This is a genomic window from Actinomadura harenae (assembly GCF_003696215.1).
GTDB lineage: Bacteria > Actinomycetota > Actinomycetes > Streptosporangiales > Streptosporangiaceae > Spirillospora > Spirillospora harenae.
The window spans coordinates 115343-161435 of sequence record NZ_RFFG01000006.1 but is presented as its reverse complement, the minus strand read 5'-3'; the positions used below and the strand labels follow the sequence as shown (position 1 = coordinate 161435).

General features: G+C 72.8%; 45 protein-coding genes (1 of these 45 only partly in view). 25 read left to right on the top strand and 20 right to left on the bottom strand.

Features of this window, described 5'->3' with window-relative positions; translation table 11 throughout:
• The 3 genes from EBO15_RS05325 to EBO15_RS05315 form a co-directional block, all read right to left on the bottom strand.
• The coding region (locus tag EBO15_RS05325) for an NYN domain-containing protein (RefSeq protein WP_233615973.1) at nucleotides 1-747 on the bottom strand (747 nt) is incomplete at its 3' end.
• Between the two features lie 208 nt (nucleotides 748-955).
• Complete coding sequence (locus EBO15_RS05320; protein WP_122193182.1) at nucleotides 956-1213, bottom strand: acyl-CoA carboxylase subunit epsilon; 258 nt, start codon at nucleotides 1211-1213, stop codon at nucleotides 956-958.
• A 201-nt stretch (nucleotides 1214-1414) separates the two neighbouring features.
• The gene (locus tag EBO15_RS05315) at nucleotides 1415-3028 is read right to left on the bottom strand and encodes an acyl-CoA carboxylase subunit beta (RefSeq protein WP_122193162.1); all 1614 of its coding nucleotides are present in this window, start codon (nucleotides 3026-3028) and stop codon (nucleotides 1415-1417) included.
• Between the two features lie 165 nt (nucleotides 3029-3193).
• Here EBO15_RS05315 and EBO15_RS05310 point away from each other — a divergent pair, with 165 nt between their 5' ends.
• Both EBO15_RS05310 and EBO15_RS05305 read left to right on the top strand, forming a co-directional pair.
• A complete protein-coding gene (locus EBO15_RS05310; RefSeq protein ID WP_122193161.1) occupies nucleotides 3194-5821 on the top strand; it encodes a phosphoenolpyruvate carboxylase in 2628 nt (875 codons plus the stop codon).
• 34 nt (nucleotides 5822-5855) lie between these two features.
• Nucleotides 5856-6293 (top strand): GNAT family N-acetyltransferase, encoded by a 438-nt coding sequence (locus EBO15_RS05305; protein WP_122193160.1) that lies wholly within the window; start codon nucleotides 5856-5858, stop codon nucleotides 6291-6293.
• Nucleotides 6294-6354: 61 nt separating this feature from the next.
• Here the strand turns inward: EBO15_RS05305 and EBO15_RS05300 are convergent, their stop codons facing one another.
• On the bottom strand, nucleotides 6355-7143 hold the full coding sequence (locus EBO15_RS05300) for an enoyl-CoA hydratase/isomerase family protein (RefSeq protein ID WP_233615971.1): 789 nt from the start codon (nucleotides 7141-7143) through the stop codon (nucleotides 6355-6357).
• Nucleotides 7144-7206: 63 nt separating this feature from the next.
• On the opposite strand from EBO15_RS05300, the gene EBO15_RS05295 reads away from it, so the two are divergent.
• Nucleotides 7207-8064 (top strand): biotin--[acetyl-CoA-carboxylase] ligase, encoded by an 858-nt coding sequence (locus EBO15_RS05295; protein ID WP_233615970.1) that lies wholly within the window; start codon nucleotides 7207-7209, stop codon nucleotides 8062-8064.
• A 30-nt stretch (nucleotides 8065-8094) separates the two neighbouring features.
• Entirely contained in the window at nucleotides 8095-9123 is a 1029-nt protein-coding gene (locus tag EBO15_RS05290) for an adenylate/guanylate cyclase domain-containing protein (protein WP_122193159.1), read from the top strand.
• A 30-nt stretch (nucleotides 9124-9153) separates the two neighbouring features.
• Here the strand turns inward: EBO15_RS05290 and EBO15_RS46730 are convergent, their stop codons facing one another.
• Nucleotides 9154-10134: a GlxA family transcriptional regulator gene (locus EBO15_RS46730; RefSeq protein ID WP_122193158.1), complete on the bottom strand. Its 981-nt coding sequence runs from the start codon at nucleotides 10132-10134 to the stop codon at nucleotides 9154-9156.
• A gap of 118 nt (nucleotides 10135-10252) precedes the next feature.
• Here EBO15_RS46730 and EBO15_RS05280 point away from each other — a divergent pair, with 118 nt between their 5' ends.
• The 4 genes from EBO15_RS05280 to EBO15_RS05265 all read left to right on the top strand — a co-directional run bounded on the left by EBO15_RS05280 (nucleotide 10253) and on the right by EBO15_RS05265 (nucleotide 14427).
• Nucleotides 10253-11419, top strand: a complete 1167-nt coding sequence (locus EBO15_RS05280) for an MFS transporter (protein WP_122193157.1) — start codon at nucleotides 10253-10255, stop codon at nucleotides 11417-11419.
• Between the two features lie 90 nt (nucleotides 11420-11509).
• Nucleotides 11510-12109: a hypothetical protein gene (locus tag EBO15_RS05275; RefSeq protein ID WP_122193156.1), complete on the top strand. Its 600-nt coding sequence runs from the start codon at nucleotides 11510-11512 to the stop codon at nucleotides 12107-12109.
• 138 nt (nucleotides 12110-12247) lie between these two features.
• Nucleotides 12248-12970 (top strand): polyprenyl diphosphate synthase, encoded by a 723-nt coding sequence (uppS, locus tag EBO15_RS05270; protein WP_122193155.1) that lies wholly within the window; start codon nucleotides 12248-12250, stop codon nucleotides 12968-12970.
• Nucleotides 12967-14427 carry an oxygenase MpaB family protein gene (locus tag EBO15_RS05265; protein WP_122193154.1) on the top strand — a complete coding sequence of 487 codons (1461 nt, stop codon included), beginning with the start codon at nucleotides 12967-12969 and terminating at the stop codon, nucleotides 14425-14427. Before uppS ends, EBO15_RS05265 begins: the two co-directional genes overlap by 4 nt.
• A gap of 37 nt (nucleotides 14428-14464) precedes the next feature.
• Here the strand turns inward: EBO15_RS05265 and EBO15_RS05260 are convergent, their stop codons facing one another.
• Complete coding sequence (locus tag EBO15_RS05260) at nucleotides 14465-15058, bottom strand: TetR/AcrR family transcriptional regulator (RefSeq protein ID WP_122193153.1); 594 nt, start codon at nucleotides 15056-15058, stop codon at nucleotides 14465-14467.
• A 94-nt stretch (nucleotides 15059-15152) separates the two neighbouring features.
• On the opposite strand from EBO15_RS05260, the gene EBO15_RS05255 reads away from it, so the two are divergent.
• Nucleotides 15153-15998 (top strand): NAD(P)H-binding protein, encoded by an 846-nt coding sequence (locus tag EBO15_RS05255; RefSeq protein WP_122193152.1) that lies wholly within the window; start codon nucleotides 15153-15155, stop codon nucleotides 15996-15998.
• 26 nt (nucleotides 15999-16024) lie between these two features.
• Here EBO15_RS05255 and EBO15_RS05250 read toward each other — a convergent pair whose 3' ends face one another.
• Complete coding sequence (locus EBO15_RS05250) at nucleotides 16025-17116, bottom strand: GNAT family N-acetyltransferase (RefSeq protein WP_147481385.1); 1092 nt, start codon at nucleotides 17114-17116, stop codon at nucleotides 16025-16027.
• A 94-nt stretch (nucleotides 17117-17210) separates the two neighbouring features.
• On the opposite strand from EBO15_RS05250, the gene EBO15_RS05245 reads away from it, so the two are divergent.
• Complete coding sequence (locus EBO15_RS05245; protein ID WP_122193150.1) at nucleotides 17211-18083, top strand: SDR family NAD(P)-dependent oxidoreductase; 873 nt, start codon at nucleotides 17211-17213, stop codon at nucleotides 18081-18083.
• A 57-nt stretch (nucleotides 18084-18140) separates the two neighbouring features.
• On the opposite strand, the gene bfr is transcribed toward EBO15_RS05245, so the two are convergent.
• Nucleotides 18141-18632 carry a bacterioferritin gene (gene bfr / locus EBO15_RS05240; protein ID WP_122193149.1) on the bottom strand — a complete coding sequence of 164 codons (492 nt, stop codon included), beginning with the start codon at nucleotides 18630-18632 and terminating at the stop codon, nucleotides 18141-18143.
• Nucleotides 18633-18671: 39 nt separating this feature from the next.
• Nucleotides 18672-19103 (bottom strand): (2Fe-2S)-binding protein, encoded by a 432-nt coding sequence (locus EBO15_RS05235; RefSeq protein WP_122193148.1) that lies wholly within the window; start codon nucleotides 19101-19103, stop codon nucleotides 18672-18674.
• 160 nt (nucleotides 19104-19263) lie between these two features.
• On the opposite strand from EBO15_RS05235, the gene treY reads away from it, so the two are divergent.
• A complete protein-coding gene (gene treY / locus EBO15_RS05230) occupies nucleotides 19264-21582 on the top strand; it encodes a malto-oligosyltrehalose synthase (RefSeq protein WP_233615968.1) in 2319 nt (772 codons plus the stop codon).
• Nucleotides 21579-23348 (top strand): malto-oligosyltrehalose trehalohydrolase, encoded by a 1770-nt coding sequence (gene treZ, locus EBO15_RS05225; RefSeq protein ID WP_122193147.1) that lies wholly within the window; start codon nucleotides 21579-21581, stop codon nucleotides 23346-23348. The genes treY and treZ overlap by 4 nt, the downstream gene beginning before the upstream one ends.
• Here treZ and EBO15_RS05220 read toward each other — a convergent pair.
• On the bottom strand, nucleotides 23287-23745 hold the full coding sequence (locus EBO15_RS05220; protein ID WP_122193146.1) for a hypothetical protein: 459 nt from the start codon (nucleotides 23743-23745) through the stop codon (nucleotides 23287-23289). The two genes, treZ and EBO15_RS05220, sit on opposite strands and share 62 nt — an antisense overlap.
• Before the next feature lie 123 nt (nucleotides 23746-23868).
• Here EBO15_RS05220 and EBO15_RS05215 point away from each other — a divergent pair, with 123 nt between their 5' ends.
• Both EBO15_RS05215 and EBO15_RS05210 read left to right on the top strand, forming a co-directional pair.
• On the top strand, nucleotides 23869-24540 hold the full coding sequence (locus tag EBO15_RS05215) for a response regulator transcription factor (protein WP_019629095.1): 672 nt from the start codon (nucleotides 23869-23871) through the stop codon (nucleotides 24538-24540).
• A gap of 1002 nt (nucleotides 24541-25542) precedes the next feature.
• Nucleotides 25543-26820, top strand: a complete 1278-nt coding sequence (locus EBO15_RS05210; protein ID WP_122193145.1) for an ATP-binding protein — start codon at nucleotides 25543-25545, stop codon at nucleotides 26818-26820.
• Nucleotides 26821-26911: 91 nt separating this feature from the next.
• Here the strand turns inward: EBO15_RS05210 and EBO15_RS05205 are convergent, their stop codons facing one another.
• A complete protein-coding gene (locus EBO15_RS05205; RefSeq protein ID WP_233615966.1) occupies nucleotides 26912-27505 on the bottom strand; it encodes a GtrA family protein in 594 nt (197 codons plus the stop codon).
• A gap of 296 nt (nucleotides 27506-27801) precedes the next feature.
• Here EBO15_RS05205 and EBO15_RS05200 point away from each other — a divergent pair, with 296 nt between their 5' ends.
• Both EBO15_RS05200 and purE read left to right on the top strand, forming a co-directional pair.
• Nucleotides 27802-29016, top strand: coding sequence for a 5-(carboxyamino)imidazole ribonucleotide synthase (locus tag EBO15_RS05200; protein ID WP_267898380.1), 1215 nt, complete (start codon nucleotides 27802-27804; stop codon nucleotides 29014-29016).
• The gene (gene purE, locus EBO15_RS05195) at nucleotides 29013-29507 is read left to right on the top strand and encodes a 5-(carboxyamino)imidazole ribonucleotide mutase (RefSeq protein WP_122193142.1); all 495 of its coding nucleotides are present in this window, start codon (nucleotides 29013-29015) and stop codon (nucleotides 29505-29507) included. The genes EBO15_RS05200 and purE overlap by 4 nt, the downstream gene beginning before the upstream one ends.
• Before the next feature lie 25 nt (nucleotides 29508-29532).
• On the opposite strand, the gene EBO15_RS05190 is transcribed toward purE, so the two are convergent.
• On the bottom strand, nucleotides 29533-30405 hold the full coding sequence (locus EBO15_RS05190; protein ID WP_122193141.1) for an NAD(P)-dependent oxidoreductase: 873 nt from the start codon (nucleotides 30403-30405) through the stop codon (nucleotides 29533-29535).
• Between the two features lie 107 nt (nucleotides 30406-30512).
• On the opposite strand from EBO15_RS05190, the gene EBO15_RS05185 reads away from it, so the two are divergent.
• Nucleotides 30513-30869 (top strand): winged helix-turn-helix transcriptional regulator, encoded by a 357-nt coding sequence (locus EBO15_RS05185; protein ID WP_122193140.1) that lies wholly within the window; start codon nucleotides 30513-30515, stop codon nucleotides 30867-30869.
• Between the two features lie 10 nt (nucleotides 30870-30879).
• Here EBO15_RS05185 and EBO15_RS05180 read toward each other — a convergent pair whose 3' ends face one another.
• A complete protein-coding gene (locus EBO15_RS05180; RefSeq protein ID WP_122193139.1) occupies nucleotides 30880-32019 on the bottom strand; it encodes a hypothetical protein in 1140 nt (379 codons plus the stop codon).
• 101 nt (nucleotides 32020-32120) lie between these two features.
• Here EBO15_RS05180 and EBO15_RS05175 point away from each other — a divergent pair, with 101 nt between their 5' ends.
• Nucleotides 32121-32888 carry an alpha/beta hydrolase gene (locus EBO15_RS05175; protein WP_122193138.1) on the top strand — a complete coding sequence of 256 codons (768 nt, stop codon included), beginning with the start codon at nucleotides 32121-32123 and terminating at the stop codon, nucleotides 32886-32888.
• A 3-nt stretch (nucleotides 32889-32891) separates the two neighbouring features.
• Here EBO15_RS05175 and EBO15_RS05170 read toward each other — a convergent pair whose 3' ends face one another.
• From EBO15_RS05170 to EBO15_RS05155, 4 genes are all read right to left on the bottom strand, one after another.
• Complete coding sequence (locus EBO15_RS05170) at nucleotides 32892-33305, bottom strand: CoA-binding protein (RefSeq protein WP_122193137.1); 414 nt, start codon at nucleotides 33303-33305, stop codon at nucleotides 32892-32894.
• Between the two features lie 58 nt (nucleotides 33306-33363).
• Nucleotides 33364-33591 (bottom strand): helix-turn-helix domain-containing protein, encoded by a 228-nt coding sequence (locus tag EBO15_RS05165; RefSeq protein WP_122193136.1) that lies wholly within the window; start codon nucleotides 33589-33591, stop codon nucleotides 33364-33366.
• Nucleotides 33588-34235 carry a DUF2975 domain-containing protein gene (locus EBO15_RS05160; protein WP_122193135.1) on the bottom strand — a complete coding sequence of 216 codons (648 nt, stop codon included), beginning with the start codon at nucleotides 34233-34235 and terminating at the stop codon, nucleotides 33588-33590. The genes EBO15_RS05165 and EBO15_RS05160 overlap by 4 nt, the downstream gene beginning before the upstream one ends.
• A gap of 71 nt (nucleotides 34236-34306) precedes the next feature.
• Nucleotides 34307-35581: a UDP-glucose dehydrogenase family protein gene (locus EBO15_RS05155; protein WP_233615982.1), complete on the bottom strand. Its 1275-nt coding sequence runs from the start codon at nucleotides 35579-35581 to the stop codon at nucleotides 34307-34309.
• Nucleotides 35582-35760: 179 nt separating this feature from the next.
• Between EBO15_RS05155 and EBO15_RS05150 the strand changes: the two genes are divergently transcribed.
• Nucleotides 35761-36930, top strand: coding sequence for an acyl-CoA dehydrogenase (locus EBO15_RS05150; protein ID WP_122193133.1), 1170 nt, complete (start codon nucleotides 35761-35763; stop codon nucleotides 36928-36930).
• A 55-nt stretch (nucleotides 36931-36985) separates the two neighbouring features.
• Here the strand turns inward: EBO15_RS05150 and EBO15_RS05145 are convergent, their stop codons facing one another.
• Nucleotides 36986-38722, bottom strand: a complete 1737-nt coding sequence (locus tag EBO15_RS05145; RefSeq protein ID WP_122193132.1) for an LCP family protein — start codon at nucleotides 38720-38722, stop codon at nucleotides 36986-36988.
• A 147-nt stretch (nucleotides 38723-38869) separates the two neighbouring features.
• Between EBO15_RS05145 and EBO15_RS05140 the strand changes: the two genes are divergently transcribed.
• The 3 genes from EBO15_RS05140 to EBO15_RS05130 all read left to right on the top strand — a co-directional run bounded on the left by EBO15_RS05140 (nucleotide 38870) and on the right by EBO15_RS05130 (nucleotide 41545).
• Nucleotides 38870-39919 carry a glycosyltransferase family 2 protein gene (locus tag EBO15_RS05140; protein ID WP_122193131.1) on the top strand — a complete coding sequence of 350 codons (1050 nt, stop codon included), beginning with the start codon at nucleotides 38870-38872 and terminating at the stop codon, nucleotides 39917-39919.
• A gap of 81 nt (nucleotides 39920-40000) precedes the next feature.
• Nucleotides 40001-40675 carry a hypothetical protein gene (locus tag EBO15_RS05135; protein ID WP_122193130.1) on the top strand — a complete coding sequence of 225 codons (675 nt, stop codon included), beginning with the start codon at nucleotides 40001-40003 and terminating at the stop codon, nucleotides 40673-40675.
• A 135-nt stretch (nucleotides 40676-40810) separates the two neighbouring features.
• Nucleotides 40811-41545: a hypothetical protein gene (locus EBO15_RS05130; protein ID WP_122193129.1), complete on the top strand. Its 735-nt coding sequence runs from the start codon at nucleotides 40811-40813 to the stop codon at nucleotides 41543-41545.
• Here the strand turns inward: EBO15_RS05130 and EBO15_RS05125 are convergent.
• Complete coding sequence (locus EBO15_RS05125; protein WP_122193128.1) at nucleotides 41542-42291, bottom strand: glycerophosphodiester phosphodiesterase; 750 nt, start codon at nucleotides 42289-42291, stop codon at nucleotides 41542-41544. The genes EBO15_RS05130 and EBO15_RS05125 overlap by 4 nt on opposite strands.
• On the bottom strand, nucleotides 42288-42980 hold the full coding sequence (gene ispD / locus EBO15_RS05120; RefSeq protein WP_122193127.1) for a 2-C-methyl-D-erythritol 4-phosphate cytidylyltransferase: 693 nt from the start codon (nucleotides 42978-42980) through the stop codon (nucleotides 42288-42290). Before ispD ends, EBO15_RS05125 begins: the two co-directional genes overlap by 4 nt.
• 192 nt (nucleotides 42981-43172) lie before the next feature.
• Between ispD and EBO15_RS05115 the strand changes: the two genes are divergently transcribed.
• The 3 genes in view from EBO15_RS05115 to EBO15_RS05105 are tightly spaced (each overlapping or abutting the next) and all read left to right on the top strand, a layout consistent with a single transcriptional unit that may run on beyond the window.
• Nucleotides 43173-44726 (top strand): CDP-alcohol phosphatidyltransferase family protein, encoded by a 1554-nt coding sequence (locus EBO15_RS05115; RefSeq protein ID WP_122193126.1) that lies wholly within the window; start codon nucleotides 43173-43175, stop codon nucleotides 44724-44726.
• Complete coding sequence (locus EBO15_RS05110; RefSeq protein WP_233615964.1) at nucleotides 44723-45538, top strand: DUF5941 domain-containing protein; 816 nt, start codon at nucleotides 44723-44725, stop codon at nucleotides 45536-45538. The genes EBO15_RS05115 and EBO15_RS05110 overlap by 4 nt, the downstream gene beginning before the upstream one ends.
• On the top strand, nucleotides 45535-46093 hold the 5' portion of the coding sequence (locus EBO15_RS05105; protein WP_122193125.1) for a phosphocholine cytidylyltransferase family protein. 173 nt of this gene lie beyond the right edge of the window; 559 of the gene's 732 nt are visible here — the first part of the coding sequence; it begins with the start codon at nucleotides 45535-45537; the stop codon falls past the right edge of the window. Before EBO15_RS05110 ends, EBO15_RS05105 begins: the two co-directional genes overlap by 4 nt.

Genomic DNA, 46093 nt, shown 5'->3' with positions numbered 1-46093 from the left:
GGCGCGTCCGGCGGCGGGGGCGGCGGCCGGCGCGGCCGGTTCACCCGCCGGGGCCGGGGCCCCGGGCGCGGGACGCACCGACGGCACCCGCCCGGCGAACACCTGCGACGGCGACGGCACGGTGGGCTTCCCCGCGACGACGGGCGCGGCGTCCACCACCGGGACGGCGGGCACCGGCAGCGCCTTGGCCTTGGTGAAGTACGGGCGCAGGAAGTCGGCGGGCAGCACCTCGACCGTGTCGGACTCCCAGACCAGCCATTCGGCCTGGTTGGAGCCGTGCGTGGGCTCGACGCCCCACAGGTGGACGCGGACGCCGTAGCGCTGCGCCGCCTCGACCGCGGGCAGCATGTCCTCGTCGCCCGCCAGCAGCACCGCGTCGGTGATCGCGCGGTGCCGGGCGAGGGCCTCGAGGTCGGCGCGGAGCTGCGCGTCCACGCCCTTCTGCTGGCCCTGCGCGTTGAGGTTGCCGAGGCGTAGCTTGACCAGCGGCAGGTTGGCGATGACCCGCTGGTCGACCGTCGGCTGCCGCTTCGGCGCGGCGTCGAACCAGTACAGCCGCAGCAGCTCGCCGACCAGCTGGTCGTCGGCGCGGTCGGTCAGGGCCTTGATCAGCTTCTCGGCGGCGACACGGTACTCGCGCCGCGAACCGCAGCCGAGCAGCAGCGCCCCGGAGGCCGCGTAGAGGTACCCCGCGTCGACGAAGATCGCGTATCGCGCGGGCTGAGGAACGAACTCCGAGGTGGCCATCGTCACACACCTTATTCGTGCACCCCCCGCTCCTGCGGGTGAACGACGGTTACGTGTCGCGCCGGTCCAACGCCCTCCCGCCCCCGCCGGGACGGCGTTCCGGCCCACGTGAACGGCCTTTCGGGCGCGTCGCGACACCGGGCGCGTCGAGCCTCCGCGCCTCGTCCGGCGACGGGGTGAGGGCGGGGAGTCGCGGGTCGTCGAGGGGTTACGGAAGGGCGGAGGCGCGCCACGTCCCGGGCCCGGGACGCGGCGGAACCGGGGTGCGCGTGAGGCGGGACCGGTCGGCCCAATGCGAGACCGGAGCGCCCCCGGGCGCGTCGCCCCGCGCGGCCGCGGCCGCCTGGGCGCGCGCCGTCAGGACGGCGACCAGCGCGGCGACCTCCTCGGCGGACGGGTCGCCGCGCACGATCCGCAGGAACGCCCCGCCGCTCTCCTTACCGCCGCCGTCCTGGCCCTCGCTCATGCCCTCGCTGATGTCGTCGTCCATGACCGCCCTCCCTGGATCGGAACGCCTGAGGAACGGATGCCCATGAACGGAACACCCGGAAACCGCACGTCTGGGGAACGAACGCCGGGCGGCGACAGTGCCCGGCGGAGTGCCGCCGTCGCGCCCCGTCGTGTCCCGTCGCGGCCCGGCCCCGCTCGCCGCCGCCCGGACGCTGTGTCAGAGCGGGATGTTGCCGTGCTTCTTCGGCGGCAGCGTGCGGCGCTTCTCGCGCAGCGAGCGCAGCGCCCGGACGACCTGCCCGCGCGTCTCGGACGGCTTGATGACCGCGTCGACGTAGCCGCGCTCGGCCGCGACGTACGGGTTGGCGAGCGTGTCCTCGTACTCGGTGACCAGCTCGGCGCGGCGCGCGTCCGGGTCGTCCGCGGCGGCCAGTTCGCGCCGGTACAGGATGTTCACCGCGCCCTGCGCGCCCATGACGGCGATCTGCGCGGTGGGCCAGGCGAGGTTCACGTCCGCGCCGAGGTGCTTGGATCCCATGACGTCATAGGCGCCGCCGTACGCCTTCCGCGTGATGACCGTGACCAGCGGGACGGTCGCCTCCGCGTACGCGTAGAGCAGCTTGGCGCCGCGCCGGATGATGCCGTTCCACTCCTGGTCGGTGCCCGGCAGGAAGCCCGGGACGTCCACGAACGTCAGCACGGGGACGTTGAACGCGTCGCAGGTCCGGACGAACCGGGCGGCCTTCTCGGACGCGTCGATGTCGAGCGTCCCGGCGAACTGCATCGGCTGGTTGGCGACGACGCCGACCGAACGGCCCTCGACCCGCCCGAAACCGACGATCATGTTCGGCGCGAACAGCTGCTGGACCTCGAGGAACTCCCCGTCGTCCAGCACGTTCTCGATGACGCGGTGCATGTCGTACGGCTGGTTCGGGGAGTCCGGGATGAGGGTGTCGAGCTCGGCGTCCGTCCCGTCCGCCCCGTCCGCCTCGTCCAGGTCGGCCGGGGCGTCGTAGGCGGGCGCGTCCGACAGGTTGTTGGACGGCAGGTACGCCAGCAGCGCCTTCACGTAGTCGAGCGCGTCGTTCTCGTCGGACGCCTGGTAGTGCGCGACGCCGGACCTGCTGTTGTGCGTGTGCGCGCCGCCGAGCTCCTCGAACGTCACCTCCTCGCCCGTGACGGTCTTGATGACGTCCGGGCCGGTGATGAACATGTGCGAGGTCTGGTCCGCCATGATCACGAAGTCGGTGAGCGCCGGGGAGTACACCGCGCCGCCCGCGCACGGGCCGAGCACGACCGAGATCTGCGGGATCACCCCGGAGGCGTGCACGTTCCGCTTGAAGATCTCGGCGTACAGGCCGAGCGCGACCACGCCCTCCTGGATCCGCGCGCCGCCCGAGTCGTTGATGCCGACGACCGGGCAGCCGGTCTTCAGCGCGTGGTCCATCACCTTGGTGATCTTCTCGCCGAAGACCTCGCCGAGCGAGCCGCCCATGACGGTGAAGTCCTGGCTGAACACCGCGACCGGGCGTCCGTCGACCGTGCCGTGCCCGGTGACCACGCCGTCCCCGTAGGGCCGCCGCGCCTCCAGGCCGAACTGGGTCGAGCGGTGCCGCGCGTAGGTGTCGAACTCGACGAACGAGCCGGGGTCGAGCAGGGCGTCGATCCGCTCGCGCGCGGTCATCTTGCCCTTGGCGTGCTGCTTCTCGACCGCGGCCGCGGACGCCACGTGCACCGCCTCGTACCGACGCCGTTCCAGGTCCGCGATCTTGCCCGCCGTCGTGTGGATGTCGATGTCGTCCACCGCGGGCTCAGGAGCTTCCATCGCCATGCCGTGAAGCGTAACCGGCCGCTGACCACCCCCCGACGCCCGGGGTCCGCCTCCGTGCCCGGCGGAAGAACCACGTGGTCACACGGGCGCCTGCACGCGCGCGTAGAAGGGGACGCGGTGCTCGGGGCGTCCGGGGCCGCTCACTACTCTGGGCCCGTGGCTGACATGACGCGTGAAACGCTGCGGCACGACCTTCCCGACGCGCTGCGCCGGGACGTCCGGCTGCTCGGTGCCATGCTCGGGGACGGGCTCGTCGAGTACGGCGGGCCGGACCTCCTCTCCGACGTCGAGCGGCTGCGGCACGCCGTGATCGCCGCCCGGCGCGGCGAGGGCGGCGCGGACGAGCCCGCCGCGATCGTCGACGGCTGGTCGCTGGAGCGCGCCGGGCAGGTCGCCCGCGCGTTCACCGTGTACTTCCACCTCACCAACCTCGCCGAGGAGCACCACCGGATCCGGACCCTGCGCGAGCGGGACGCCCGGGGCCGCACGGTGCCCGGCTCGGTGGCCGCGGCGGTCGAGACCGTCCGGGCCGAGGCGGGCGAGCAGCGGCTCGCGGAGATGGTGGACGGCCTGGAGTTCCGCCCGGTGTTCACCGCGCACCCGACCGAGGCCCGCCGCCGCGCGGTCGTCACGTCCATCCAGCGGATCAGCGACCTGCTGTTCGCGCTGGACGGCGCGCCCGAGGACGGCGAGGAGCAGGCCGAGACCGAGCGCCGGCTGCGCGAGGAGATCGACCTGCTCTGGCGCACGGCGCTGCGCCGCCACACCCAGATGGACCCGCTGGACGAGGTCCGCACCGCGATGGCCGCGTTCGACGAGACGATCTTCCGGGTCGTCCCGCAGGTGTACCGGACGCTGGACGCCGCGCTCGACGACGGCCGCACCGGGACGCGCCCGCCGCGCGTCCGGCCGTTCCTGCGGTTCGGGTCCTGGATCGGCGGCGACCGCGACGGCAACCCGTACGTGACCGCGCAGGTCACGCGGGAGGCCGTGATGATCCAGGCGGGGCACGTGCTGCGCGCGCTCGCCGCGATGGCGACCCGGGTCGGCCGGGAGCTGACCGTCGGCGAGGCCACGACGCCCGCCTCGCCCGCGCTGCGCGCCGCGCTCGCCGCCGCCCGCACCGCCAACCCCGAGCACCTCGCCGAGATCACCAAGCGCTCCCCGGACGAGCCGCACCGCCAGTTCCTCCTGCACGTCGCCGACCGCATCACCGCGACCCTCGAACGGGACGCCGACCTGGCCTACTCCGGCCCGGACGAGCTGCTCGCCGACCTGCGCGTCCTGCGCGACTCGCTCGCCGAGGCGGGCGCGGCCCGGCAGGCGTACGGACGCGTCCAGGACCTGCTCTGGCAGGTCGAGACGTTCGGGTTCCACCTGGCCGAGCTGGAGATCCGCCAGCACTCCGAGCTGCACGAGAAGGCCCTCCAGGAGGTCCGCGCGGGCGGCCCGCGCAGCGAGATGACCGAGGAGATCCTCGACACGCTCCGCGTCGTCGGCTGGATCCAGAGCCGGTTCGGCGTCGACGCCTGCCGCCGCTACGTCGTCTCGTTCACGCGCTCCGCGCAGGACATCGCGAACGTGCACGACCTCGCCGCCTCGCTCGGCGACGAGGCGCCCGTCCTCGACGTGATCCCGCTGTTCGAGACCGGCGAGGACCTGGAGCGCGCCGCGTCCGTCCTCGCGGGGATGCTGGAGATCCCGGCCGTCCGGAAGCGCCTGGACGACACGGGCCGACGCATGGAGGTCATGCTCGGCTACTCCGACTCGGCCAAGCAGCTCGGCCCGACGTCCGCGACCCTCCGCCTGTACGACACGCAGGAGGCGCTCGCCGAGTTCGCCGCCGGGCACGACATCCGGCTCACGCTCTTCCACGGCCGCGGCGGTTCCCTCGGACGCGGCGGGGGCCCGGCGCACCGCGCGATCCTGGCGCAGGCCCCCGGCTCGGTCGCGGGCCGTTTCAAGGTGACCGAGCAGGGCGAGGTGATCTTCGCCCGGTACGGCCAGCCGAAGATCGCGCACCGCCACCTGGAGCAGGTCACCAACGCGATCCTGCTGGCGTCCACCGACGCCGTCCAGGACCGGGCCCGCGAGGCCGCCGCCCGCTTCCGCCCGCTCGCCGACCGGATCAGCGACGCCGCGAAGCGGTCGTTCCAGTCGCTCGTCCACACCGACGGCTTCGCGGCCTGGTTCGGCCAGGTCAGCCCGCTGGAGGAGATCGCCGAGCTGCGCATCGGGTCCCGCCCGTCCCGGCGGAAGGCCGCGCGCGGCCTGGAGGACCTGCGCGCCATCCCGTGGGTGTTCGCCTGGACGCAGACCCGCGTGAACCTCCCCGGCTGGTACGGCCTGGGCAGCGGCCTCGCCGCGGTCTCCGACGACGGCCGTGAGCTGGACGAACTCCGCGAGGCGTACGCCGAGTGGCCGCTGTTCCAGACCCTCCTGGACAACGCCGAGATGAGCCTCGCCAAGACCGACCGCGCGATCGCCGAACGCTACCTCGCCCTGGGCGAGCGCCCGGAGATGACGTCCACGGTCCTCGACGAGTACGACCGGACGCGCCGCCTCGTCCTCGCCGTGACCGGCCACGAACGCCTGCTGGAGGACCGGCACGTCCTGTCCCGCGCGGTCGAGCTCCGCAACCCCTACGTGGACGCGCTGTCGCACCTCCAGCTGCGCGCCCTCGGCGCCCTCCGCTCCGGCACCGTCACCGACGAGTCCGAACACGCCCACCTGGAGGACCTGCTCCTCCTCTCCGTCAACGGCGTCGCGGCGGGCCTCCAGAACACCGGCTGAGCCTCAGACCCCCCACGACTAGGAGAACCAGCACATGCCTGACATCAGGCTTGCCGTCCCGTCCGACCGTCCTGCGATCGAGCGGGTCGTCGAGGCCGCGTACACCCCGTGGGCGGAGCTCATCGGCACCCGTCCGCTGCCGATGGGGGCGGACTACGCCGCGCTGATCGACGCGGGCCGCGTCCACGTCCTGGACGACCTGTCCGGCCTGATCGTCCTCATCCCTGAGGACGGTGTCCTGTACGTGGACAACGTCGCCGTCGACCCGTCCGCCCAGGGCGGCGGCCGCGGTCGGCAGCTGCTCGACTTCGCCGAGGACCAGGCCCGCGACCTGGGCCTTCCCGCTCTGCGCCTGATCACCAACGAGAAGATGACCAGCAACATCGCCCGCTACGAACGCCGCGGCTACCGCCAGACCGGCCGCGAGACCTTCGACGGCCGCCACGCCGTCCACATGCGCAAGACCCTCTGACAGGCGAACTCACGGCCGAAGCGCATCGCGACCACGCGCCGCGATGCGCTTCGGCCGGACGTCAGGCGGGGGCGGACCAGTCGGGGGTGCGCTTCTCGGCGAAGGCGGCGATGCCCTCGCGGCGGTCGGGGGAGAAGGCGACGGTGCGCCAGGCGTTCTCCTCCACGTCGAGGCCGGCCTCCAGCGGGAGGTCGCCGCCGATGCGCATCGCGCGCTTGGCGGCGCGGACGGCGATCGGGGAGTTCTTCGCGATCCGGGACGCGATGGACAGGGCCTCCGTGCGCGCCTCGCCCTTCGCGACACGCCGGTCGGCCAGGCCCAGCCCGGCGGCCTCGTCCGCGGTCAGGCGGCGTCCGGTGAGGACGAGGTCGGCGGCGCGGCCGGAGCCGATCTTGCGCATCGCGAGCTGCGTCCCGCCGCCGCCCGGGACGAGCCCGACGGTCACCTCGGGCAGCCCGAACACGGCGGTCTCGTCCGCGACGATCATGTCGCAGGACAGCGCGAACTCGCAGCCGCCGCCCAGCGCGTAGCCGTGCACGGCCGCGATCACCGGCTGCGGCAGGTTCAGCACGCCGCCGAAGGCCGCGCGGAACACCGGCCGCTGCGCCAGGATCTCGTCGTCGGTCATGGCGTTGCGTTCCTTGAGGTCCGCGCCCACGCAGAACGCCTTGTCGCCGGAGGCCGACAGGACGACCGCGCGGACCGAGCCGTCCGCGGCGACCTCCGCGCACACCGCCGCCAGGCGCCGCGCCATCGCGGTCGACAGGGCGTTCAGGGCCTCGGGCCGGTCGAGCACGATCTCGGCCACGTGTTCGTTCTGCTTGTCGCGCTTAAGCGTCACTCCGTCCACAAAGTGCACCTTAGATCGCGTGCTGCCGATGGGCCACGCCGCGGGGTGGGGTTGGATAGTGGTGTGACTCGTTATGGGAACCTCGACCGGCCGCCGCTCCATGAGGCGGCGCTCGCGCGCGCGCTCGTCCGGCCCGGTGGGCTGTGGCAGAGCGTGCGGGTGGTGGAGGAGACCGGATCGACCAACGCCGACCTCGGCGCTCTCGCGCGCGCGGGGGAGGACGAGGGTGTTCTGCTCGCGACCGAGTTGCAGACCGCCGGACGCGGACGCCTCGGCCGCACGTGGACCGCTCCCGCGCGGTCCGGGCTGGCGTTCTCGATGCTGCTGAGGCCGGACGTCCCGATCGAGCGGCTGGCGTGGGCGCCGCTGCTGACGGGTGTCGCGGTCGCGTCGGCGGTGCGCCGGGTGACCGGGTTCGGCGCGGCGGGCGACCGGTTCTTCCCCGGCGCGGACGGCGACACCGAGGTCGCCGCCGTCCTGAAGTGGCCGAACGACGTTCTGGTCGAGGGGCGGAAGCTCGCCGGGATCCTCGTCGAGAAGATCGACGGCGCGATCGTCGTCGGCGTCGGGCTGAACGTGTCGCTGAGCGAGGACGAGCTGCCCGTCCCGGCCGCGACGTCCCTGGCCATCGAGGGCGCGCCGCTGTCGGACCGCGCGTCGCTGCTGCGCGCCATCGCCCGCGACATCGAGGGCCGCTACCGCGAGTGGGTCGCCGCGTCCGGCGATCCGGACATCTGCGGCCTGCGCGCCGACTACCGGGACCTGTGCGCGACGCTCGGCCGCGAGATCCGCGTCGAGCTGCCGGGCGGCGCCGAGCTCCACGGTCATGCCAAGGACGTCGACCTCGAGGGACGGCTCGTCGTGGCCGGACCCGAAGGGGTGCTTCCCGTGAGTGCGGGCGATGTGGTGCATGTGCGCTGAGCGGCGCGATCCGCCACGATATATCGCGTGATGTTGGAGGGGGAGATGTCGGACGCGGGCCTGCCGGATCCCAAGGAGATCGAGGAGCTGCTGCTCGGCGGCGAGCTGAAGTACAACCGGGTGGACGCCGTGCGCCTGTCCGAGATGTCCCCCGAGTTCGCGCGGCGGCTGTGGCGGGCGTTCGGCTACCCGTCCATGCCGGAGGACGCGGTCGCCTACACCGAGGGTGACGTCGCCGCGCTCTGCCGCATCCGCCGCCTGATGGACGACGGCGTCCTGGACGAGGACGGCGTGATCCGCCTGGTCAGGGCCTTCGGGCAGACCATGACCCGGCTCGCCGAATGGCAGGTCAACCTGCTCAGCGCGATGCTCGTGACCGACCCGCAGGAGCAGCCGTCCGCCGAGGCCGTGTCGTCCATCGTCGACATCGCCGAGCGGCACATCGACGAGTTCGAGCCGCTCGTCGTGCACGCCTGGCGCCGCCAGCTCGCCGCCGCCGGCACCCGCGCGATGGCCGCCGCCGCGTCCCGCGAGGCGGAGGGCGAGGACGAGACCCACCCCGGACGCCTCGTCACCACGGTCGGTTTCGCCGACATGGTCTCGTTCACCCAGATGAGCCGCGAACTGGACGAGATCGCCCTCGCCCGCGTCGTCGAGTGGTTCGAGGAGACGGCGGCCGACATCATCGCCACCTGCGGCGGACGCCTCGTCAAGACCCTCGGCGACGAGGTCCTGTTCGCGGGCGACACCCCCGAGATCGGCGCCGAGATCGCCCTCTCGATCGCCGCCGCCATCCAGGACGAGACCGAGATCCCGGACGTCCGCGTGGGCGTCGCGCACGGCCCGGTGCTCCCGCTCATGGGCGACGTCTTCGGCACCACGGTGAACCTGGCCGCCCGCCTGACGGCCCTGGCCCGACCCGGGACGGTCGTCATCGACCAGTCCCTCGCCGAGGCCCTCGGCGAGAACGAGGACTACACGATCACCAGCATGGTCCGCCGCCCCGTCCAGGGCCTCGGCATCGTCCAGCCCTACGTCCTCCGCCGCGCCAAGCCCTAACACCTGCTCGTTCCGTCCACCTCAGGGGCGTCAGGAGTCAGCGGCTCGGGGCCGGCCGACGCCGGTGCCGAAGGACTGGCGGTAGTCGCGGGGCGGCAGGCCGACGTGGCGGGTGAAGTGGTGGCGCAGGGTCAGGGGGCTGCCGAAGCCGCAGCGGCGGGCGATGGCGGCGATGGGCAGGTCGCTGACCTCCAGGAGCTGCTGCGCGGCCAGGACGCGCTGGGTCAGGAGCCATTGCAGCGGGGTGGCGCCGGTCGCCTGGACGAAGCGGCGGGAGAACGTGCGCTCGGACATGCGCGCCAGGCCCGCCAGCTCGCCGAGCGTCCACGGGTGGGCCAGGTCGCCGAGGATGCGCGCGCGCAGCTCGGGGAGGGGGTCGGCCCCGCGGCCGGGGGCCGGAACGGGGCGGGTGAGGAACTGGGCCTGCCCGCCGGGCCGGAAGGGCGCGGTGACCATGGTGCGGGCGATCTCCGCCGCGACGGCGGCCCCGTGGTCGCGGCGGACCAGGTGCAGGCACAGGTCGATGCCCGCGGCCACGCCCGCCGAGGTCCACACGGCGCCGTCCCCGATGAACAGGACGTTGGGGTCCACGGTCACGCCGGGGTGGCGGCGGGCGAGTTCGTCGGCGTCCTGCCAGTGCGCGGTGGCCCGGCGGCCGTCCAGGAGGCCCGCCGTGGCCAGGAGGAACGCACCCGAACACAGGGACGCCACCGTGGCGCCGCGCGCGTGGGCGGCGCGCAGCGCGGCCGACACGTCCGGACGGACGGGCCCGGCCGGATTCTGGACCCCGGGGACGACGACCAGGTCGCAGGCGTCCAGGCCGTCCAGGTCGTGGTCCGGGACGCACGTCGCCCCCGGCTGCATCGGGACGGCGGAACCCTGCGGCCCGCAGGTGCGCAGTTCGAACGACGGGACGCCGCGGTGGGTGCGGTCGAGCCCCCAGACCTCGGTGGCCACGGCGTAGTCGAACACGCGGACGTGCTCGGTGACCAGGACTCCCACACGCCTCATGGCGGGAATCTATCCCAGCTCGCCGTTTCGGCCACTCACGCCCGCGGCGTCCCGCCGGTCAGGCTGAGCGGTGATCGTTTCACGTCATCGTTTCCCGTCTGGTGAGGAGTGCGGCGTCATGCCGTTGGCTTTGTTCGCCCTGGCCGTCACGGCGTTCGGGGTGGGGACCTCGGAGTTCGCGATCATGGGGCTGCTGCCGCAGGTCGCCCGGGGCGTGGGGGTGTCGATCCCGGACGCGGGGGGCCTGATCACCGGGTACGCCGCCGGTGTGATCGTCGGCGCGCCGCTGCTGACCGCGGCCTCGGCCCGGCTGTCCCGCCGCACGACCCTGCTGGTCGTCGCGGCGCTGCTGGTGGCGGGCAGCGTCCTGTCGGCGGTCGCCTCCGGCTACGGCGTGCTGCTGGTGGCCAGGGTGGTCGCGGGCGTGCCGCAGGGGGCGCTGTTCGGGGTCGGGGCGGTGGTCGCGGCGCGGCTCGTCCCGCCGGAGCGCCGCGCGAGCGCGATGTCGGTGTTGTTCGGCGGGTTCACCATGGCGAACGTGGCCGGGGTGCCGCTGGTGACCTGGCTCGGCCAGGTCGCGGGCTGGCGGGCCACGTTCTGGGCGATCGCGGCGCTGGGCGCGCTGTCGATGGCCGGCATCGCCTTGCTGGTCCCGCGCGATCTGCGGCCCGAGGAGCAGGTGGGGCTGGGCTCGGAACTGGCGGCGCTGCGGCGTCCCCAGGTCTGGCTCGCGATGGCGGTGACGACGGCGGGCTTCGGCGGTGTGTTCGCCTCCTTCACCTACATCACGCCGATGATGACCACGGTCGCCGGGTTCGGCGCGTCCAGCATGACGGTGCTGCTGGTCGTCTTCGGGCTGGGCATGGCCACCGGCAACGTGGTGTCGGGCCGGTTCGCCGGGCGGCGGCTCATGCCGAGCCTGTACGTGTTCCTGGCCGGGCTGACCGTCGTACTGAGCCTGTTCGTGGTGACGGCGCACAGCAAGGTCCTCGCCGCCTGCACCCTGTTCATGCTGGGACTGTTCGGGTTCGCGACCGTCCCGGCGCTGCAGATGCGCGTCCTGGACAAGGCCACCGGCGCTCCCACCCTGGCCTCCGCGCTGAACCTGTCGGCGTTCAACATCGCCAACGCGCTCGGCGCGTTCCTGGGCGGCATGGTGATCAGAGCCGGATTCGGCTACACCGGCCCCAACGCCATCGGCGCGGTACTGGCCGCCACAGGGCTCGCCCTCGCCCTCTGCTCAGGACGGATCGACAAGCGCGCCAAGGCGGCGGCGACGCGATGACCGGGGAACGGTGCACACCCGGCCACGCCGCGTCCGCCCACACTGTTCACACGCCGCACTTTCCCCATATCTCAAGGAGCGCGAACCGCCATGGGCCTGGACCTCACCGCTCTCATCGTCGACTGGACGCACGTCCTGAACGTCCCACCCGAGTCCCGCTACGGATTCCTCGAGGACGCCGTCTGCGCCCTCGTCCCTGAGGACGGCTCGTACGACCCGCGCCCCGGCCTCGTCTGGCCCGAACATCCCGATATGGCCTGGTACGCCCTCTACGAGTTCCGTGACACCGCAGGTTCCGGCAAACCCCACGCCTGGACGGGCCGCTCCTGGGACCACATGCGCGACGCCGTCGACCCGTCCGTGCGCGCCGACGGCGACGCCTTCTTCGGCCGTCTTCTCGCCGAGGACCCCGGCGACCACCTCGAACCCGGCGTCTTCCCGCAGCTCGACGACCGGCACGTCACGATGCTGATCGCCTGCGCCCCCCAAACCGTCCGGGGCCTCGCGGACGCCTGGACGCGTCTGGCCCCCCACCTGCAAGAACTCCGCGCGCCCTTCGACGCTCACGCCGCCGAACCCGGCCGCTGGATCGGAGCGTTCGAGGAGTTCGAGGCCCTGGTGGTGCAGTGGGCCGACGCCGTCCGGGAGGCCGCCGCCCGGGGCTGGGGCCTGGCCGCGATCAACTTCTGACCTTCCGCCCGAGGCCGCTGCCGGGCGCGGCTCGGACACAAGGTCGTCACTGTATGGATGCAAATAGTCGCTAACCGAAGCGGGTCATGAGGGAGGAGCGGATGCTTAGGGGGTGAAAACAGAGGGGTTGGACCCGTGATGACCGCGCCCCGTCATGTCGCCTGCGTGATGGACGGCAATGGCCGCTGGGCAAGGCAGAGGTGTCTCCCGCGGACGGCCGGGCACCGGGCGGCGGAGGCGGCCGTCATCGACGTCATCGAGGCGGCGCGGGCCTCGGGCGTGCGCTGGCTCAGCCTGTACGCCTTCTCCACGGAGAACTGGCGGCGCCCGAGCGACGAGATCGACTTCCTCATGGGCCTGATCCGGCGGACGCTGCGCAAGCACGCGCTCTCCATGTGCGCCCGCGGCATCCGCTGCCGGTTCCTCGGCGTCTCGGACCCCCGCATCCCGCCGGGACTGGCGCAGGACATCGCCGACCTGGTCGAGCTCACCCGCGACAACCGCGGGATGACGCTGACCGTGGCGTTCGACCACGGCGGGCGCCGCGACATCGTCGAGGCCGCGCGGAACCTGATCCGCGACGGGGTGGCCGCCGACCAGGTCACCGAGGAGAGCTTCGCCGAACACCTGCCGCATCCCGACACCCCGGACGTCGACCTCGTCATCCGGACGTCCGGGGAGCAGCGCATCTCCAACTTCATGCTCTGGCAGGTCGCCTACGCCGAATGGGTGTTCCCCGAGGTGCTCTGGCCCGATTTCCGGGCCGAGCACTTCCATGAATGCCTGGGCGCCTACCGGAACCGCGAACGACGGTTCGGTGACGTCCGGTCGCCGAATCCCATGGTGAAAGGGAATAGATGAGCGCCGAAACCATCGTCGAACAGCCCGACATCTCGATTCTCTGTCCCGACGCGCTGCTGAACGGATACTGCCAGGACGCCCGGTGGGGGCTGGCCGTCGTCCGCGCGACGGTGCTGGAGGCTGCGCATCCGCAGATCGGCGCGGCGCTCATCGAGAACTCCACCTTCGTCGCGCATCCCTGGCGGCGCATCTTCAACACGCTGCTCAGCGTCCAGCGCGTCCTGGACGCCGACCCGCGCGTCCGGGACAAGGAGGGCGCGCGCCTCAACCGGATGCACGCGCGCATCGCCGGCGTCGACCCGAAGGGCCGTCCCTATAACGCGATGGACCCGGACGCCCGCGCCTGGGTGGTCGGCTCCCTGTTCGAGTCGACCGTGAATCTGAACCGGATGAGCGGCGTTTCCATGAGCGCGGACGACATGGTCCGCCTCTACGAGGAATTCCGGGCCTTCCTGGTGCTCCTGGAAGGGAACGCCGACCACCTGCCCGCGACCGTCGAGGAGTTCTGGCCCTATTTCGACGACGTGATCGAGCGCGGCCTGGAGAACACCGAGGCCATGCGGATCATCCTGTTCGAGCTGTTCGGGCGGATGCCCGCGCCGCCGCTGCTCCGCGGCCACCCGGCGCTCTGGGCCGCCGGGCGGGGCATGGCCGGGCCGGTGATCACCGAGTTCCTGAAGGCGACGCTGCCCGAGTCCGTGCGCCAGCGGGCGGGGCTCGCCGACGTGCCCGGCGCGCACACGCTGACCCGCGGCGTCTACATGGGCACCGGCGTCGCCGCCCGCGTCCTGCCGCAGTCCTGGACGCGGACCGACACGGTCATCGGTCTCCTCGATCCCAGCCTCGCGAACGGCGGATCCGGCCCGTCGCTGCTCTCCTCGCTGCGCCGCCAGCAGCGCCGCGCCGCCGCCCTCGTCCGCCTGCTGTCCCCGATGTCCGGCGACGGCGCGTCCTCGTCCGCCTCCGGGAGCGCGGCGCGGTCGGCCGAGCGGTTCTTCGCCGAGGTCCTCGACCAGACCGGCGACGGCTACGTGTCCTGGCCGGACATCGCCGCCATGGCCCGCGAGGTCGCGTCCCGCCTGGACCTCGACGCGGACGGAGAGGAGCGCCTGTTCGACGCGTTCGCCGGCTGGTGGCGCGAGCTCGCGTCCACCCTCGACGGCGACGGCGACGGCCGGGTCAGCCGCGCCGAGTACGCCGCCGCCGCGTCGTCCGCGGCCAGCCCCGCGCTGGTCAGGGTCGCCGAGGTCCTCTTCGAGGCGACCGACGCCGACGGCGACCAGACGATCAGCGCCGTCGAGCACCGCGCGCTCTTCCGCACCGCCTTCTCTCGTGACGTCGAGACCTCCGGCCAGGACGCCCGCTACTCGCGCAGCGAGTTCGTCCGCGAGTTCCTGGCCTTCATGTCCGGACGCCAGAGCTCCGCGGGCTACGACTCCCTCCTGGCCCAGGCGTGACCCCGGGCCGGGCGCCCGCCCGCCGTTGAACCGGGCCTCACCGCCGCGCGTCGGCGGTGAGGTCGTCGAGCCAGCGGGTGAGGCGGGCGCCCTGGCCGGTCATGACGCCGGGGTCGCGGAGGGCGTTGGCCAGCAGGGACATGCCCTGGTAGGCGCCGACGAAGGTGAGGGCGAGGTCGCCGGGGTCGTCCAGGCCGAGCTCGCGGAACTGACGCTCGACCCAGGTCAGCAGCAGCCGGATGACCCGCCCCGCCTCGTCGCTCAGGCCGCCGTCCTCGCGTTTGCCCAGCTCGGAGGCCAGAGTCCCGGTCGGGCAGCCGTAGCGGGCGGCGGTGTCGCGCTGCCCGACCCACGCCTCGACCAGGGCCTTCAGTCGGTCGAGCGGGTCCGGGAGCGTGTCGAGCTCGGCGGTGATCGCGGCCAGGTTCCCGGCGTGCTCGGACAGGGCGGCCTCGACCAGGTCGTCCTTGGTCTTGAAGTAGTAGTAGACGTTCCCGACCGGCACGTCGGCGGCCTTGGCGATGTCGGCGATCGTCGTGCGCTCCGCGCCCTGGTGGTGGACGACCTCGGCGGCGGCCGCGGTGAGGCGCCTCCGCTTGTCGGCTCCGCGCGTCTTCGTTGAGTTGGTCACCTGACTCACTATAGACAGACCCCGGTCCGCTCGTGCTACGGTCATGCCAGGCAAGTGAGTCAGCCAACTAACTAACAACTACCTGGGAGACGACATGATCGTGGTGACCGGAGCGACCGGAAACGTCGGCGGCGCGCTCGTGCGGACGCTCGCGGCGGACGGCGAGCGGGTGACGGCGACGTCCCGGAACATCTCGGCCCAGGACGTCCCGGACGGCGTCCGGCACGTCCGCGCCGACCTCACCGACGCGGACGCCCTCCGTTCCGTCCTCGACGGCGCGGACGCGCTGTTCCTCCAGAACGGCGGGGCGAGCGCGCACCTGATCGACCCGCGCGCCGTCCTCGACGCGGCCAAGGCGGGCGGTGTGCGCCGCGTGGTCCTGCTGTCCTCGCAGGGCGTGGTGACGCGTCCGGACTCGGCCTCGCACGGCGTCGTCGCCAAGGCCATCGAGGACGCCGTCCGCGACTCGGGCCTCGACTGGACGATCCTGCGCCCGGGCGGCTTCGCCAGCAACACCTACGCGTGGATCGAGTCCGTCCGCGCGTCGCGGACCGTCGCCGCGCCGTTCGGAGACGTCGGGCTGCCGGTCATCGACCCGTCCGACATCGCCGCGGTCGGCGCGTCCGTCCTCCGCGAGGACGGCCACGCCGGACGGGTCTACGAGCTGACCGGCCCCGCCCTCGTCACGCCGAGGCGGCAGGCGGAGGCCCTCGGCGACGCGCTGGGGGAGCCCGTCCGGTTCGTCGACCTGACCCGTGAGCAGGCCCTCGAGCACATGCTGGCGTTCATGCCCGAGCCCGTCGCCGAGACGACCCTGTCGATCCTCGGCGAGCCGACCGAGGCGGAACTCCGCCTCAGCCCGGACGTCGAACGCGTCCTCGGCCGCGCCCCGCGCGCCTACGCCGACTGGGCCCGCGACAACGCCCCCGCCTTCCGCTGACCGGCGTCCGACCGGCGTCCGGCCGGTCAGGCGGACGGGACGTGCGGGACGAAGCCGATCGACTCGTAGAGGCGGCGGGCCCGCACGTTGTCCTCGGTGACGGCGAGGGACAGCAGCTCGTGGCCCTGGTCGGCGAGGGCGTGCATGGACGCCAGGGCCAGGCGGCGTCCCAGCCCCTGGCCGACGTGGTCCGGCGAGGTGAACAGGTAGGCCAGCAGCGGGACGCCCTTCCACAGCGTGACCAGGGAGGCGGCGACCGGGCGCCCCTCCCCGTCCTCGGCGAGGAACGACGCGGACGGGACGAACCGCCCGTGCTCGCCCGCGAACAGCAGCCCGATCTCCTCGATCGCGGCGGGGACGTCGGCGCCTGCGTCCGCCTGATCGGGCGTCCCCTGGTAGGCGCGCCACATCAGGTCGCCGAGCGCGGGCACGTCGGACGGCGCCGGGTTCCGGAAACCGTGGTCCTCCGGGACGGGCAGGACGCCGAGCGGGGCGTCGAGCCGGAACCGTCGCGGCTCGGCCGTCCTCGCGGGCGCCGGGGCCAGGGCGGCGAAGGCGCGGTCGATGAGCGCGGCGCGGTCGGCGGTGCCGTCCGTGCGGAGCCATTCGCGGGACGCGGCGTCCAGGGCGGCTCCGGCGGCGGCGGTGAGCAGGTCGGCGGTGAACGCGTCGAGGTCGGCTCCGGGCCGTTCGCGCAGCGCGGCGGCGACCAGCGCGCGCAGCTCGTCGCGCTTCTGGTGGAGGCGGGCGCGCAGCGGCGGGGTCGTCTCGATGAGACGCAGGGCGTCCAGATCACGCTGGGCGGTGTGGAGGCGCGGCTCCCACTCCCGCAGGACGGCGTGCAGGCATTCCCAGGCGGACTCGCCCTGCGGACGTGTCCGGACCTCGTCCGCGATCTGCACGGCAAGATCCTCGACGTCGCCGAACAGAACGTCCTCCTTGGCGGGGAAGTAGCGGAAGAAGCTCCGCTTGGACAGTCCCGCCGCGGCGGCGATGTCCTCGACCGTCGTGGCCTCGTAGCCGCGTTCCACGAACATCCGGAGCGCGAGGCCGGCCAGTTCCCGCCGCACCGCGCGCCGCGTCCGCTCCCGCAGCCCCATCGTCTCCGCACCGCTCATGCACGAAGGGTACTTTATGCAACTATGTGACTAACATGGCACTCGGTGACATGAACGGCGTTCGATGACGTCCGCCCACGCGCGAGGAGGCAGCATGCAGGGGAAGACCGTCATGGTGACCGGAGGAACGGCGGGGATCGGCCGGGAGACCGCGCGCGGCCTGGCCCTCCTCGGCGCACGAGTGATCATCGTCGGGCGGAACCCGGACCGCGCGAGGGCCGCGGCCGCCGCCCTCACCGCCGCGACGGGCGCCGAGGTCACACCCCTGATCGCCGACCTCTCCAGCCTCGACGGCCTGCGCGGCCTCGCCGCCCGCTTCGCCGAAGAACACGACAGGCTGGACGTCCTGGTGAACAACGCCGGCGGCATGACCCCCGAGCGGCGCCTCACCGGCGACGGCGTCGAGTTCACCTTCGCCGTCAACGTCCTCGCGCCCTACGCGCTGACCTGCCTGCTCCTGCCCCGTCTCCGGGCGGCGGACGCGGCGCGCGTCGTCAACCTGACCGGCGGCCTCCCGGACGGCACGATCGACCCCGCCAACCTCCAGGCCGAGAAACGCTTCCTGGGCTGGACGTTCGCGCACTACAACCAGGCCAAGACGGCGCTGATGGCGATGAGCCGCAGCTTCGCGGAGCGGCTGGACGGCGACGGCATCACCGTCAACGTCGCCTACCCGGGCCACGCCTACACCCCAGGGAACCAGGCCACCCCGGCACGCGCCTTCCCGTACCTGTTCAGGCCGGTCATGCCACTGCTCAAACTCGTCGGCCCGCTTCTGCTGTCCGACCTGGCGAAGTCGGCGAGATCGAGCGTCCACCTGGCCTCGAGCCCCGACGTCGCGGGCCGCACCGCCCTCTATGTCGACGCCAGGTCCCGCATCGCCACCTGGCCCAAGGGGGCCCTGGACCCCGAAGCCCAGAACGCCGTCTGGTCCCTGTGCCGATCCCTGACCACCCTGACCCCCTGACCCCCTGCCCCCTGACCCCACCCCACCCACCCGCTTGCGGCGGGGTGGGGCGGCGGGTCAGTCGGAGCCGGTCTCCTCGGGGCCTTCGGTGAGGCGCTGGAGGTAGTTCTGCTCGCCGAGCATCTCGACGAGGCCGAGCTCGGTCTCCAGGTAGTCGATGTGGTCCTCCTCGTCGTCGAGGATGTCCTCGAACAGGCGCGCGGAGGTGATGTCGCCGCGTGAGCGCATGAGGTCGATGCCCGGACGCAGCCGCGCGACGGCCTCCAGCTCGATCTGGAGATCGGCCCGGAGCTGCTCGACGATCGTCTGCCCGATACGGAGCGTGCCGATCTTCTGGTAGTTCGGCAGGCCATCGAGGAACAGGATCCGTTCGGTGAGCCGCTCGGCGTGCCGCATCTCGTCGAACGACTCGTCCCGGCTCTTCTTGGCCATCCGGTCGAAGCCCCAGTCCTGCTGCATCTTCGAGTGCAGGAAGTACTGGTTGATCGCGGTCAGCTCCGCGGTGAGCTGCTCGTTGAGCAGCGCGATGATGTCCTTGTCGCCTTCCATGGGCGCCATGGTTCCATGACGCTCCGTGATCGGACAGTGTCAGGCGGCGGTGTCGCGCAGCCAGCGCGAACGGACCGGCGCGAGGAGGCGTTCCGCCGGGACGAGCACCTTCGGCGCGTCCTGGACGCGCCCCTCCGGAGCCGGTCCCGGCTCGCCCGCCACGCATGCGGGCGGCCCGGCGGTGCCCGCGCCGCACGCGGGACGCGTCGCGCCGGGCGCGGGGGTGCCGAGGGGCGGGGCGGGGGTGTCGGCCGGGAGGACGGGCGGGACGGGGCCGCCGGTGATCGCGTCGACCAGGTCGGTGGCCGTGTTCACCTCGCTGACCAGCGAATACAGTCGGCGGGTGCAGGATCCGCAGCCGGGCTTCCAGCCGCAGGCGTCCTTGACCTCGCGGACTCCGCGGCAACCGCCGTCGAGCATGCAGCCGCGCACGTCATCCTCGGTGACGGCGTTGCAGACGCAGACGTACATGCGCGCGGAGCCTCTCGGGAGCAGGGGTAAGGACGACCTCAATAAGGTAAGGCATGCCTAATGTAGGCGACCGATGCCCGGTATGGCCAGTCCCGTCCTGATCGGTGTGATCTAACCCTCAGAGGGAAAGGTTCCCTCCCAGCGATGGGAGGGGTGGCCGGTGACGCGCGGACGGTCCGGTGAGATCGGCCCTCAGGAGCCCCAGGGGGCGCGTCCGGACACGCCGTCCGGCCGGAATTCCGGGCTGGACGCGCCGTCCGGGACATATCGCCTCCAGCTGACCCCGCCGCGCTTCGGGTTCGCCGAGGCGGCGGCCCTCGCGCCCTACCTCAAGGACCTCGGCGTCTCGCACGTCCACCTGTCGCCCGTGCTCCAGGCCGCGCCCGGCTCCACCCACGGATACGACGTCGTCGATCATGGACGGATCTCCGCCGAGCTCGGCGGAGAGGACGCGTTCACCGCGATGGTCGGCCGCTTCCGGTCCCAGGGACTGCGCGTCCTGCTCGGCATCGTCCCGAACCACATGGCGTTCCACGGACCGGCCGTCGAGTCCGTCCTTGCGGACGGCCCGAAATCCCCGTACGCGCACTGGTTCGACGTGGACTGGGACGCCGGCGGCGGACGCCTCGTCCCACCCGGGCAGGGCGAACCGAACTACCGTCGCTTCTTCGACATCTCCGGACTGATCGCGCTCCGCCAGGAGGATCCGGACGTGTTCGACGCCACGCACGCGCTGATCATCCGGCTCGTCCGGGACGGCCTCGTGGACGGCCTCCGCATCGACCACCTCGACGGCCTCACCGACCCGCGCGCCTACCTCCGCCGCCTCTCCGACCGCATCGCCCCAGGACACGACCGCTCCGACCACAACGCTTCCGAACGCGACCCTGAACGCAACGCCTCCGAACGCGGCCCTGAACGCGACACGTCCCGGACGCGCCGCTGGATCCTCGTCGAGAAGATCACCGCGCGCGGCGAGGAGCTGCCCGCCGGATGGGTCTGCGCGGGCACCACCGGCTACGACGCGCTCGGCATGGTCGGCGGGCTCTTCCTTGATCCGGCCGGGGAAAGGGCCCTGACCGAGATCCATGCCCGCCTCACCGGACGATCGACGACCTTCGCCGAGGTCGAGCGGGCGTCACGCCGGCACGCGGCCGAGCACACGCTGCGCCCGGAGGTCGACCGGCTGCACCGCGTCCTCGTCCGGGCCCGTCCCTCCGACGACTCCGGGGCCCTGCGCGACGCGCTCCTCGAACTGCTCGTCGCGATCAAGGTGTACCGCGCGTACGTCGTGCCCGGCGCGGGGCCGTCCGACCAGGCGCTCCGCGTGCTGACCGAGGCGGCGAGGCGCTGCCGCGCGCCGCTCGTCCCGGCCGTCGTCCGCGAGGCGCTGTACGGCGACCCGGAGTTCGTCGTGCGGTTCCAGCAGGTCAGCGCGCCGCTCGCGGCGAAGGGCGTCGAGGACACCGCGTTCTACCGCTGGTCGCGCCTGTCCGCGCTGAACGAGGTCGGCGGCGATCCCGCGCGCTTCGCCGTCGCGCCCGCCGAGTTCCACGCGTTCTGCCGGCGCGTCGCCGCGGACTGGCCGCTGACCATGACGACCCTGTCCACGCACGACACCAAGCGGCAGGAGGACGTCCGGGCGCGGCTCGCCGTCCTCGCCGAGATCCCGGACGCGTGGGAGGCCGCGGTCACCGGCTGGCGCGCGCCGTCGTCCCCGCTGGAACCCGACCTCGAACAGCTGATGTGGCAGACGCTCGTCGGCGCCTGGCCGATCACCGAGGACCGGATGTCCGGCTACCTGCTCAAGGCCATGCGCGAGGCCAAGACCACCACGAACTGGATCACTCCGAACAAAGCCTACGAACAGCAGGTACTCCGTCATCTCCACACCATCCTGGCCTCTCGGATTCCGTACGAGATCGCCCGCTTCGTCGCCCGCATCGAGCCCTGGACGCGCGCGAACGTGCTGGGCCAGAAGATCGTCCAGCTGACCATGCCCGGCGTCCCCGACCTCTACCAGGGCTGTGAGCTGGTCGGACGCGCCCTGGTCGACCCCGACAACCGCCGTCCGGTCGACTTCGGACGCCGCCGCGCCCGTCTCGCCCGCCTCGACGACAACCGCGCCCCTGGCGGCCTCGACGACGAGAAACTGCTGGTCACGTCCCGTGCCCTCCGCCTCCGCCGCGACCGGCCCGCCTGGTTCGCCCCGCCCGGCCCGCACGAGCCGCTGACGGCCGTCGGACCGGCCGCCGACCACGTCGTGGCCTTCCGCCGCGGACGCGCCCTCACCCTCGCCACCCGCCTCCCCGCCACCCTGGAACGGCGCGGCGGCTGGGCCTCCACCCTCCTGGCCCCGCACGACGGGCGATGGCGCGACGTCCTCACCGGGTACGTCCACGAGGGCCCGCAACTCGACCTGGCCGCCGTGCTCGACCGGCTGCCCGTTGCCCTCCTCGTCCCCGAGGGGGCGGTATGACGCGATTCTCCGTCTGGTCCCCGGACGCACGGAAGGTCGCGGTCGCGCTCCTGGAGCCCGGCCCGCGCCGCGTCCAGCCGCTGACCGCCGCCGAGGACGGCTGGTGGACGGCCGAGATCCCCGGCGCCGCCCACGGCACCGACTACGGGTTCCTCCTGGACGACCGCGACGACGTCCTCCCCGACCCGCGCTCGTCCTGGCAGCCGCGCGGGGTCCACGCCCCCGGCCGCGTCTACGACCACTCACGCTTCCGCTGGTCGGACGCCTCATGGCGGGGACGTCCGCTCCCCGGATCCGTCCTCTACGAGCTCCACGTCGGCACGTTCACCCCCGAGGGCACGCTCGACGCCGCCGCCGCGCGCCTCGGCCACCTGGTCGACCTGGGCGTGGACGCCGTGGAGCTGATGCCCGTCGCCGCGTTCTCCGGCGAACGAGGCTGGGGCTACGACGGCGTGTGCCTGTGGGCCGTCCACGAGCCCTACGGAGGCCCGGACGCCCTGAAACGGTTCGTCGACACCGCGCACGCACGAGGAATCGCCGTCGTCCTGGACGTCGTCCACAACCACCTGGGCCCGTCCGGGAACCACCTCAAAGAGTTCGGCCCGTACGTCACCGACGCCTACGCGACCCCCTGGGGCGACGCCATCAATTTCGACCAGGCGGGCTCGGACGGCGTCCGCGCGTTCGTCGTCGAGAACGCCCTCATGTGGCTGCGCGACTTCCACGTGGACGGCCTGCGCCTAGACGCCGTCCACGCCCTCCGCGACCAGCGGGCCGTCCACATCCTGGAGGAGCTGTCGGTCGCCGTGGACGCCCTGGCCGCCCGCCTCGGCCGCGGGACGTTCCTGGTCGCCGAGTCCGACCTGAACGACCCGCGGGTGATCGCCCCGCGCGAGGCGGGCGGCCACGGGCTCACCGCCCAGTGGGACGACGACGTGCACCACGCCCTGCACGCCCTCCTCACCGGCGAACGCCAGGGCTACTACACCGACTTCGGCTCCACCCGCACCCTCGCCAAGGCCCTGACCAGCGCGTTCGTCCACGACGGGAGCTACTCGGCGTTCCGGGGACGCCGTCACGGCCGTCCGGTCGACCGCGCCCGGACCCCGGCCCACCGCTTCGTCGTCTCCCTCCAGAACCACGACCAGGTCGGCAACCGCGCCGCCGGAGACCGCCTCTCCGGCGGCGGCCCGGGCGAGCGAGGACTCCCACTCGAACGGCTCAAGATCGGCGCGGCGTTCCTGCTGCTCGGCCCGTTCACGCCGATGCTGTTCATGGGTGAGGAGTGGGGCGCGTCCACCCCGTGGTGCTACTTCACCGACCACCGGGAGCCCTGGCTCGCCCGCGCGGTCACCGAGGGCCGCCGCCGCGAGTTCGCCGCGCACGGCTGGCAGGGCGAGGTTCCCGATCCACAGGCTGTGGATACCTTCCGCCGCTCCGTCCTCGACTGGGCGGAACCGGCCGCAGGCCAGGGACGCCACCGCGCACTGCTGGACTGGTACCGCGCGCTGATCGCCCTGCGCCGCGCGCATCCCGAGTTCACCGACCCCGACCTGACCCGCGTCCACGTCGAGACGGGCGACACCTGGACGATCATGCGCCGGGGACGCTTCCGCGTGGCCGCCAACCTGGGCGAGGACGTCCTGGATCTCGGCCCCGCCGACCTCCTGCTCACGTCCGGGAAGGCCGGGCCGGACCGGATGGTCAGCGTGTGGGGGACCGGGGTCGCGGTGGTGGCCGATGGTGGCGTTCGCGAGCCGACGTGACGGGCCGCGCGCCGATGCGGCGATGGCGGTCCGACCAGAGCGCCCACGCCGACAAAGCGGTCAGAACCGTGCTCAGGAGCAGAAGTGGCGGATGCGTCAGGCGCTCCCACGCGTCGGCCTCGGCGTCCACCAAAGGTATGCCCCAGGCAATGACATAGGTGACCCCGAGCACATTGGCGACGCCTTCGGCAAGAGCGAACCACCACACCCGATTCCGGGTATCGGCAAGGAATCCGGCGCACCCACCGAACGACATCAGGACCGCAAGGATCAGGCAAACGCCGACATATGGCGCATGCGCGAAACCATCGGGCACCAGCAGGAACTGGACGGTGCCGAGCGACACGAACAGCACCGCGCCGACCGGCCTCGCCACGGCCGGGTCGAGGGGCGGCACGTGCGTATACCTCCGGAGACAAGACGAATGTCTGCATTCGAGGATGTACTACGAGTGGCAAACCGCAGGTCAAGAGCGCGGCGGTAGCCAGGAAACGTTCATGAATGGCCATACGATCGGTTCATGACCTCAGTACTGCTCGCCGAGGACGACACGTCCATCTCCGAGCCTCTCGCCCGCGCGCTGCGGCGCGAGGGCTACACCGTCGAAGTCAGCCCGGACGGCCCGCAGGCCCTGGAGCGGGCCCTCGGCGGAGGCGTCGACCTGATCGTGCTGGACCTCGGCCTGCCCGAGCTGGACGGTCTGGAGGTCGCCCGCCGGGTCCGCGCGGAGGGCCACGGTGTGCCGATCCTGATCCTGACCGCCCGAGCCGACGAGGTCGACACCGTCGTCGGCCTGGACGCCGGGGCCGACGACTACGTGACCAAGCCCTTCCGGCTCGCCGAACTGCTCGCCCGCGTCCGGGCCCTGCTGCGCCGCGGCAGCACCGAGACGCCGATCGTGCAGGGCGTCCGGATCGACGCCGAGTCCCGCCGCGCCTGGATGGGCGACCAGGAGCTCCAGCTCACCACCAAGGAGTTCGACCTGCTCCGCGTCCTGGTCCGGGACGCCGGGAAGGTGGTCACCCGCGAGCAGATCATGCGCGAGGTGTGGGACACCAACTGGTGGGGCTCCACGAAGACCCTCGACATGCACATCTCCTGGCTACGCCGCAAACTCGGCGACGACGCCGGCAGCCCCCGCTACATCACCACCGTGCGGGGCGTCGGCTTCCGGTTCGAACGCGGCGACTGACCGTCCCGCCGTCCGGCACCCGGCCCACCGGCCGGGCCGGCGAGCGGACCGCCAGACCGATCAGCACGCGAAGCGGCCGGCCGATCAGTGCACCTTCCGGCCGACCGACCAGCAGGCCGACCGGGCCGGCAGGAAGACCGACAGGCCGATCGACACGCCGGCCGGCGGGCCGCTCGGCGAGCGGCCCGGCAGGCCGGTCGACGCCCGGACGGGCGGTTCGACCGGCGACCACGCAAGGCACGCACGCCCTGCGGACCGCGCTCGTCGTGATCCGCGCGCGGCGAACCGGCCGTTGCGGGCAGCGTGAACGTCCGACGGTGACGTCCAGGGGCCGCCCGGCACGTCCAGCGGCCACGGCCGCCAGGCACGTCCAGCGGCACGGCCGCCCGGCGCGACCGGTGGCCACGGTCGGCGACGGCGCCCAGTGGCCGCGGCCCGGGGCGGTTCGCCGCCGGTGGTGACGGTCGGTAGGCGTGCGTGGGGTGATCGGGGCCGTGCCGACGGGGACGTCCGGCGGCGGGCCCGTCCGTAGGGGCCGGTCCGGTGCGGGTCCGTGCGGCGTCGATCGGTACGTCACCAGTCATGTCCCAACAGAACAAGCCCGCCGAGCAACCCGCGCAAACGGTGTGAGTCACCACACACCGGCCGTGTGGGTGCGAGCCAGGTGATTTGGGTGGAGCGCGTACGCTGCGTGAGGAACGCTGAGCGCATCCGCCGTCCTCGTGTGCCCCCTGGGGTGCGCGGGGCTTCCCTTGTCATGTCCGACCGTCACGCGCGTCCGCATGCCGCCCGCGCAGCCCGCTCACGCGTGCCGGACACGCCGCCGTCAGGGGCGTGTGAAATCCGTCCGCGTGGTGCGCGGACGCCGTTCGCGCACCACCGTCCGCATCGCCCGGGGGAACGGGGGTCGTCCCCTCCGGCGACGCGGTCGTCGTCCAACCCGTACGGGGGCCGGGCCGTCCCGAGCGGTTCCGGCGCACCGCCTCTCTCCGAGGAGGCCCGATGAGGCGCCGACTGCTCCTGTCGACGCTCGCCGTGGCGATCGTCGCGATTCTGCTTCTCGGCATACCCCTCGCCTACGCCACGAACAAGCTCATCTACGAGGAGGCCCGGCAGTCGCTCGAACGCGAGGCGTCGTCCATCGTCGGCGGCGTCGGCTTCGCCCTGGAGTCCCGCCAGCCGATCACCCGTGACAAGATCGCGCAGGAGTATCCCGGCCGGTACATCGTGATCACCCTGCCGGACAACCGGACCGTGACCGCGGGCACGCCGCCGCGCAACCCGGCCGGCCAGCTCACCGCGACCGCGACCGTGTCCGGCGTGCACGTCCAGGTGTCCCAGCCCGCCCAGCAGGTGCGGGACGAGGCGCTCCGGCAGATGCTGCTGATCGGCAGCCTGGCCGCGCTCGGCGTCGCGGTGACCGTCGGCCTGGCGATGTTCCAGGCCCGCAAGCTCACCCTTCCGCTGGTCGACCTCGCCGAGACGGCCGACCGGCTCGGCACCGGGAACGCCCGCCCGCGCCGCCGCCGGTACGGCATCCCCGAGGTGGACCGGGTCGCCGAGGTCCTCGACAACAGCGCCGTCCGGATCGCCGACCTGCTCGCCGCCAGCCGCGAGTTCGCCTCGGACGCCAGCCACCAGCTGCGCACCCCGCTGACCGCGCTGACCATGCGGCTGGAGGAGATGATCGAGGCCGCCGACTACCCCGACGTCGTCCGCGAGGAGGGCGCGGCGGCCATCGCGCAGACCGAGCGCCTGGTCGCCGTGGTCGAGCAGCTGCTCGCCCGCGCCCGGCACGACCGGACGGGCGGGGCGGTCGCCGCGCCGATCGACCAGATCATCGAGCAGCAGGTCGAGGAGTGGCGGCCGATCTTCCGCCGGGACGGCCGGGACATCCGGATCATCGGCGAGCAGGGCCTGGTCGGCATGACGACGCCGGAGGGCCTCTCCCAGATCGTCGCGACCCTGCTGGACAACTCGCTCGTGCACGGCGACGGCGTCGTCACGATCAACACCAAGCAGGGCGCCGCCTCGGTCGTGGTGGAGATCGGCGACCAGGGCTCGGGCATCCCGGCCGATCTGGAGCCCCGCATCTTCGAGCGGAGCGTCAGCGGCGGCCACGGCACCGGCCTCGGCCTCTACCTGGCGCGGTCCCTGGCGGCGGTGGACGGCGGACGGCTCGAGCTGATCCAGCCGCGTCCGGCGACCTTCGGCATCTTCCTGCGCCAGGCGTCCGAGGCGCGCCTGGCCGAGGAACGCGTGGTCATCGGCCCCGTCTGATCCCGGGACCGCGGATCGGGAGGCCCCGTCGGGGCGCGGGTGACCGTGCCGGAGGGACGTCGGCGACGGTGGGAGTCGGTGGCGGGTGAGGTCAGCGGCGGGTGAACTCGGCGAGGCCCTCGGTCTGCGGGCGGGACGAGGACTCCATCGGCGGGACGTTCTCGTCGCCGGAGGCGGAAGCGGAGGCGGAGGCGTCCTCGTCGTGGGAGGCGGACGCGTCGGGGAGGCCGGTGGCGGGGGTGACCGGCGGGGCGCCCTCGGGCAGGAAGACCCACTTCTTGTAGGCCCAGTAGCGGAACAGGGTCGCCACGCCGGTCCCGATGACCAGGGACGCGTTGTAGGCGATCCAGCCGCGCTGGTCGAGGGCGAACTTGGTGAAGCCCTGGATGAGCCAGGTGATCAGCAGGCCGACGCCGTTGAGGACGAAGAAGGTCACGTACTCGCGGCCCAGGCCGCTCTGCTCGCGGTGCCGGAACGTCCAGTAGCGGTTCGCCACGTAGGCGAAGGTCGCGGCGATCACCGTGCCGACGCCGGTCGAGGTCAGCTCGCCGACGCCGAAACCGACGTGGAGCAGGTTGCCGACGCCCGTGGTGATCACGAACGCGATGGCGCCGATGCTGCCGAACTTCGCGAGTTCGTGCACGATGTGCGCGAACCGTCGGTAGAGACTGGCGACAAAGCTCACGTAGGGGACCCGTCCTTCCGGACCTCGGCTACAGGCGTTGCGGTCGGCGGCGTCAGGGCGGGGGCTCAAGGGCTCCGGCCGGTGCGCGAACCGTCGAGGCATACCGAGGATAGACGCAAGCGACCTCTGTGGCGTCGGAACATGAACGTTTCACCGTACCCACCCAATGCTCGTTCATGCCCCGTGATCGGCGTGATGCACCAGGTTGGACGTACGGATTGCCCAAAGAGTTCGCATACGTCGTTTTCGGTCACGTCCGCGTGTCGCCGGTACTCCCGCCCGATACCCTGCTCTGCGTGAGAGACGCAGCTCAGAGCGGTGCCGCGGGCCGCACCCCCGTGGTCGGCATGGCCGGAGGCGGGCAGCTCGCCCGGATGACCCAGCAGGCCGCGATCGCGCTCGGCGTGTCGCTGCGGGTCCTGGCCGGATCGGCGGACGACTCGGCGGCCCGGGTGACGCCCGGCACGGCCGTCGGGGACGACCGGTCCGAGGCCGACCTGCTGGACTTCGCCGCGGGCTGTGACGTGCTCACCTTCGACCACGAGCACGTCCCCGGCCCGCACATCGCGGCCGTCGAGGCGTCCGGGGTGCCGTGCCGTCCGGGGGCGGACGCCCTCCGGCACGCGCAGGACAAGATGGTCATGCGGGAGCGGCTGAGCGCGCTCGGCGCGCCCTGCCCGGCGTTCGCCGCGATCCCCGACGGCGCGGCCCTCGAGCGGTTCGCCGGCGAGCACGGCCTGCCGCTCGTCCTGAAGGCGACCCGCGGCGGCTACGACGGCAAGGGCGTCTGGGTGATCAAGGACCTGGACGACCCCGTGGTCACCGAGCTGCTGGCGCGCGACGTCCCGCTGATGGCCGAGGAGATGGTCGCCTTCCGGCGCGAGATCGCCGCGCTGGTCGCCCGCTCGCCGTACGGGCAGGGCGCCGCGTACCCGGTGGTCGAGACCGTCCAGGAGGGCGGGATCTGCGTCGAGGTGATCGCGCCCGCGCCCGGCCTGTCCGCCGAGCGCGCCGAGCAGGCGCAGCGCCTCGCCCTGGAGATCGCCGACAAGCTCGGCGTCACCGGGCTGCTGGCGGTCGAGCTGTTCGAGACCGAGGACGGACTGCTGGTCAACGAGCTGGCGATGCGTCCGCACAACTCCGGCCACTGGACGATCGAGGGCGCCCGCACCTCGCAGTTCGAGCAGCACCTGCGCGCTGTCCTGGACCTGCCGCTCGGCTCGACCGAGCCGTCCGCGCGCTGGACGGTCATGGCGAACGTCCTCGGCGGCGACGACCCGGACCTGTACTCCCGGTACTTCCACGTGATGGCGCACGACCCGGGCGTCAAGGTCCACTTCTACGGCAAGCACGTCCGGCCCGGACGCAAGATCGGGCACGTGACCGTCCTCGGCGACGACCTGGCCGACCTGCGGGAACGCGCCCGTCACGCCGCCGACTTCCTGCGCTGGGGCCCCGCCTTCGCCGACCACACCGACCAGGCCGACCGTGCCGAGGAGAACAGCCAATGAGCAGTCCCGTCGTGGGCGTCGTGATGGGCAGCGACTCCGACTGGCCCGTCATGAAGCTCGCCGCCGAGGCCCTGGACGAGTTCGGCATCCCGTTCGAGGCGGACGTCGTGTCCGCGCACCGGATGCCGCACGAGATGATCGCCTACGGCGCGGACGCGGCGTCCCGCGGGCTGAAGGTGATCATCGCGGGGGCCGGCGGGGCCGCGCACCTGCCCGGCATGCTGGCGTCGGTCACGCCGCTGCCGGTGATCGGCGTCCCGGTGCCGCTGAAGTACCTGGACGGCATGGACTCGCTGCTGTCGATCGTCCAGATGCCCGCCGGGGTCCCGGTCGCGACCGTCGCCGTCGGCGCGGCCCGCAACGCCGGGCTGCTGGCCGCCCGCGTCCTCGCCGCGAACGACGAGGGGCTGCGGGCGAAGATGGAGGCGTTCCAGCAGGAGCTCAAGGCCCAGGCGCAGGCCAAGGGGGCCCGCCTCCGCGAGTCCCTCTGACTCCTGGCGCCGCCTCCGCCGGAGGTCAGCGCTTGAGGAGGTCGATCACGCCGGTGGTGCCCTCGGCGCCGCCGCCCTCGGCGAGGCGGCGCTCCATCAGCGCCATGAACGGGGCGATGAGCTCGGCGCTGACGCCCTGGTCCTCGGCGGTCCGCAGCAGCGTCCCGTTGGCCTGGACCATCATCGCCAGGTTGGACGTCACGCCGAGCGTGTAGTCGCCCGCCTCGAGCTGCGCGGCCGCGCCGTGCGCGTACCCGGTCATGCCGGTCAGGAACTCGACCAGCGGCGCCGCGAACCGCGTCGGCGGGACATCGGTGTCGCGCATGAGCGCGAACGCGTGCGAGATGCCCGCGAACAGGCCGGTCATCGCGCTCAGCAGCGCCACGTCGTGCAGCGACGCCGAGCCGGGGTCCTCGCCGGTGTACCGGGTCGCGGCCGGGACGGCCAGCGCCTCCCGGTGCGTCTCGTACAGCGCCCCGGACCCGCTGTAGAACACGTACGCCCCGGACTCCGGGACGCCGATCATCGGCGGGACGGCCATGATCCCGCCGTCGAGGTAGGAGGCGCCCCGCCGGGCGGCCCAGGCGGCGCGTCCGCGGGCCTCCTCGGGGGTGCCGGTGGTGATGTTGACCAGGTCCTTCCCGGTGAGGTCGGCGGTGGCGAGGGCCTCGCCGACGGACGCGTCGTCCAGCAGGCAGACGACGACGAGGGGGCTCGCGGCGACGGCCTCGGCGGCGGACGCGGCGACCGTGGCGCCCTCGGCGGCGAGCGGCTCGGCGCGGCTCGCGGTGCGGTTCCACACGGTCAGGTCGTATCCGGCGGCGAGCCAGGTGCGGGCGATGGCCGTCCCCATCGCGCCGAGGCCCAGCAGGGTGATCTTCTTGGTGTCGGTGCTCATGCCGTCCAGCGTGGCGGTTCGTTCGCAATACGAACAGTACGCACTTCAAGGTGCGTGGTTACCCTGGCGTTAGTGACCTGATGGGGCCTGATGGGGAGGACGGCGGGATGCGCGTGCTGGGTCGGCCGGGTGCGTTCCACTGCGGAGTGGACGCGGCGATGGACGTCGTCGGAGGCAAGTGGAAGGTGTCCATCCTGTGGGCGCTGGGCGAGCGGACGCACCGCTTCGGCGAACTGCGCCGGGCGCTGCCGGGAGTGACCGAGAAGGTGCTGGCCGCGCAGCTGCGCGAACTCGTCGAGGACGGCATCGTCCACCGCGAGGTCCTGGACGAGGTGCCGCCGCGCGTCGAGTACTCCCTGACCGAGCGCGGCGCGTCCCTCAACGCCGCCCTGGCGCCACTGGGCGCCTGGGGGAGCGAGCACATCCTCGGACGGCGGCCCGCGACCGCCGCCAGCGGCCTGTAGGCGAGCGCCGTCAGCGGCGGCGGAAGAGACCGCGCCGCTTGTTGGCGGCCGGTTCGGCCTCACCGTCGGCCAGCAGCAGCGCGGCGGTCGACCGCAGGAACGTCCCCGGGTCGGTGGCCATGTCCGTCAGGTGCAGGTGGTGGCCCTCGGGCGTCCACTCGCCGAGGATCGCGCCCGGCTCGTGCGTGATCGGGTCGACCGCGTACTCCAGCGTGAAGAAGCGCGTCGTCGCCGACCCCGCGGGCTGGACGATCATCGCGAAGTACGCCTCGGCCGCCGCGACCGGCTCGGGCAGCGTGACCAGGATCAGCCGGTTCCCGTTCAGCTCGATGAGGTTCCCGCGCAGCCCCTCCGGCGGCACGCGCTCCCCGGCGGGCAGGTCGTCGCCGACGTCCCCCCAGGTCTTCACCAGCATGTCGGTGAGGTCGCCGGGCGGCGTGGTCGCGAGCAGCGCCGGCCCGTGCTCCTCCGACACCTGCCGCAGCACCGTGTGGACGAAGTGGTAGTGGTGCTTGCGGAAGCCCACCGGGTCGTCCACGGGCTCGGGGATGTCGCCGAGCATCGCGCGGAACGCGTCGGGGAAGTCGAACGTGAGCGAGCGGCCGTTGATCTCGGTGAGCTGCGCGGACTCGCCGTCCCGCCACCAGTAGACGTGCGGGCTGAGCCGGGTCTCGGACGCGCTGAACAGCGCGGCGGTGTCCTCGGCCATCGCGGCGAGCGCGGTCAGGACCGTCCCGCCGCTGATCGGGTGCAGCAGGATGTGGAACTTGTCCGGAATGCTGAACAGTGCGCCGTCGTCCGGGACGTCCTGCCCGGTCAGCTGCCGCGCCACGGCGTCCAGGACGAGGACGCGGCTCGCCGTGAACGCGTTCGGCCCGGTCAGGACGTGGTAGGTGCCGCCCTTGTCGGCGTGCACGACCTCGTGCTTGCCGACCGGCAGCTCGCGGAGGTTCCGGAAGGCGAGCTCGAGCTGCTCCTCCGGCCCGCCGAGCGCGTTCAGGGCCCCCTCGTCCAGCCCGGCGTCGCCGTCCACCGCGATGACCATGTGCAGGCCGGGCAGCACCTCGGGGACGCTCTCGGGCGGGTCGTACAGCTCGTCGGCCGGGAGCAGAAGCCCGTAGAGCCTGCCGCGCAGCCCGTCCTCCGCCATCCTGCCCCGCCTTCCGTCGCGCCGCCCATGATCAGTATGCGCCCATTATCCGGCGGACCGATGTAGTTTCTCCCGCACCTCCCGACCCGAAAGGCGCCCTCATGGCAGGCAAGTACCGCATCCCCGCGGGGGACACGCGGCTCCACGCGCGGCACACCCCCGGCCCGGACCCCACGCTCGTCCTCGTCAACGGCGGCTTCACGACGCGGCGGTACTGGAAGCCCGTCCTCACCCTGCTGGACGGCGCGCACGCCACCGTCACCTTCGACGCCCGGGGCCGCGGACGCTCCGGAACCTCGTCCGACTACTCGCTCGCGACCGCCGTCGACGACCTCGGCCGCGTGATCCAGGCGACGGGCGCGACGCGTCCGGTGCTGGTCGGCTGGTCGTACGGCGCGTCCGTCGCCGTCCGGTACGCGCTCGCGCACGCCGACTCGATCCGTGGGGTCGTCCTCGTGGACGGCGCCTTCCCCATCACGATGTTCGACGACGCGGCCCGCGAACGCGTCCGCGCCCGGTTCACCGAAGGCGGCCTGGCGCTGCGCCTGAGCGCCCTTCTCGGCAACGGCCTCCGGATGGCCCCCGCCGAGGCGGCCGAGGTCAGCATCGAGCTGGACGCGTCGAACGGCGACCTCGACTACGCGTCCCTGCGCGTCCCGGCGTCGTTCGTCATGGCCAGCGGCCCGCACGCCGGCTCGTCCGTGGAGGACGCCGCCCGCCGCCGCGCCGCCGTCACCCTCGCCCTCGACGCGAACGACCTGGTCAACGTGCACGGGACGTCGGAGGCCGACCACGTCGGCGTCCTGACCGCCGACCCGGGCCTGATCATCGGGGCCGCGCGGGACGTCATCGCCCGCTCGGCGTCCTGACGGTCAGCGGCGCAGCGCCCACTCGACGCCGGGGCACCGGTCCATGACCACGTCCAGCCCGGCGTCCCGGGCGCGGCGCGCGGCGTCCTCGTCGACGACGTCCAGCGGCATCCACACCGCCTTCGCCCCGGCGGCGATCGCCTCGTCCACCACGGCCCCGGCCTGGTCGGCGCGCCGGTAGATCCCGACCACGTCGATCTCGCCCGGCACCTCGGCGAGCGACGCGTACCCGCGCTCCCCGAGCACCTCCCGCGCCGCCGGATGCACCGGCACGATCCGCTTGCCGCGCCCCTGGAGCAACCGCGCCTGCGCGTACGCGTCCCGCTCCGGATTGTCCCCGAGCCCCACGAACGCCCACGTCCGCGACTCGTGCAACAACCTCTTGATCACCCGCTGATCCCCGAACTCCGCACTCATGCCCCCCACAACCCCGCCACCCCCCCAACCCTTCCCGGCCGGTGAGGGGCGCGCCGCGTCAGCGGTCGGTGGTGGGGACGGTGAGGAGGTCGCCGGGTTGGCAGTGGAGGGCCTCGCAGAGGCGGGTGAGGGTGGAGAAGCGGATCGCCCGCGCGCGGCCGTTCTTGAGCACCGACAGGTTCACCACCGAGACGCCGACCAGTTCGGAGAGCTGCGTCAGGGTCATGCCGCGCGCCTCCAGCAGCGCGTCGAGGCGGACCTCGACGGCGTGCTCGTCGCCGCTCACACCGTTCCCTCCAGGTCCTCGCGCATCCGCACACCCGCCCGCAGGATCCCGGCCACGGCCAGCAGGCCCACGCCCGTGATGATCAGGCTCAGCTGGAAGTCGATCATACTGAGCGGCGAGAGCCCGTGGTCCTTGTACATTGCGGAGATCAGCGCCCGCCGCGCGCCCTCCTCGGCCGACTTGGCGACGACGCCGCCGACGGCGAGCCACCAGCCGAGGAACTGAAGCCGCCGGACGTTCCCCAGGTGGAACGGGCCGACCCTCCTGGCGTGCCGCACGAGCCGCCAGAGCAACAGGATCGCGGTGAAGTAGAGGACGAAGGTGGGCAGCATGGTCGCCACGTTCAGGGCCTTGAAGCTGAGCGGCGCGTTGTTGACGCAGAGGCTCAGGCCGCTGTTGCTCGCCGCCACGCCCGGTTTGAACAGCGACGGCATGCGGTCCTCGCCGCTGCCGACCGAGATCGAGTCGTCCCGGACGCAGATGTCGCGCTCGCCGAAGCCGAACATGCTGCCGGAGCCGAACGCCGTCGTGAGCGCGGAGAACAGGAGGAACGCGATCATGAGCTTGACCAGGAGGTCCAGTGTCACGTCGAGTGGGGTGAGGGGGTTGTGCCGGGGGCTGCGGCGGACGGGGGCGGCGGTCACGGAGGCTCCATATCGAAAGTCGTTGCTATCGATATTCGATAACAACGACTTTCGATATGTCAACCCCGGGATCAGGGACGGCCGAGGGCGCGGTAGTTCCAGCCGGCGGCGCGCCAGTGGTCGGGGTCGAGGGCGTTGCGGCCGTCGACGATGTTCTTCTCGGCGACGACCTCGGCGAGGGCGTGCGGGTCCATCTCGCGGAACTCCGCCCACTCGGTGAGCAGCAGGACGACGTGGGCGCCGCGGGCGGCGTCGAGGGCCGACGAGCCGAAGTCCAGCGTCGGCTGGGCGCGGCGGGCGTTCGCCATCGCCTGCGGGTCGTGGACGGTGACGCGCGCGCCCTGGCCGCGGATGGACGCGGCGACGTCCAGGGCGGGCGAGTCGCGGACGTCGTCGGAGTTCGGCTTGAAGGCCGCGCCGAGGACGCCGACCGTCCGGCCGATGAAGGAGCCGCCGAGCAGCTCGCGGGCCAGGTCGACCATGCGGATCCGGCGGCGGATGTTGATCTCGTCGACCTCGCGCAGGAAGGTGAGGGCCTGGTCGGCGCCGAGCTCGCCCGCGCGGGCCATGAAGGCGCGGATGTCCTTAGGCAGGCAGCCGCCGCCGAAGCCGAGGCCGGGGCCGAGGAACTTGCCGCCGATGCGGTCGTCGTGGGACAGCGCCTCGGAGAGCTTGGTCACGTCGGCGTGCGCGGCCTCACAGACCTCGGCCATCGCGTTGATGAACGAGATCTTCGTCGCGAGGAACGCGTTCGCGGCGACCTTGACCAGCTCGGACGTCGGGTAGTCGGCGACGATGAACGGGGTCCCCTCGCCGATCATCGAGGCGTAGACCTCGCGCAGCGTCTTCTCGGCCAGCGTCGCGGCCTCGGCGTCGGACGGCAGCCCGACCACGATCCGGTCCGGGTGCAGGGTGTCCTGGACGGCGAAGCCCTCGCGCAGGAACTCGGGGTTCCAGGCGAGCGTGGCGTCGGCCCCGACGGGCGCGGCGGCGGCCAGGCGCCGGGCGAGCCGCGCGGCCGTCCCCACGGGGACGGTCGACTTGCCCACGACGAGGCAGGGCCGGTGGAGGTGGGGCGCCAGCGCGTCGATCGCGGCGTCCACGTAGGCGAGGTCGGCCGCGTACTCGCCTTGTTTCTGCGGGGTGCCGACGCAGACGAAGTGGACGTCCCCGAACTCGGCCGCCTCCTCGAACGAGGTCGTGAAGCGCAGCCGTCCGGACTCGAGGTTGCGGCGCAGGACCGGTTCGAGGCCCGGTTCGTAGAAGGGCAGATCCCCGGCGGCGAGCCGGGCGATCTTCTCCCGGTCCACGTCCAGGCCGATGACCTCGAACCCGAGGTCGGCCATACAGGCCGCGTGCGTCGCGCCCAGGTAGCCCGTCCCGATCACGGTCAGGCGGTGCGTCAAAGCCCTTCCTCCTTCTTGTCCGTCCCCGGAGGTGTTGCCGCCTCCCTGTGAGACCTGCCCGCTCACGTGCGGGGTCCCGGAACCGGACGGGAAGTGTACCGGCGGGTAGCATTCGCGCTATGAGTGCCGACTTTCCCGCGTACGCGCCGTCGGAGGAGCACGACATGCTCCGGCAGACGGTCCGCGAACTCGCCGATGCCAAGATCGCCCCGTTCGCCGCGGCGGTCGACGAGGAGTCCCGCTTCCCCCAGGAGGCCCTGGACGCGCTGGTGCAGAACGACCTGCACGCGGTGCACGTCCCGGAGAGCTACGGGGGCGCCGGGGCCGACGCCCTGGCCACCGTGATCGTCATCGAGGAGGTCGCACGCGCGTGTGCCTCCTCCTCGCTGATCCCGGCGGTGAACAAGCTCGGCACGGTTCCGGTCCTGTTGTCCGGCTCCGAAGAGCTGAAGAGAAAGTATCTGACTCCGGTGGCCAAGGGCGAGGCCATGTTCTCCTACGCCCTGTCGGAGGCCGACGCGGGGTCGGACGCGGCGGGCATGAAGACCCGCGCGGTGCGGGACGGCGACCACTACGTCCTCAACGGCGCCAAGATGTGGATCACCAACGCCGGTGTGTCGGAGTACTACACGGTCATGGCCGTGACCGACCCGGAGAAGGGCGCCCGCGGCATCACGGCGTTCGTCGTGGAGAAGTCCGACGAGGGCGTCTCCTTCGCGCCGAAGGAGAAGAAGCTCGGCATCAAGGGCTCCCCGACCCGCCAGGTCATCCTGGAGAACGTCCGGATCCCCGCGGACCGCATGATCGGCGCCGAGGGCACCGGCTTCAAGACCGCCCTGGCCACCCTGGACCACACCCGCATCACCATCGCGGCCCAGGCCCTCGGCATCGCCCAGGGCGCCCTCGACTACGCCGTCGGCTACGTCAAGGAGCGCAAGCAGTTCGGCAAGCCCATCGGCGACTTCCAGGGCGTCCAGTTCATGCTGGCCGACATGGCGATGCGCCTCGAGGGAGCCCGCCAGCTCACCTACCACGCGGCGATCAAGTCCGAGCGCGCCATGCACGGCGAGAAGATCCCGGACCTGACCTTCGTCTCGTCCGCGTGCAAGTGCCTCGCCTCGGACGTCGCGATGGACATCACCGTCGACGCCGTCCAGCTCCTCGGCGGCTACGGCTACACCCGCGAGTTCCCGGTCGAGCGCATGATGCGCGACGCGAAGATCACCCAGATCTACGAGGGCACCAACCAGATCCAGCGCATGGTCATGGCCCGCCAGCTCCTCAAGTAGGACCCGGTCAGGCAGGAAGGCGCCCCGCTCCATGGTTCGGAGCGGGGCGCCTTCGCTACCTGCAGAGCTTGTCGCTGGCCGTCTTCGCCTCGACGTGGGGGGCGGAGCCGGACGGGGAGCCCGTCGCGGACGGGGTGGACGACGGGGTGACGTGGACCTTCTTCGCCCCGCTCCAGTCGTCGCCCACCAGGACCTGGATCCGGGAGCCCAGGCCGTCGACCTGCTTGAGCTTCGCGCCCGGGAGGGACGCGGCGAGGGTCTTGGCGGAGTCGGCGCGTCCCGGGCCGTACTGGATCAGGGTCGTGGTGCGGCCGCGCTCGGCGATGCCCGGGACGACCGTGACCTGGAAGCCGACGTCCCGCAGGTCGCCGCCGGCGCGGGCCGCCAGGCGCGGGGTGCCGACCGCGTTCAGGACGCGGACCTGGATGTCCTTCGGCGCGACGGTCGGGGCGTCCGGGTCGGGCGTCGGCGTCGCGGTCGGCCCGGTCGGCCCGGTCGCGGACGGCTTCGGGTCCGGCTCGTTCAGCGCCTCGTCGCGCCGGATCCGGGAGAACAGGTCGCCCGCGGCCGACTTGTCCCACAGGACGGTCGACTGCGGCTGCGCCGCGTTCCACAGGACGGTGTTGAACCCCTGGTTGGACAGCGGGACCTTCGCGAAGGTGACGTGGTCGGTGGACACGCCCTTCATCTGGTCGGCGAGTTTCGGCAGGTCCTTGCCGAGTTTCTTGTCGACGCGCAGCGAGTGCAGCGCCGCGCCGAGGAACTTCGCCGACTTCACCGGGTCGCTCAGCGTCCGGCTGCTGAGCGCCTGCTTCATCAGGGACGAGACGAACGCCTGCTGCCGGTCGATGCGGCCGATGTCGGAGCCGTCCCCGAGGGTGTAGCGGGCCCGCGAGTACGCCAGCGCCTGGAGGCCGTCCACGTGGGACTTCCCGGCGGGGAGCTGGAGCCCGGACTTCGGGTCGTTGACGGCCTGCTCGGTGCAGACGTCCACGCCGCCGAGCGAGTCGACCATGTTCACGAAGCCGTAGAAGTTGACCTCGACGTAGTGGTCGATCGGGACGTTGGTGGCCTCCTTGATCGTCGCCACCGTCAGGTCCGGGCCGCCGAACTGGTACGCCCAGGTCAGCTTGCCGTAGCGGGCGGGGACCTCGGCGCCCTTGGCGCCCTCCGACCCGTTCGACTTGTGGGAGGGGATGAGCACGTAGGAGTCGCGCGGCAGGCTGACCACGCTGATCTTGTCGTGGTCCCGGTTCACGTGGACGAGCATCATCGTGTCGGACCGCTCGCCGGGCTCGTGCCCCAGCTTGGCCCGGCGCTGCTGCTCCCGGGTGAGGCCGTCGCGGCGGTCGACGCCCGCGACCAGGATGGTCATCGCGCCCTTCGGCGCGTCCTTGGCGCCGCCGAGCCCGCCGACCGAGACCTTGTCGATCGTCCCGGTCACATAGCTCTGGAACGCCCATGCGCCACCGGCCGTGAGCAGCACGAACGCCGACATCGTCCCGGTGATCGCCAGGAACCGGCGCTGCCGCCGGGCGCTCATCACCGCCCGCGGTCCGAGCCCGGGGTCGCCGCCCCGGTCCGGATGGCGCGGTCCGCGCGGCGTGTCCACGGTGACCCGCGGCGCGGGCACCCCGTCCACCGTGACCCCGTCGATCTCCCCGTCCTCGGCGGCCGGGGACCCGCCGGGAACCCCGCCCGGCCGTGGCCGGAAGTACCGCTCCAGCGGGTCGTCGCCCCCCCGGGGACCCCCGCGGGAGCCCCCGCGGTTCGAGTCGTGCCCGTCCGTCATGCTGGCCGCCGCCTCCTGAACACCCCGTGCCGACGCGAGTTCGCACCACTCTAAAGTGGACGGGAGCGAATCGTTCGCTACCTGTCCCTCGTGTCCTTCCAGTAACGTGGCGCCGACTTGACCCGCCTTGACCGATCCCAGGACCAGATGAACCCGTCTTCGCACACTCAGAGCGACCTGCAGGACGTCCGTTCCGCTCAGCACACCGAACGCACCTGGCCTGCGGTGTCGGTGGTCATGCCGGTGCTGAACGAGGAACGTCACCTCGACGACGCCGTCCGCCACACGCTGACCCAGGACTACCCCGGTGAGCTGGAGCTGGTGCTCGCGATCGGGCCGTCCCGCGACCGGACCGAGGAGATCGCGCGCGAGCTCGCGGCCTCCGACCAGCGGATCCGGGTCGTGGCGAACCCCACCGGGCGGACGCCGCAGGGCCTGAACATCGCGATCCGCGCGTCGCAGTACTCGATCATCGTCCGGGTGGACGGTCACTCGCTGCTGCCGCCGGACTACGTCCGGGCCGCCGTCGAGACGATGGAGCAGACCGGGGCGGACAACGTCGGCGGGATCATGGCCGCCGAGGGCGTCACGCCGTTCGAGAAGGCCGTGGCGCGGGCGATGACCTCCAAGCTGGGGGTCGGGAACGCGCGGTTCCACACCGGCGGCCAGCCGGGCGAGGTCGAGACCGTGTACCTCGGGACGTTCCGGCGCAGCGCGCTGGAGCGGGTCGGGTTCTACGACGAGACGTTCGTCCGGGCGCAGGACTGGGAGATGAACCACCGGATCCGGCAGACCGGGGGACGGATCTTCTTCACCCCGCGGATGAAGGTGACCTACCGGCCGCGGCCGAACCTGCGGGCGCTGGCCAAGCAGTACTACCACACGGGCCGCTGGCGCCGGGTGGTCGGCCGGGAGCACCAGGGCACGCTGAACCTGCGCTACCTCGCGCCGCCGCTGGCGGTCGTGGCGATGGTCGTGGGCGTCGTGGCCGGGGCGTTCGGGTTCTGGCCGGGGTGGATCCTGCCCGGCGGGTACGCGCTGGCGATGATCGCCGGGGCGGCCGTGGAGGGCCGCGGGATGCCGTTCTCCGCCTGGCTCCGGCTGCCGCTGGTGTTCGCCACCATGCACGTGTCGTGGGGCGTCGGCTTCCTCACCAGCCCTCCCGGACTGGGACAGCCCAAACCGAACAAATCCTGACAATTATCTCTATCCGGACTGTGATCTTGAGCCTCCGGGGGCTAGGTTGACCGACCAAGCTTCGGCCCCTCGGAGGTGTCCATGTCCAACGGAGCCCGGCACGGTCTCGGAGTGCTCGCGGGAATCGTCGCGATTCCCGCGCTCACCGCACTCCTGATCTTCGGTGCCGACCGGATCACCCGGCAGCGGAACCATCTCGCCGAGACCTACAAGGACGGCTCCGTCGTCGACGGGCTGGTCCTCCTCGGGGTGCTGGCGGCGTGCGGTCTGCTGGTCGCGCTGCTGTGCGGTTCCCGGCTGTCGCCGCTCGCCTCGCTCATCGCGGGGGCGCCGCTGCTGGGCTACGGCGCGTTCTGGGCGGTCCGCCCGATGCACGCGATGACGCAGCTGGGCGACGTGACCAAGGGCCACAAGTACGCCACCGAGCTCGTGTTCGTCTCGCAGAGCGGCCTCGTGGCCGTGATCGGCGCGGCGCTCGTGCTCGCCTCCTTCCCGCCCTCGCGCTGGCGCTCCCGCAAGGCGGACGCCTCGCTCCCGTTCTCCGGCGCGGCCGGGGAGCGCCCGGTCGCCGCCTCGTGGACCCCGCCCGGCGACGTCCCCATGGCGCCTCACCAGGAGGCCCCGCCGCTCTTCGAGCGCCCGGCGGCCCCGGACGCCGCCGTCCCGCCGGTGTCCGGTGGCGGACGGCACGCCGCCGGTGGCCCGGAGGCCAAGGGCGGCGAGTGGACGCAGACCTACGGCCCCGGCACGCACTGACCGCTTCCCGCCCGACCCGCGCTCTCTCTGACCCCTGATCTGCCCTTGTGGCCTTGGTGCGGAAGTGGACGTCGGCGCGCCGAGTCCGGCGCGGTCGGCCCGCGCCGCACGGGCCCGTTCCTCCGGAGGTGGTTCATGACCAGCGGTGCCCGGCACGGAATCGGCGTGCTCGTGGGGCTCGTCGCGACCTTGGTGCTGCTCGGATGGTTCGCCCTGGTGGCGAACCGCTACATCGACTGGCAGCGCAGGGTCATGGTCCGGTACGTGATGGACGGCACCGGCGGGCAGGGGTTCGTCCTCCTCCTGCTGCTGCTCGTGACGGCGGCGCTGATCGCCGTCCTGTGCGCCCCGCGCCTGTCGCCGCTGACCTCGCTGATCCCCGGTGTCGTGCTGGTCGTGGTGAACGCGGTCTGGTTCCTCCAGCCGCTGTTCGTCGTGGAGCACGTGGTGCGGCCCGTCAGGGACCGCTGGCTGATGGACTTCGTCGACCTGCTCACCACCGGGATCGTGCTGCTCGCGGGCGGTGTGCTGGTCGCGATGTCGGTCCTGCCGTCCCGGTGGCGGGGCCCGGTCGCGGGCGGGCCGGGCCGGGCCGTCGCGTTCCCGGGCGTCGCCGGACCGGGGGCTCCCGCCCCGATGATGCCCGGACACCCCGGGCCGGGCCTGGCGGGTCCTGGAATGGCGGGTCCTGGAATGGCCGGGCCGGGGATGGCCGGGCCCGGAGGCGCGGGGCCGGGGGCCTCGCCGGGGCCGTTCGGGCAGCCGCCCGCGTACCCGCCGGTGCCGCCCCAGACTCCGCCAGGGACCCCACCGGGCACCCCGCCAGGCACGCCGCCAGGCACCCCGCCCGCCGCGCCGCCGCCCGCTTAGCGGACCGCCGCCAGGACGCCGGGGACGTCGTTGACGACCATGGCGTCCACCCCGGCCGCCGCGTAGGACGGCGCCGCCTCGGCGGACGGGCACCACGCCATGAACGTCAGGCCCGCCTTGTGCGCCGTGTCGACGATCCGGTCGAGCGGCCGCAGGCGGCTGTCGGGGTGCTCGAAGCCGCAGGACGCCGTGTGCACCGCGACGGCCTGGAACCCGAGCCCGGCGGCGGCCGGGACGCCGTGCCACAGCGGGAACCGCAGCCAGGTCAGCAGGCCCAGCGGGACGTCCGGCACCTCGTCCTTCAGCGACGTCAGCAGGGACGGGTCGAACGAGGTCACCAGCAGCTCCCGCCGCCCCGCCTCGCGGCGCAGGATCGGCGCGAGCAGGGCGCCGGTGCGCCGGGACGGGGCGTCCACGGCGTCCTCGAGGATGGTCTTGACGTCGACGTCCACCGCGACCTCGGGCGGGAGCGCCTCGAAGATCTCCTCAAGCCGCGGCAGACCGGTCTCCGCGGCGGTCTGATCGATGATGAACGCGCCGTCCGGGGTCGTCGGGTCGTGCCGGAGGACGAGCGCGTCGTCGGCGGTCCGGGTCACGTCGATCTCCACCCAGGACGCGCCCGCGCGGACCGCCGCGAGCATCGAGGCCGGCGTGTTCTCCGCGACGGGGACGCCGTCCGGGCCCGGGAGCGTGCCCGCGCCGAGGCCGCGGTGGCCGATGACGGCGGGGGGACTGTCGAAGATCATGAATCCTCCGCGGCGAGGTGCTCGGCGATGACGATGTCGAGGGGATGGGTGACCTTGAGATTGCGCTCGTCGCCCGCGACGACGGTGATCGGGACGTCCGGCAGGTACCGGTGCACGATCCCGCAGTCGTCGGTGGCGCGCAGCGCCGGGTCGGCGAGGGCCAGCTCGTAGGCGGCGCGGACGGTGCCGAGCCGGAATCCCTGCGGCGTCTGGAACCGCACCAGCGACTCGCGCGGCGGCATCGCGGCGACCATCCCGCCGCTGACCTCGACGATCGTGTCGGACGACGGGACCCCGACCGCGACCGCGTCGTAGGCGTCCAGCCCGGCGAGGACGCGGTCGATGACGGCGCGCCCGACGAACGGGCGGGCCGCGTCGTGGATCAGCACGCGGGTGTCGTCCGGGCGGCCCGCCAGGGCGCGCAGCGCGGCCGCGGACGAGGTGGTCCGCGAGTCGCCGCCCTCGATCACCCCGGTGACCTTGCGGAACGGCGCGGCCATCGCGGCGGCGTCGCGCAGGTGCCCGGCGGCCATCACGACCAGGACCTCGTCCACGCCGGGATGCCCGTCGAACGCGGCCACCGACAGGGCGAGGATCGGCCGCCCGCCGACCTCGATGAGCTGCTTGGGGCGGCCCGCGCCCATCCGCTGCCCGATGCCGCCCGCCAGCACCACCGCGACCGTCGCCATCGACTTCCCTTCGTCACAAGCACCGCACCGCACCAGACCGCTCGCCACGGCCGCGTCCCGTTCACGGTCCGCCGGGCGGGCGTGCGGCTCGACCCGTTCCGGATCTTTTCTACCGGACACGCCGCTCCGACGCGTACGGTCGCGGAATCACTACGCTCGGTCACGACAGGGTTCCGACCGGCCGGAGGTGCCATGACCCTCGCCGTGATCATCGCGACCGGGAGGGTTCCCGGCCCGGACCCGATCCCGGCGGCCGCGCTGCCCGCGCCGTCCGGGCCCGGGGGCGGGGACGCGAGCGTCCTGGGCAGGCTGATCGGCCGGCTCGACCGGCTCGGCGTGACCGGGTTCCACCTGATCACCCGCCCCGACCTCGCGCCGTCGCTCCGCAAGGAGGGGCACGATCCGGTCGAGTGCGAGGACGCCGCCGCCGACCTCCGGGAGATCTCCCGGATCGCCTACGGCGCGCGCACCTCGGTGGTGCTGCTGCCCGGCGACCTGGTGATCAGCGACGAGCAGCTCACCCGCCTCGTCGTGGACGCCGCCGACCAGCCCGTCACCGCCGTGACCGTCCGCAGGGCCGGGGGACGGGCCCGTCCCGTCCGCGTGGAGGCCCCCGGACGCGTCGTCTCGGCGGGCTCGGCGTTCCACCGGGTGTCCGCCCCGACGGCCGACTTCCCCGGCCCGATCGGCATCGGCGAGCAGCGCGCCGTCCAGGCGGCCGGCGTCGCCGAGAACCTCGCCGACCTGCTCGAACACCCCGGCGCCCTCCCGCCGTCCACCGCCCTTCCGCCGTCCCCGGCGGGCGATGACGACTATGACGCCCTTGAGCTGATGCTGGTCGGCCTCGTGCGCGCGGGGATGCCGGTCACGGCGCAGGAGACCGTCCCGGAACTGGTGTGCCGCCGGGTGGCCACCCCCGAGGAGGCCCAGGCGGCCGTGGAGACGGCGGAGAGGGCCGACGAGCGGCGGGTCCGGCTCCGGGACGCGGTGAAGAAGAACGACGGCTGGTTCGCGACCTACGCGGTCAGCTCGTGGTCGCCGCTCCTGGTGCGGACGGCCGCCTGGTTCGGGCTCACGCCGAACATGGTGACGCTCGTCTCGGCGGGCCTCGCCGCGCTCGCCGCGTTCTGGTTCGGCGGCGGCACCCGCGACGGGATGGTCATCGGGGCCGTCCTGTTCTACCTGGCGTTCGTGTTCGACTGCGTGGACGGCCAACTCGCCCGCTACACCCGCCGGTACAGCAAGCTCGGCGCCTGGCTCGACGCGATGCTCGACCGGGCCAAGGAGTACATGGTGTTCGCGGGCCTGGCGGCCGGGGCGTCCGCCGCGGCGTGGGGCGGCAGCCTGCACGTCGCGAACGTGTGGATCCTCGCCGTCGCCGCGCTCACGCTCCAGACCGTCCGGCACATGATCGACTTCTCGTTCCGCGAGCGGTCCCGGCGGCCCGCCCCGGACGCCCCCGCCACGCCCCTCACCGTCGCGGACGACCCGCGCCGCCCCGGCGCGCCGTCCGGAGCGGCGCCCGCCGGGACGATCGAACGCCTGTCCCGCGCCACCGCGGACGTCCCGGGAGTGCGCTGGGCGAAGAAGATCATCGTGCTGCCGATCGGGGAGCGGTTTGCGGTGATCTCGCTGACCGCCGCGTTCGGCAACGCGCGTCTCACCTTCGCCGTGCTGCTCGTCTGGGGCTGGATCGCGGGCTGCTACACCCTGACCGGACGACTGATGAGGGCGATGCACGGATGACCGCGACCGACCCGCCCGCCGAGGCGCCCAAGGCCACGACGACCCAGCCCGCGACCCAGCCCGCGACCCAGCCCACGACGACCCAGCCCACCGCGACGCGGTCCACCGCGCCCCAGCCGACGGCGCCCCGACCTGCGGTGGCGCGGCCCGCGGTGCCGGGCCAGGCCGTCCGGCCGTCCGAGCGGTCCGTGCCGTCGGCCCCGCCGCCCACCGGGACGGACCGGCTGCGCGCCTACCGGGACGACGGTCCGATCTGCGCGGCGCTCGGCGCGCTCCCGCGCGGGCACCTGCCGCCGCTCCCGGGCGCGCTGGTCGCGCTCGTCGTGGCGACGGCGCTGCTCGGGACGGGGCTGGGGGAGCGGCACGACCTCGCCCTGTTCGCCCCGGTGGCCGTCCTGATGCTCACCGGGCTCGCCGCCGGCCACGGACATACCGGGCGTCTCGACTGGCTCGTTCCGCCGATCATCCGCGCCATCGAGTATGGTTACCTGGCCGTACTGGGGTTCGCTCAGGGCGTGCCCGCGCCGCTGGTCTTCCTGCTGCTCGGCGTTCTGGCGTTCCACCACTACGACACCGTGTACCGCACCCGCCAGGGATTCTGGCCGGCGGATTGGCTGTTCCCGGCCGGGCTCGGCTGGGAGGGGCGGATGCTCGTGGTCGCCCTCTTCGGGCTCTCCGGGTTTCTTCCGTTCGCGTACGCCGCGCTCGCCGCCTACCTTGGCGTGTTGTTCGTGTGCGAGAGCGTCCTCAGCTGGACGCAGCTCGTGCGCGGCGGCGGCGTGATGGACGACCTGGAGGAAGAGGGAACATGATCGGGATGGTGCTGGCGGCGGGAGCGGGCCGAAGGCTGCGCCCCTACACCGACACGCTGCCGAAGGCCCTGGTGCCCGTGGACGGCGAGACCACCATCCTGGACATCGCCCTGTCCAACCTGGCCGAGGTGGGCCTGACCGACGTCGTGATCGTCGTCGGCTACCGGGCCACCGCGGTCGAGGAGCGCAAGGACGAGCTCGAGAAGAAGTACGGCGTCTCGATCACCCTCGTGCACAACGACAAGGCCGAGGAGTGGAACAACGCCTACTCCCTGTGGCTGGCCCGTGAGCACTTCGCCAAGGGCGTCCTCCTCGTCAACGGCGACACCGTCCACCCGGTGAGCGTGGAGAAGACGCTACTGGCCAACCGCGGCCCGCAGATCCTCCTCGCCGTGGACAACGTGAAAACTCTCGCGGACGAGGAGATGAAGGTCATCCTCGACGGCGAGGGGAACCTGCAGCGCATCACCAAGCTGATGGACCCGGCGACCGCGAACGGCGAGTACATCGGGGCCACCCTGATCGAGCCCGCCGCCGCCGAGGCGCTGGCCGACT

Excerpts from the sequence above, each read along its gene's own strand:
- uppS (WP_122193155.1), top strand. The coding sequence starts at position 12,248 with ATGACCGCGCCCCGTCATGTCGCCTGCGTGATGGACGGCAATGGCCGC.
- EBO15_RS05235 (WP_122193148.1), bottom strand. The coding sequence starts at position 19,103 with ATGTACGTCTGCGTCTGCAACGCCGTCACCGAGGATGACGTGCGCGGC.
- EBO15_RS05250 (WP_147481385.1), bottom strand. The coding sequence starts at position 17,116 with ATGAGCGGTGCGGAGACGATGGGGCTGCGGGAGCGGACGCGGCGCGCG.
- EBO15_RS05210 (WP_122193145.1), top strand. The coding sequence starts at position 25,543 with ATGAGGCGCCGACTGCTCCTGTCGACGCTCGCCGTGGCGATCGTCGCG.
- EBO15_RS05255 (WP_122193152.1), top strand. The coding sequence starts at position 15,153 with ATGATCGTGGTGACCGGAGCGACCGGAAACGTCGGCGGCGCGCTCGTG.
- EBO15_RS05150 (WP_122193133.1), top strand. The coding sequence starts at position 35,761 with ATGAGTGCCGACTTTCCCGCGTACGCGCCGTCGGAGGAGCACGACATG.
- EBO15_RS05145 (WP_122193132.1), bottom strand. The coding sequence starts at position 38,722 with ATGACGGACGGGCACGACTCGAACCGCGGGGGCTCCCGCGGGGGTCCC.
- EBO15_RS05305 (WP_122193160.1), top strand. The coding sequence starts at position 5,856 with ATGCCTGACATCAGGCTTGCCGTCCCGTCCGACCGTCCTGCGATCGAG.
- EBO15_RS05115 (WP_122193126.1), top strand. The coding sequence starts at position 43,173 with ATGACCCTCGCCGTGATCATCGCGACCGGGAGGGTTCCCGGCCCGGAC.
- EBO15_RS05110 (WP_233615964.1), top strand. The coding sequence starts at position 44,723 with ATGACCGCGACCGACCCGCCCGCCGAGGCGCCCAAGGCCACGACGACC.
- EBO15_RS05180 (WP_122193139.1), bottom strand. The coding sequence starts at position 32,019 with ATGGCGGAGGACGGGCTGCGCGGCAGGCTCTACGGGCTTCTGCTCCCG.
- EBO15_RS05320 (WP_122193182.1), bottom strand. The coding sequence starts at position 1,213 with ATGAGCGAGGGCCAGGACGGCGGCGGTAAGGAGAGCGGCGGGGCGTTC.
- EBO15_RS05135 (WP_122193130.1), top strand. The coding sequence starts at position 40,001 with ATGTCCAACGGAGCCCGGCACGGTCTCGGAGTGCTCGCGGGAATCGTC.
- EBO15_RS05280 (WP_122193157.1), top strand. The coding sequence starts at position 10,253 with ATGCCGTTGGCTTTGTTCGCCCTGGCCGTCACGGCGTTCGGGGTGGGG.
- EBO15_RS05185 (WP_122193140.1), top strand. The coding sequence starts at position 30,513 with ATGCGCGTGCTGGGTCGGCCGGGTGCGTTCCACTGCGGAGTGGACGCG.
- EBO15_RS05130 (WP_122193129.1), top strand. The coding sequence starts at position 40,811 with ATGACCAGCGGTGCCCGGCACGGAATCGGCGTGCTCGTGGGGCTCGTC.
- bfr (WP_122193149.1), bottom strand. The coding sequence starts at position 18,632 with ATGGAAGGCGACAAGGACATCATCGCGCTGCTCAACGAGCAGCTCACC.
- EBO15_RS05315 (WP_122193162.1), bottom strand. The coding sequence starts at position 3,028 with ATGGCGATGGAAGCTCCTGAGCCCGCGGTGGACGACATCGACATCCAC.
- EBO15_RS05155 (WP_233615982.1), bottom strand. The coding sequence starts at position 35,581 with ATGGCCGACCTCGGGTTCGAGGTCATCGGCCTGGACGTGGACCGGGAG.
- EBO15_RS46730 (WP_122193158.1), bottom strand. The coding sequence starts at position 10,134 with ATGAGGCGTGTGGGAGTCCTGGTCACCGAGCACGTCCGCGTGTTCGAC.
- EBO15_RS05125 (WP_122193128.1), bottom strand. The coding sequence starts at position 42,291 with ATGATCTTCGACAGTCCCCCCGCCGTCATCGGCCACCGCGGCCTCGGC.
- ispD (WP_122193127.1), bottom strand. The coding sequence starts at position 42,980 with ATGGCGACGGTCGCGGTGGTGCTGGCGGGCGGCATCGGGCAGCGGATG.
- EBO15_RS05265 (WP_122193154.1), top strand. The coding sequence starts at position 12,967 with ATGAGCGCCGAAACCATCGTCGAACAGCCCGACATCTCGATTCTCTGT.
- EBO15_RS05290 (WP_122193159.1), top strand. The coding sequence starts at position 8,095 with ATGTTGGAGGGGGAGATGTCGGACGCGGGCCTGCCGGATCCCAAGGAG.
- EBO15_RS05215 (WP_019629095.1), top strand. The coding sequence starts at position 23,869 with ATGACCTCAGTACTGCTCGCCGAGGACGACACGTCCATCTCCGAGCCT.
- EBO15_RS05275 (WP_122193156.1), top strand. The coding sequence starts at position 11,510 with ATGGGCCTGGACCTCACCGCTCTCATCGTCGACTGGACGCACGTCCTG.
- EBO15_RS05245 (WP_122193150.1), top strand. The coding sequence starts at position 17,211 with ATGCAGGGGAAGACCGTCATGGTGACCGGAGGAACGGCGGGGATCGGC.
- EBO15_RS05175 (WP_122193138.1), top strand. The coding sequence starts at position 32,121 with ATGGCAGGCAAGTACCGCATCCCCGCGGGGGACACGCGGCTCCACGCG.
- EBO15_RS05310 (WP_122193161.1), top strand. The coding sequence starts at position 3,194 with ATGACGCGTGAAACGCTGCGGCACGACCTTCCCGACGCGCTGCGCCGG.
- EBO15_RS05140 (WP_122193131.1), top strand. The coding sequence starts at position 38,870 with ATGAACCCGTCTTCGCACACTCAGAGCGACCTGCAGGACGTCCGTTCC.
- treZ (WP_122193147.1), top strand. The coding sequence starts at position 21,579 with ATGACGCGATTCTCCGTCTGGTCCCCGGACGCACGGAAGGTCGCGGTC.
- EBO15_RS05170 (WP_122193137.1), bottom strand. The coding sequence starts at position 33,305 with ATGAGTGCGGAGTTCGGGGATCAGCGGGTGATCAAGAGGTTGTTGCAC.
- EBO15_RS05190 (WP_122193141.1), bottom strand. The coding sequence starts at position 30,405 with ATGAGCACCGACACCAAGAAGATCACCCTGCTGGGCCTCGGCGCGATG.
- purE (WP_122193142.1), top strand. The coding sequence starts at position 29,013 with ATGAGCAGTCCCGTCGTGGGCGTCGTGATGGGCAGCGACTCCGACTGG.